At 72.4% G+C, this 55,526-nt stretch carries 55 protein-coding genes; 25 read left to right on the top strand and 30 right to left on the bottom strand.

All coding sequences use genetic code 11. The features are described 5' to 3' along the window. The first annotated feature begins 349 nt into the window (after positions 1 to 349). Positions 350 to 1,330, top strand: coding sequence for a tyrosine-type recombinase/integrase (locus tag EIY87_RS46290; RefSeq protein ID WP_125316466.1), 981 nt, complete (start codon positions 350 to 352; stop codon positions 1,328 to 1,330). A gap of 5 nt (positions 1,331 to 1,335) precedes the next feature. Here the strand turns inward: EIY87_RS46290 and EIY87_RS46285 are convergent, their stop codons facing one another. Continuing rightward, a complete protein-coding gene (locus EIY87_RS46285; RefSeq protein ID WP_125316465.1) occupies positions 1,336 to 1,707 on the bottom strand; it encodes a hypothetical protein in 372 nt (123 codons plus the stop codon). Positions 1,708 to 1,773: 66 nt separating this feature from the next. On the opposite strand from EIY87_RS46285, the gene EIY87_RS46280 reads away from it, so the two are divergent. Continuing rightward, positions 1,774 to 2,565, top strand: a complete 792-nt coding sequence (locus EIY87_RS46280) for a glycerophosphodiester phosphodiesterase (RefSeq protein ID WP_125316464.1) — start codon at positions 1,774 to 1,776, stop codon at positions 2,563 to 2,565. A 1-nt stretch (position 2,566) separates the two neighbouring features. On the opposite strand, the gene EIY87_RS46275 is transcribed toward EIY87_RS46280, so the two are convergent. Beyond that, complete coding sequence (locus EIY87_RS46275) at positions 2,567 to 3,238, bottom strand: transglycosylase family protein (RefSeq protein ID WP_125316463.1); 672 nt, start codon at positions 3,236 to 3,238, stop codon at positions 2,567 to 2,569. Positions 3,239 to 3,482: 244 nt separating this feature from the next. On the opposite strand from EIY87_RS46275, the gene EIY87_RS46270 reads away from it, so the two are divergent. The 3 genes from EIY87_RS46270 (at position 3,483) to EIY87_RS46260 (ending at position 6,243) form a co-directional block, all read left to right on the top strand. After that, the gene (locus EIY87_RS46270; protein WP_125316462.1) at positions 3,483 to 4,883 is read left to right on the top strand and encodes an MFS transporter; all 1,401 of its coding nucleotides are present in this window, start codon (positions 3,483 to 3,485) and stop codon (positions 4,881 to 4,883) included. 21 nt (positions 4,884 to 4,904) lie between these two features. After that, positions 4,905 to 5,669, top strand: coding sequence for a thymidine kinase (locus EIY87_RS46265; protein WP_191984533.1), 765 nt, complete (start codon positions 4,905 to 4,907; stop codon positions 5,667 to 5,669). A gap of 226 nt (positions 5,670 to 5,895) precedes the next feature. Then, positions 5,896 to 6,243 (top strand): RNA polymerase-binding protein RbpA, encoded by a 348-nt coding sequence (locus EIY87_RS46260; RefSeq protein ID WP_003081521.1) that lies wholly within the window; start codon positions 5,896 to 5,898, stop codon positions 6,241 to 6,243. Positions 6,244 to 6,418: 175 nt separating this feature from the next. On the opposite strand, the gene EIY87_RS46255 is transcribed toward EIY87_RS46260, so the two are convergent. Continuing rightward, positions 6,419 to 7,039: an NUDIX domain-containing protein gene (locus EIY87_RS46255; protein ID WP_125316461.1), complete on the bottom strand. Its 621-nt coding sequence runs from the start codon at positions 7,037 to 7,039 to the stop codon at positions 6,419 to 6,421. 48 nt (positions 7,040 to 7,087) lie between these two features. Here EIY87_RS46255 and EIY87_RS46250 point away from each other — a divergent pair, with 48 nt between their 5' ends. Next, positions 7,088 to 7,837, top strand: a complete 750-nt coding sequence (locus EIY87_RS46250) for a DeoR/GlpR family DNA-binding transcription regulator (protein WP_125316460.1) — start codon at positions 7,088 to 7,090, stop codon at positions 7,835 to 7,837. Here EIY87_RS46250 and EIY87_RS46245 read toward each other — a convergent pair. Next, on the bottom strand, positions 7,770 to 8,564 hold the full coding sequence (locus EIY87_RS46245) for a PIG-L deacetylase family protein (protein WP_125316459.1): 795 nt from the start codon (positions 8,562 to 8,564) through the stop codon (positions 7,770 to 7,772). The two genes, EIY87_RS46250 and EIY87_RS46245, sit on opposite strands and share 68 nt — an antisense overlap. Positions 8,565 to 8,599: 35 nt before the next feature. On the opposite strand from EIY87_RS46245, the gene EIY87_RS46240 reads away from it, so the two are divergent. Continuing rightward, positions 8,600 to 9,352 (top strand): class I SAM-dependent methyltransferase, encoded by a 753-nt coding sequence (locus EIY87_RS46240; protein WP_125316458.1) that lies wholly within the window; start codon positions 8,600 to 8,602, stop codon positions 9,350 to 9,352. On the opposite strand, the gene EIY87_RS46235 is transcribed toward EIY87_RS46240, so the two are convergent. Genes EIY87_RS46235 through EIY87_RS46225 form a run of 3 tightly spaced genes read right to left on the bottom strand, consistent with a single transcriptional unit; the run spans position 9,339 to position 13,353 of the window. Then, positions 9,339 to 10,106 carry a polyprenol monophosphomannose synthase gene (locus tag EIY87_RS46235; RefSeq protein ID WP_125316457.1) on the bottom strand — a complete coding sequence of 256 codons (768 nt, stop codon included), beginning with the start codon at positions 10,104 to 10,106 and terminating at the stop codon, positions 9,339 to 9,341. The two genes, EIY87_RS46240 and EIY87_RS46235, sit on opposite strands and share 14 nt — an antisense overlap. A gap of 26 nt (positions 10,107 to 10,132) precedes the next feature. Further along, positions 10,133 to 11,746, bottom strand: coding sequence for an apolipoprotein N-acyltransferase (gene lnt, locus EIY87_RS46230; protein WP_125316456.1), 1,614 nt, complete (start codon positions 11,744 to 11,746; stop codon positions 10,133 to 10,135). 11 nt (positions 11,747 to 11,757) lie between these two features. After that, positions 11,758 to 13,353 (bottom strand): amidohydrolase, encoded by a 1,596-nt coding sequence (locus EIY87_RS46225; protein WP_125316455.1) that lies wholly within the window; start codon positions 13,351 to 13,353, stop codon positions 11,758 to 11,760. 131 nt (positions 13,354 to 13,484) lie between these two features. Between EIY87_RS46225 and EIY87_RS46220 the strand changes: the two genes are divergently transcribed. Together EIY87_RS46220 and EIY87_RS46215 are read left to right on the top strand one after the other, a co-directional pair. Beyond that, positions 13,485 to 14,870 carry a KamA family radical SAM protein gene (locus tag EIY87_RS46220; protein ID WP_191984532.1) on the top strand — a complete coding sequence of 462 codons (1,386 nt, stop codon included), beginning with the start codon at positions 13,485 to 13,487 and terminating at the stop codon, positions 14,868 to 14,870. A 98-nt stretch (positions 14,871 to 14,968) separates the two neighbouring features. Next, positions 14,969 to 17,050: an ATP-binding protein gene (locus tag EIY87_RS46215; protein ID WP_125316454.1), complete on the top strand. Its 2,082-nt coding sequence runs from the start codon at positions 14,969 to 14,971 to the stop codon at positions 17,048 to 17,050. 1,218 nt (positions 17,051 to 18,268) lie between these two features. Here EIY87_RS46215 and EIY87_RS46205 read toward each other — a convergent pair. From EIY87_RS46205 to EIY87_RS46190, 4 genes are all read right to left on the bottom strand, one after another. Beyond that, complete coding sequence (locus EIY87_RS46205) at positions 18,269 to 19,618, bottom strand: RNA polymerase sigma factor (protein WP_125316453.1); 1,350 nt, start codon at positions 19,616 to 19,618, stop codon at positions 18,269 to 18,271. 135 nt (positions 19,619 to 19,753) lie between these two features. Continuing rightward, positions 19,754 to 20,227 (bottom strand): hypothetical protein, encoded by a 474-nt coding sequence (locus EIY87_RS46200; RefSeq protein WP_125316452.1) that lies wholly within the window; start codon positions 20,225 to 20,227, stop codon positions 19,754 to 19,756. A gap of 218 nt (positions 20,228 to 20,445) precedes the next feature. Beyond that, positions 20,446 to 21,222, bottom strand: a complete 777-nt coding sequence (locus tag EIY87_RS46195) for a hypothetical protein (RefSeq protein WP_125316451.1) — start codon at positions 21,220 to 21,222, stop codon at positions 20,446 to 20,448. A gap of 65 nt (positions 21,223 to 21,287) precedes the next feature. Then, the gene (locus EIY87_RS46190; protein ID WP_125316450.1) at positions 21,288 to 21,548 is read right to left on the bottom strand and encodes a hypothetical protein; all 261 of its coding nucleotides are present in this window, start codon (positions 21,546 to 21,548) and stop codon (positions 21,288 to 21,290) included. A 263-nt stretch (positions 21,549 to 21,811) separates the two neighbouring features. On the opposite strand from EIY87_RS46190, the gene EIY87_RS47945 reads away from it, so the two are divergent. Beyond that, on the top strand, positions 21,812 to 21,958 hold the full coding sequence (locus EIY87_RS47945; protein ID WP_158641465.1) for a hypothetical protein: 147 nt from the start codon (positions 21,812 to 21,814) through the stop codon (positions 21,956 to 21,958). A 6-nt stretch (positions 21,959 to 21,964) separates the two neighbouring features. On the opposite strand, the gene EIY87_RS46185 is transcribed toward EIY87_RS47945, so the two are convergent. After that, a complete protein-coding gene (locus tag EIY87_RS46185) occupies positions 21,965 to 23,374 on the bottom strand; it encodes an amidohydrolase family protein (protein WP_125316449.1) in 1,410 nt (469 codons plus the stop codon). Between the two features lie 133 nt (positions 23,375 to 23,507). Here EIY87_RS46185 and EIY87_RS46180 point away from each other — a divergent pair, with 133 nt between their 5' ends. The 5 genes from EIY87_RS46180 (at position 23,508) to EIY87_RS46160 (ending at position 28,351) form a co-directional block, all read left to right on the top strand. After that, positions 23,508 to 24,317, top strand: coding sequence for an IclR family transcriptional regulator domain-containing protein (locus tag EIY87_RS46180; protein WP_125316448.1), 810 nt, complete (start codon positions 23,508 to 23,510; stop codon positions 24,315 to 24,317). A 260-nt stretch (positions 24,318 to 24,577) separates the two neighbouring features. Continuing rightward, positions 24,578 to 25,735, top strand: coding sequence for a CaiB/BaiF CoA transferase family protein (locus tag EIY87_RS46175; RefSeq protein WP_125316447.1), 1,158 nt, complete (start codon positions 24,578 to 24,580; stop codon positions 25,733 to 25,735). Beyond that, complete coding sequence (locus EIY87_RS46170; protein WP_125316446.1) at positions 25,728 to 26,519, top strand: citryl-CoA lyase; 792 nt, start codon at positions 25,728 to 25,730, stop codon at positions 26,517 to 26,519. Before EIY87_RS46175 ends, EIY87_RS46170 begins: the two co-directional genes overlap by 8 nt. 11 nt (positions 26,520 to 26,530) lie before the next feature. Next, positions 26,531 to 27,391, top strand: coding sequence for a dioxygenase family protein (locus tag EIY87_RS46165; RefSeq protein ID WP_125316445.1), 861 nt, complete (start codon positions 26,531 to 26,533; stop codon positions 27,389 to 27,391). A gap of 6 nt (positions 27,392 to 27,397) precedes the next feature. Next, positions 27,398 to 28,351, top strand: coding sequence for a quinone oxidoreductase family protein (locus EIY87_RS46160; RefSeq protein WP_191984530.1), 954 nt, complete (start codon positions 27,398 to 27,400; stop codon positions 28,349 to 28,351). Here the strand turns inward: EIY87_RS46160 and EIY87_RS46155 are convergent. Together EIY87_RS46155 and EIY87_RS46150 are read right to left on the bottom strand one after the other, a co-directional pair. After that, positions 28,340 to 28,882, bottom strand: a complete 543-nt coding sequence (locus EIY87_RS46155; protein ID WP_125316444.1) for a carboxymuconolactone decarboxylase family protein — start codon at positions 28,880 to 28,882, stop codon at positions 28,340 to 28,342. The two genes, EIY87_RS46160 and EIY87_RS46155, sit on opposite strands and share 12 nt — an antisense overlap. Positions 28,883 to 28,983: 101 nt before the next feature. After that, complete coding sequence (locus EIY87_RS46150; RefSeq protein ID WP_125316443.1) at positions 28,984 to 30,699, bottom strand: glycosyl hydrolase family 18 protein; 1,716 nt, start codon at positions 30,697 to 30,699, stop codon at positions 28,984 to 28,986. 300 nt (positions 30,700 to 30,999) lie between these two features. On the opposite strand from EIY87_RS46150, the gene EIY87_RS46145 reads away from it, so the two are divergent. The 4 genes from EIY87_RS46145 (at position 31,000) to EIY87_RS46130 (ending at position 35,361) form a co-directional block, all read left to right on the top strand. Then, positions 31,000 to 33,582 (top strand): FtsX-like permease family protein, encoded by a 2,583-nt coding sequence (locus EIY87_RS46145; protein WP_125316442.1) that lies wholly within the window; start codon positions 31,000 to 31,002, stop codon positions 33,580 to 33,582. Further along, the gene (locus tag EIY87_RS46140; RefSeq protein WP_125316441.1) at positions 33,575 to 34,267 is read left to right on the top strand and encodes an ABC transporter ATP-binding protein; all 693 of its coding nucleotides are present in this window, start codon (positions 33,575 to 33,577) and stop codon (positions 34,265 to 34,267) included. Before EIY87_RS46145 ends, EIY87_RS46140 begins: the two co-directional genes overlap by 8 nt. After that, positions 34,264 to 34,932 (top strand): ABC transporter ATP-binding protein, encoded by a 669-nt coding sequence (locus tag EIY87_RS46135; RefSeq protein ID WP_125316440.1) that lies wholly within the window; start codon positions 34,264 to 34,266, stop codon positions 34,930 to 34,932. The genes EIY87_RS46140 and EIY87_RS46135 overlap by 4 nt, the downstream gene beginning before the upstream one ends. A gap of 84 nt (positions 34,933 to 35,016) precedes the next feature. Further along, positions 35,017 to 35,361: a VOC family protein gene (locus EIY87_RS46130; protein WP_125316439.1), complete on the top strand. Its 345-nt coding sequence runs from the start codon at positions 35,017 to 35,019 to the stop codon at positions 35,359 to 35,361. On the opposite strand, the gene EIY87_RS46125 is transcribed toward EIY87_RS46130, so the two are convergent. Next, complete coding sequence (locus tag EIY87_RS46125; RefSeq protein WP_125316438.1) at positions 35,358 to 36,197, bottom strand: oxidoreductase; 840 nt, start codon at positions 36,195 to 36,197, stop codon at positions 35,358 to 35,360. The two genes, EIY87_RS46130 and EIY87_RS46125, sit on opposite strands and share 4 nt — an antisense overlap. A 97-nt stretch (positions 36,198 to 36,294) precedes the next feature. Between EIY87_RS46125 and EIY87_RS46120 the strand changes: the two genes are divergently transcribed. Both EIY87_RS46120 and EIY87_RS46115 read left to right on the top strand, forming a co-directional pair. Continuing rightward, entirely contained in the window at positions 36,295 to 37,197 is a 903-nt protein-coding gene (locus EIY87_RS46120) for a LysR family transcriptional regulator (RefSeq protein WP_125316437.1), read from the top strand. A 51-nt stretch (positions 37,198 to 37,248) separates the two neighbouring features. Next, complete coding sequence (locus EIY87_RS46115) at positions 37,249 to 38,328, top strand: GDSL-type esterase/lipase family protein (RefSeq protein ID WP_191984529.1); 1,080 nt, start codon at positions 37,249 to 37,251, stop codon at positions 38,326 to 38,328. A gap of 82 nt (positions 38,329 to 38,410) precedes the next feature. On the opposite strand, the gene EIY87_RS46110 is transcribed toward EIY87_RS46115, so the two are convergent. From EIY87_RS46110 to EIY87_RS46095, 4 genes are read right to left on the bottom strand one after another with little or no spacing between them, the layout of a single operon-like run. Then, the gene (locus EIY87_RS46110; RefSeq protein ID WP_125316436.1) at positions 38,411 to 38,710 is read right to left on the bottom strand and encodes a hypothetical protein; all 300 of its coding nucleotides are present in this window, start codon (positions 38,708 to 38,710) and stop codon (positions 38,411 to 38,413) included. After that, the gene (locus EIY87_RS46105) at positions 38,697 to 38,921 is read right to left on the bottom strand and encodes a hypothetical protein (protein WP_125316435.1); all 225 of its coding nucleotides are present in this window, start codon (positions 38,919 to 38,921) and stop codon (positions 38,697 to 38,699) included. The genes EIY87_RS46110 and EIY87_RS46105 overlap by 14 nt, the downstream gene beginning before the upstream one ends. 46 nt (positions 38,922 to 38,967) lie before the next feature. Continuing rightward, positions 38,968 to 39,423, bottom strand: coding sequence for an Lrp/AsnC family transcriptional regulator (locus tag EIY87_RS46100; protein ID WP_086858802.1), 456 nt, complete (start codon positions 39,421 to 39,423; stop codon positions 38,968 to 38,970). Beyond that, positions 39,420 to 40,562 carry a M24 family metallopeptidase gene (locus tag EIY87_RS46095; protein WP_125316434.1) on the bottom strand — a complete coding sequence of 381 codons (1,143 nt, stop codon included), beginning with the start codon at positions 40,560 to 40,562 and terminating at the stop codon, positions 39,420 to 39,422. The genes EIY87_RS46100 and EIY87_RS46095 overlap by 4 nt, the downstream gene beginning before the upstream one ends. Before the next feature lie 182 nt (positions 40,563 to 40,744). Between EIY87_RS46095 and EIY87_RS46090 the strand changes: the two genes are divergently transcribed. Continuing rightward, positions 40,745 to 41,689: a 5'-3' exonuclease gene (locus EIY87_RS46090; RefSeq protein WP_125316433.1), complete on the top strand. Its 945-nt coding sequence runs from the start codon at positions 40,745 to 40,747 to the stop codon at positions 41,687 to 41,689. Here EIY87_RS46090 and EIY87_RS46085 read toward each other — a convergent pair. The 4 genes from EIY87_RS46085 to EIY87_RS46070 all read right to left on the bottom strand — a co-directional run bounded on the left by EIY87_RS46085 (position 41,686) and on the right by EIY87_RS46070 (position 47,906). Continuing rightward, positions 41,686 to 42,900 carry a GNAT family N-acetyltransferase gene (locus tag EIY87_RS46085; protein ID WP_191984528.1) on the bottom strand — a complete coding sequence of 405 codons (1,215 nt, stop codon included), beginning with the start codon at positions 42,898 to 42,900 and terminating at the stop codon, positions 41,686 to 41,688. The genes EIY87_RS46090 and EIY87_RS46085 overlap by 4 nt on opposite strands. 41 nt (positions 42,901 to 42,941) lie before the next feature. After that, the gene (locus EIY87_RS46080; RefSeq protein ID WP_125316431.1) at positions 42,942 to 44,144 is read right to left on the bottom strand and encodes a GNAT family N-acetyltransferase; all 1,203 of its coding nucleotides are present in this window, start codon (positions 44,142 to 44,144) and stop codon (positions 42,942 to 42,944) included. 68 nt (positions 44,145 to 44,212) lie between these two features. Beyond that, entirely contained in the window at positions 44,213 to 44,968 is a 756-nt protein-coding gene (locus tag EIY87_RS46075) for a DUF4333 domain-containing protein (protein WP_125316430.1), read from the bottom strand. Between the two features lie 160 nt (positions 44,969 to 45,128). Continuing rightward, entirely contained in the window at positions 45,129 to 47,906 is a 2,778-nt protein-coding gene (locus tag EIY87_RS46070; protein WP_125316429.1) for a DEAD/DEAH box helicase, read from the bottom strand. 149 nt (positions 47,907 to 48,055) lie between these two features. On the opposite strand from EIY87_RS46070, the gene EIY87_RS46065 reads away from it, so the two are divergent. Further along, positions 48,056 to 48,631 carry a hypothetical protein gene (locus EIY87_RS46065; RefSeq protein ID WP_125316428.1) on the top strand — a complete coding sequence of 192 codons (576 nt, stop codon included), beginning with the start codon at positions 48,056 to 48,058 and terminating at the stop codon, positions 48,629 to 48,631. Between the two features lie 170 nt (positions 48,632 to 48,801). Here the strand turns inward: EIY87_RS46065 and EIY87_RS46060 are convergent, their stop codons facing one another. The 7 genes from EIY87_RS46060 to EIY87_RS46030 form a co-directional block, all read right to left on the bottom strand. Beyond that, positions 48,802 to 49,683, bottom strand: coding sequence for a diacylglycerol/lipid kinase family protein (locus tag EIY87_RS46060; protein WP_125316427.1), 882 nt, complete (start codon positions 49,681 to 49,683; stop codon positions 48,802 to 48,804). Then, positions 49,683 to 50,654, bottom strand: coding sequence for a twin-arginine translocase subunit TatC (tatC, locus tag EIY87_RS46055; protein WP_125316426.1), 972 nt, complete (start codon positions 50,652 to 50,654; stop codon positions 49,683 to 49,685). The genes EIY87_RS46060 and tatC overlap by 1 nt, the downstream gene beginning before the upstream one ends. Before the next feature lie 86 nt (positions 50,655 to 50,740). Then, complete coding sequence (gene tatA / locus EIY87_RS46050; RefSeq protein WP_125316425.1) at positions 50,741 to 51,055, bottom strand: Sec-independent protein translocase subunit TatA; 315 nt, start codon at positions 51,053 to 51,055, stop codon at positions 50,741 to 50,743. A 31-nt stretch (positions 51,056 to 51,086) separates the two neighbouring features. Next, positions 51,087 to 51,299: a bacteriophage holin gene (locus tag EIY87_RS46045; RefSeq protein ID WP_125316676.1), complete on the bottom strand. Its 213-nt coding sequence runs from the start codon at positions 51,297 to 51,299 to the stop codon at positions 51,087 to 51,089. Between the two features lie 10 nt (positions 51,300 to 51,309). Next, complete coding sequence (locus EIY87_RS46040; RefSeq protein WP_125316424.1) at positions 51,310 to 52,290, bottom strand: helix-turn-helix transcriptional regulator; 981 nt, start codon at positions 52,288 to 52,290, stop codon at positions 51,310 to 51,312. Continuing rightward, entirely contained in the window at positions 52,287 to 53,270 is a 984-nt protein-coding gene (locus tag EIY87_RS46035) for a helix-turn-helix transcriptional regulator (protein ID WP_125316423.1), read from the bottom strand. The genes EIY87_RS46040 and EIY87_RS46035 overlap by 4 nt, the downstream gene beginning before the upstream one ends. Positions 53,271 to 53,280: 10 nt before the next feature. Next, the gene (locus EIY87_RS46030) at positions 53,281 to 53,712 is read right to left on the bottom strand and encodes a winged helix-turn-helix transcriptional regulator (protein WP_125316422.1); all 432 of its coding nucleotides are present in this window, start codon (positions 53,710 to 53,712) and stop codon (positions 53,281 to 53,283) included. A gap of 106 nt (positions 53,713 to 53,818) precedes the next feature. Between EIY87_RS46030 and EIY87_RS46025 the strand changes: the two genes are divergently transcribed. Together EIY87_RS46025 and EIY87_RS46020 are read left to right on the top strand one after the other, a co-directional pair. Next, positions 53,819 to 54,727: an NADP-dependent oxidoreductase gene (locus tag EIY87_RS46025; RefSeq protein WP_125316675.1), complete on the top strand. Its 909-nt coding sequence runs from the start codon at positions 53,819 to 53,821 to the stop codon at positions 54,725 to 54,727. A gap of 10 nt (positions 54,728 to 54,737) precedes the next feature. Beyond that, positions 54,738 to 55,436 carry an SDR family oxidoreductase gene (locus EIY87_RS46020; protein ID WP_125316421.1) on the top strand — a complete coding sequence of 233 codons (699 nt, stop codon included), beginning with the start codon at positions 54,738 to 54,740 and terminating at the stop codon, positions 55,434 to 55,436. Positions 55,437 to 55,526: the final 90 nt, after the last annotated feature.

Genomic DNA, 55,526 nt, shown 5'->3' with positions numbered 1-55,526 from the left:
GGAGCATCCCCTGGGGCCGCGGATCCGATGTCCAGCCACTCGACCCTAAAACGTCACGGTGACGAAACTCTACGGAGGGAGTTGCCTCGGGACAGCCTTCGACACGGCGGACCGTCTCGGACACCCGGGCCACCCGGACCCCTAGGCGGTCCGCCGGCGATCGAGCCAGTCGAACAGGTGTACGCATCCCTACTGTGAGGCGCGAAAGGGCGGACTTGGGGCCGAAATCGTCTCCGAGAGAGTCTCAGCATCCCCCGGGAGGACCGTTCCGGACTAAACCGACATTTCATGCATAATTGCCATTATGCATGAAATGTCGGGGGACCCGGACACCGGAATTGTCGGTGGTGTGCGGTACAAGATCCACATGAGGCTTTCCGAGGCACAGCAAGCCTTCTTCGCCGCCCGCCGGCCGCGCAAGGACTCGCCGCACACCACCGACGCCTACCGGCGGGACCTCGCCGGGATCACCACTCTCCTGGCTTCGGAGCTGGGCCGCCCGGCCGAGGATCTGGAGGTCGCCGAGCTGACGGGTCCGGCGCTGCGGTCGGCGTTCGGCGCGTTCGCGGACGGGCACGCGAAGAGCTCGGTGCTGCGGGCGTGGTCGACGTGGAACCAGTTCCTGACGTTCTGCGTGGCGGACGGTTTGCTGCCGGGCAATCCGATGGGTGCGGTGGCGCGGCCGCGGACGCCGGCGTTGACGCCGAAGCCGTTGCGGGGTGAGGAAACCCCGGAGCAGCTGCTGTCGGCGGCGGCCGCGGGTTCGCGGCGCGCGCGGGATCCGTGGCCGGAGCGGGACGTGCTGGTGATCGCGCTGGGGCTGGTGGCGGGGTTGCGGGCGGCGGAGATGCGCGCGTTGTCGTCGCGGTCGCTGGTGGGGCGCGCGGGTGAGCTGCGGTTGCACGTGAAGGGGAAGGGCAGCCGGGATCGGTCGATCCCGGTGCAGCCGGTGCTGGCGGAGCTGATCGAGCGGTACCGGGAGTCGTGCCGGGTGCGGTTCCCGAACGCGCGGTTCTCCCCCGGTTCGCCGTTGCTGCTGGATCGGGCGGGTGAGCCGATCGGGCGGGGTGCGCTGGAGTACCTGGTGAAGTCGTGTTACCGGGGTGCGGGGTTGCACGACCGGGTTCCGGTGGGGGCGAACTTGCACGCGTTGCGGCACACGTTCGCGACGCGGTTGGCGGAGGACGGGGCGACGGCTTCGGAGATCATGGCGTTGCTGGGGCACGCGAGCTTGGCGACGAGTCAGAACTACATCGAGGCGACGGGTCGGGAGCAGCGTGCGGCGGCGGCGAGCAACCGGACGTACCGGGCGTTGGACGGGCTGGGGTGACGGGGTCAGCGGAGTTGTTCGAGGTCTTTGGCGGCGCGGGCGATTTCGTCGGCGAGGCCGCGTAGTTCGCGGGGGGCGGCGCCGTCGTCGACGGCGGTGACGATGTCTTCGGCGGCGCAGCGCAGCTGGAAGAGGCGGTCCTGCAGGGCGGCGATCTCGGTGTCGGAGAGGACGACGGCGTCTTCGGGCAGTCCGCTGCGTTGCAGTGCGGTGCGGCGTTCGTAGGCGCGTTGGCGGCAGGATTGGCCGCAGTACCGGCGCCGTCGGCCGACGTTGCCGGCTTCCGGGAGGCGGCGGCCGCACCAGCCGCAGTGCTTGGGGGCGCCGCGGCGGGCCGGGACGGGTTCGAGCTGGGTCAGTTCGGCGGCTTCCCTCACCCCGGAGACCCTAGCTGGCCACCGCCGGGTCATGCCGGGGTCATGGCGGAAGTGCACACTTGGGGGATGCAGCCGTCGTTCCCGTACCTGGCCGATCCGCTCCCCCGTGCCTTCGCGCACCGGGGGTGGCACCTCGATGAGCTGGACGGTTTGGAGAATTCGCTGCCGGCGTTCCAGCGGGCGTGCGCGGAGGGGTACCGGTACCTCGAGACGGACGTGCACGCGACGGCGGACGGTGTGGTGGTGGTGCACCACGACCCGGACCTCGATCGGACGACCGATGGGGCCGGGGCGATCGCGACGAAGACGTGGGCGCAGCTGAAGGACGTGAAGATCGGCGGGAAGGTGCCGTTGTCGCGGCTGGAGGATGTGCTGGAGGAGCTGCCGGGCGCGCGGTTCAACATCGATGTGAAGGCCGATCAGGCGGTGGAGCCGTTCGTGCGGGTGCTGGAGCGGACGGGGGCGCACGACCGAGTGGCGGCGGCGGCGTTTTCGGACGCGCGGCTGGTGCGGTTGCGGAAGCTGGCGGGGCCGAAGCTGGCGACGGCGATGGGGCCGCGGTCGGCGTTGGCGTTGTGGGCGCGGGGGAAGCTGCCGCTGCTCCCCCTCGGGCGGCTGGTGCTGGGGGCGATGGCGCAGGTGCCGGTGCGGCAGGGCGCGTTGCGGGTGGTGGACAAGGCGTTCCTGGCGATGGCGGGCCGGTCCGGGATCGAGGTGCACACGTGGACGATCGACGATCCGGCGGAGATGCGGATGCTGCTGGACCTGGGGGTGCACGGGATCGTCACGGACCGGCCGGACCTGCTGCGTGAGGTGCTGATCGAGCGGGGTGCGTGGCAGCGGTCGCAGGAGGCGTGAGTCAGCGGGGTGGTTTGCCCTGCCAGGCGGCGGTCCAGGTCTTGGGGCCGAGCCGGCCGCTGTCGTTGATGCCGTTGGCGCGCTGGAGGTCGAGGACGGCGGTGCGGGTCTTGTCGTAGTAGCAGCCGGTGCCGGTGAAGCCGTAGCCGTAGGCGTTCATGCGGAGCTGGAAGGCTTTGAGCGGGGCGGCGCAGTCGCCGTAGGCGTAGACGACGCCGGGCCAGGCGGGCATGGGGCCGCCGGGTGCGGGTGGGGTGGGTGCGGGGGCCGGTCCCCCGCCGATGTAGGCGGAGTCGGCGTAGGTGGGGATGCGCTTGCTGCGGGCGTCGGCGTCGCCGGTGAGCTTGAGCATGCCGGCGCACTGCCAGGGTTGCCAGCCGCGCATGCGGTAGAGGTAGAGGGCGCGGTAGTCCTGTTCGGCGGGTGCGGCCTGGTCGGGGCGGCCGGTGCCGCCGACGCTGCGCCAGGTGGGCAGGTCGAACTGGTAGGCGCCGTAGTAGCCGTTGCCGGTGTTGGTGGCGTAGCGGCCGCTGGATTCGCACATGCGGAGCTTGGCCCAGGTCGTCGACGCGGGGTCCGCGGTGGCGACGGCGGGGACGGTCAGCTGCAGACCCATGGCGGCGAGGGCGAGGAGCAGGACTCTCGCGGTGGTGCGTCTCCGGATCTGGATCATGCGAGCACAGTAGGAGTGTGTCCCACTGACCACAAGGGACACACTGCGCACCTCAGTCTCACATGAAACTCTGTTCACTCCTGTTCGCGACACGCCGGGCGGGCCGGACCGTGATTGCCTCGGAAGTGGCGGATCGGCGCGAAGCGACAAACCGGACACGGTTTCGGCGGTGCTGTGAGCGTCGTCGCTACCTCCCAGTAGTCTCCGCGCTGACCTGGAAGTTCTTGACCCGAAGGAGCCGTGGATGACGCTGGCCGGGACGCGCTCGACCAAGCGCGAGCGCTGGGGCTGGTATTTCTACGACTGGGCGAATTCGCCGTTCTATTCGTCGTCGACGACGGTGTTCGGCGCGCTGTCGATGAGCGGGATCGCGGCGGCGGACGCGAAGACGAACTTCACCCTTAACGGGGACCGTCCGTGCGTCGACGCGGCGGGCAAGGCGGACACGTTGCACAACTGCGACGTGTCGTTGTTCGGGCTGCACTTCCCGGCCGGTTCGGTGTGGGGGTACCTGCTGTCGGTGGCGACGGTGGTGCAGGTGCTGGTGCTGCCGATCGCGGGCGCGGTGGCCGACCGGAGCCACAACAAGCGGCGGATCCTGGGCGGGTTCGCGTTCCTGGGTGCGGCGGCCGCGGCGGCGATGTTCTTCCTGGCGGGGTCGGACTGGCAGCTGGGGGTGGTGCTGTTCGTCGTCGCGAACATCGGCTACGGCGGTTCGCTGGTCGTGTACTACTCGTTCCTGGTGGACATCGGGGGTCCGGACGAGCGGGACGACATCTCGGCGAAGGGCTGGGCGTTCGGGTACCTGGGCGGTGGGCTGGCGCTGGCGTTGCAGCTGGGGTTCTACCTCGGGCACGACGCGTTCGGCGTGAGCGAGGGCATGGCGGTGCAGATCTGCTTCCTGACCTCGGGCCTGTGGTGGGCGGCGTTCACGATCCCCGCGGTGCGGGCGCTCCCCCGGCGGCACGAGCCGGTCGACGTCGTGCCGGGGAAGACGGTGTTGCGGGCGGGCTTCGCGGAGCTGCGGCAGACGCTGGTGTCGGCGAAGGCGTACCCGTTGACGCTGGCCTTCCTGGGCAGCTACCTGGTGTTCACCGACGGGATCAACACGGTGGTCACGGTGTCGGCGCAGTACGGCAAGGACGAGCTGGGGTTCGGCAACAGCGTGCTGATCGTGACGATCCTGGTGATCCAGTTCGTGGCGTACCTCGGCGGGACGCTGCACGGGCTGGTGGCGCGGCGGATCGGGGCGAAGCGGACGATCCTGGGCAGCCTGGTGCTGTGGGTGGTGGTGCTGGCGGGTGCGTACTTCGTGCAGCCGAAGCAGATGGGGCAGTTCCTGGCGGTGGCGGTGGGGATCGGGCTGGTGCTGGGCGGGACGAACGCGTTGTCGCGGTCGTTGTTCAGCCAGATGATCCCGGCGGGCAAGGACGCGCAGTACTACTCGCTGTACGTCGTGGGCGAGCGCGGGACGTCGTGGCTGGGGCCGCTGGTGTTCGCCGGCGTCGGGCAGGCGACGGGGTCGTTCCGGCTGGCCATCGTGGCGCTGGTGGTCTTCTTCGCGGTGGGTTTGGTGCTGGTGTGGCTGGTGCCGGTGCGGCGGGCGATCGTGGCGGCGGGCAACACCCCGCCGGAGGTGCTGTAGGCCCCGATAGGGTCGGCTGTCGTGACCTTTGTGAACGACCGGGCCGCCGGCCCCGACCCCACGGACGCCCTGTCGTCGGTCCCCGCGGCCGGTTCGCGCCGCGGTACGCCGCCGGTGGGCAGGCTGAAGTTCTGCTACGGGCCGATGGACTGCGGGAAGTCGACGCTCGCGCTGCAGATCGACCACAACCACGCCCGGCAGGGCCGCCGGGGGTTGATCCTGGTGCGCCACGACCGTTCGGGCGCGCCGCAGATCTCCAGCCGGATCGGGCTGACGCGGCAGGCGGTGGAGGTCGTGGAGGACACCGACGTGCGTGAGCTGGTGCGGCAGGAGTGGGCGCGGGGGCAGCACGTGGACTACGTCGTGGTGGACGAGGCGCAGTTCCTCTCCCCCGCGCAGGTCGACCAGCTGGCGGAGCTGGCCGACGAGGTCGAGATCGACGTGTACTGCTTCGGGATCGCGACGGACTTCCGGAGCCGGTTGTTCCCGGGTGCCGCTCGTCTGTTCGAACTGGCGGACGAGCTGCAGCCGGTCCAGGTGGAGGTGCTGTGCTGGTGCGGGCTGCCCGGGCGGTTCAACGCGCGGGTGGTCGACGGTGAGGTCGTGCGGGAAGGCGATACCGTCGTGGTGGCAGATACCGAACAATCCGTAGTTGAAACTTCAGCTTCAGTGCGTTTTGAGGCCGAATTCGCTACGGTGCGTTATCAGGTATTGTGTCGCCGCCACTTTCGATCGGGTGACTTGGGGCCGGTTACCGCTCATCACGGTCAGTTACGGTTGACCTGAGCCGGGCCCCAGTAGCCCATCCGGGGGATATCAGCACTAAGAAGGCCGTATTGACGTCACGCCGGAGCGCGAAACGCCTCCTACTAGAGGAAGCTGATCCCGGCGGGTGACGCAGCTCATCGTGAGCAACGACATGGTGTCCCGGGAATCCCCGGGGGCCCCAGGTCGTTGCATAGGGTGAGCATCACCCTGGCTCCACCCCGGAGCTGACTGAAAGGACCCCACTATGGCCGACCGTGTTCTTCGTGGAAGCCGGCTGGGAGCGGTCAGCTACGAGACCGACCGCAACCACGACCTCGCTCCACGCCGCACCGTGCGCTACGCATGCCCGAAGAACCACGAGTTCGAGGTGCCGTTCTCCGACGACGCCGAGATCCCGACGGTCTGGGAGTGCCGCCTGCACGGGAGCGAATCGGAGATCGTCGACGGCGGGCAGCCCGAGCAGAAGAAGGTCAAGCCGCCGCGCACCCACTGGGACATGCTGCTGGAACGGCGCACGATCCCCGAGCTCGAGGACCTGCTCAACGAACGTCTCGCCGAGCTGAAGGGCCGCCGGACCTCCCGGTCCGCGTAACCCTGCCCGGCCCGTAGCCACCGCTCCCACCACAACGGAAAGGCCCCCGCGACCTCCCCCCGCGGGGGCCTTTCGCCTACCCGGCGGCAGATGCCCGGGCGCGCTGGTGACCGCGCCCGGGCCGCCGCCGGTGGTCTTGAATGAGTCATTCAGGACCACCGGTGACCTGAATGACTCATTCAAGACCTTTGCGCGCGCTGAAGGGGCCCTGCAGCGCCGCCCACTGCAGGAGCATGATCGTCTTCGCGTCGGCGATCTCCCCCGTGCCGATCATCTTCAGCGCGTCCTCGAACCGCAGCTCCACCACCTCGATGTCCTCCCCCTCCTCCGCGATCCCGCCGCCCGCGCCCCGGTCGGCCGGGTCGTACGGGGCCGCGTAGCAGTGCAGGCGCTCGGTGACCGAGCCCGGGCTCGTGTAGACGTCGAACACGTGCTCCAGCGCGCCGATGCGGACGCCCGTCTCCTCCTCGGCCTCGCGCCGGATCGCCGTCTCCGCGTCGTCGGTGTCGAGCAGGCCCGCGGCCGTCTCCAGGAACATGCCGTCGGGGTGGTCGTTGACGTAGACCGGGTAGCGGAACTGGCGGGTCAGCAGCACGGTCTCGCCCGCGACGTCGTAGAGCAGCACCGTGGCGCCGTTGCCGCGGTCGTAGGTCTCGCGCTGCTCGGTCGTCCAGCGGCCGTCGCGGTGCTGGAACTCGAACGTCGTGCGGCGCAGGACGTACCACGCGTCCGACAGCAGTTCGACGTCGGTGACCCGGACGCGCGGGTTGCGGGACAGGCTTGTCGGAGAGGTCATGCCGCGACCATAATGTGCACGAGTCGGAAGAAACAAGGAGGATCGTGCATGCTGGTCGGGGAACGCCGTGAACTGCTGCTCGCCCGGCTGGCGAGCGAGGGCAAGGTGCTGGCGAAGGACGTCGCCGCCGAGCTCGGGGTCTCCGAGGACAGCATCCGCCGGGATCTGCGCGACCTGGCCGCGGCCGGGCTGTGCCAGCGCGTCTACGGCGGGGCGCTGCCCGTCTCCCCCGCGGTCGCCGACTACGCCGGGCGGGCGGCCATCGCCGTCGACGGGAAGGACCGGGTCGCCGCGGTCGCCGCCGGGCTGGTCCGGCCCGGGTCGACCGTCATCCTCGACGGCGGCACGACGACACTGGCCGTCGCGAACGCTCTCCCCCGTGACCTCGAGGCCACCGTCGTCACCCACAGCCCGACCGTCGCCGTCGCGCTGCTCGGCCACCCCGGCGTCGAGGTCTTCCTGCTCGGCGGCCGGCTGTTCCGGCACTCCGCGGTCACCTGCGGCGCCGCCGCGGCCGAGGCCGCCCAGGCGATCAGCGCCGACGTCTTCCTGCTCGGCGTCACCGGCGTCCACCCCGAGGCCGGGCTCACCACCGGCGACGCCGAGGAAGCCGCGATGAAGCGCACGCTGGCCCGGCGCGCGGCCGACACCTACGTGCTGGCCAGCGCCGAAAAGCTCGGCACGGCGTCCCGGTTCACCGTCCTGCCCTTCACCGACGTCGCCGGCGTGATCACCGACTCCGACGACCAGAACGTGCAGGAACTTGCAGATTTGGGCGTGCCGATCCTGCGGGCGTGACCTCGGTGAACCACTCGCGGCCGGCCACCACCGCGAACAGCGGCGCCGGCAGCCACACCAGCAGCCGCAGCACCGCCGAAAGCCGCCCGCGGCCGCGGACGTCGGACACGTGGGCCGCGAGCGCCGCCTGCTTCCGCCCGGCGAAGCGCCGGACGTCGAAGCGGTGGGTGACAGCCGAGGCCGGGCTGTAGGCGTGCTCGAGGGCTTCGGTGTCGTAGCCGAACGGGATCCGCAGCGCCCGGGCCACCCGGACGAACCGCAGCGCGAAGTCGCGCGGCAGCGTGGCCTCCATGAGCCGGGTCCCGGTCAGCCGGGCGGCCCGCCGCGCGACTTCGTGCACCTTCACGTGGTCGCGGTGGCCGTAGCCGCCGTTGGCGTCGTAGCCGAGCAGCAGGTCGGCGCGCTCCTCGTGCAGCACGGCCGCGAGCCGGTGCGCGGCCTCCTCGGTGTCCGCGCGGGCGAAGCGCCGGCGGCCGGGCGGGTCCGCGTACAGCACCGGCCCGTGCCCGCTGTCGGCGTAGCCCAGGTGCACGACGCGCCGCACGCCGAGGATGGCCGCCGCGGCCTCCAGCTCACCCCAGCGGGGCGTCGGGTGCTCGGCGGCCATGCCGTCGGTGGCCACGACGACCACCACCCGGTGCCCGTCGGCCGCGGCGCGGGCCAATGTGCCGCCGCTGAGCAGGACGGGGTCGTCCGCGTGCGCGTGGAAGGCCACGATGGTCGTCATCGGTCCCATGATGGCCGAGAACGGGAGAAGCTGACGTGAGTGAACACCGGGCCCGGTTCGCGGCGATCTTCGACGAGGAGGTCCGCAGGCACAACGAGCGGTTCCGGGCGGTGGCCGCCGTCCGGCCCGGCGAGGACGTCCTCGACGTCGGCTGCGGCACCGGCGAGTCCACCCGCGAAGCCGCCGCGGCGGGCGCCACCGCGCTCGGCGTCGACCTCTCCGCGCCGGCCATCGCCAAGGCCCGCGAACTCGGCGGCGCGGTGTTCGAGGTCGCCGACGTGCAGACGCACCCGTTCCCGGCAGACACGTTCGACGTAGTGCTGTCGCGGTTCGGCGCGATGTTCTTCCCCGACCCGCCCGCGGCCTTCGCCAACCTCGCCCGCGCGCTGCGGCCCGGCGGCCGCCTGGTGCTGCTCGTGTGGCAGGACCGCGACCGCAACGAGTGGTACTCGGTCCTGCGCGACGCGCTGGCCCCGGACGCCGAGCCACCGCCGCCCGGGCCGCACTTCTCCCTCGGCGACCCCGGCCGCACCCGGGCGCTGCTCGAAGGCGCCGGCTTCACCGGTGTCGAGTTCACCGAGGTGCGCGAACCGGTCTGCTACGGCCCGGACGCCGCGACGGCGACCGAGTTCGCGCTCGGCCTGCTCGACGTCAAGCAGCTGCTGCGCGATGGCGACGAGCACGCCGTGACGCGCCTGCGGGACGCCTTCGCCACGCGCGAAACCCCCGAGGGTGTGCTCCTCGGGGCGCGGACCTGGCTCGTGACCGCCCGGCTCAGCCGCGCTTGACCAGCCGCCGCACCTGGTGCCAGCGGCGCTCCGCGCCCCACTTCGCCACCCGCAGGAAGGCCTCGCGGATGATCGAGCCGCTCATCTTCGACTCGCCGATCTCGCGCTCGGTGAACGTGATCGGCACCTCGACGATCTCGAAGCCCGCGTCCGCGGTGCGCACGGTCAGGTCGATCTGGAAGCAGTAGCCGTGCGAGTTGACCTCGTCCAGGGCCAGTTTCTCCAGCACCGGGCGGCGGTAGGCGCGGAACCCGGCGGTGATGTCGCGCACCCGCATGCCCAGCGCGAGCTGCGAGTAGACGTTCGCGCCGCGGGAGAGGACCTGGCGGTTGAGCGGCCAGTTCACGACGCTGCCGCCCGGCACGTACCGGGAGCCGATCGCCAGGTCGGCGTCGCCGACGGCGTCCAGCAGGCGCGGCAGGTCCTCCGGCGCGTGCGAGCCGTCGGCGTCCATCTCGACGATGGTGTTGTACTCGCGCGCCAGGCCCCAGCGGAACCCGGCGATGTAGGCGGCGCCGAGGCCGGCCTTTTCGGTGCGGTGCATGACGTGGACGTGGTCGTTCGCGGCCGCGCGCTCGTCGGCCAGCTCGCCGGTGCCGTCCGGGCTGCCGTCGTCCACCACGAGCACGTGCACGTCCGGGAGTGCCTTGTGCAGGCGATCCAGGATCGGGCCGAGGTTCTCCCGTTCGTTGTACGTCGGGATCACCACCAGCACCGGATCGATTTCCCGGGCCCCCCGCGGCGCCTGCGACATCCGTGCTCCTCCGATATCCGCGGCGGTCAGTCCGCCGCTTCCCCTGCTGCCGTGCCGGCGCTCGCGCGCCGGGTGCGAAAACGGAGTACGAGCCCGCCGGCCACCCCGGCGATCGCCAGAGCCAGCAGCCCGTACTCCGTCCACGCACCTAGTCGATCCGACAGCGTAGTCTGCGTCCGCAGGGGGACGCGCCCGACCAGGGAATCCGCGGTGAAAAGGCCCGTTGAGCTGGTCACCGTCCCGTCGGGGGCGACGATCGCGCTCACCCCGGAGACGGCGGACACCACGACGGCGCGGCCGTGTTCGACCGCCCGCAGCCGGGACATGGCCAGCTGCTGCACGCTCATCTCGCTCTCGCCGTACCAGGCGTTGTTGGTCGGCACCACGAGCACTTCGGCCCCGTCGCGGACGGCGTCGCGCGCCGGGTAGTCGAACGCGGCCTCGTAGCAGACGAACACGCCGACCTTGGTGCCCGCGACGGCCAGCGTCTGGTTCGCGCCGTCGCCGGGGAGCATGTCGACGGTCTCGGCGTCGAGGAACGGCGTGACGAGCTCGGCGACCTTGCGGGCCGGGACGTACTCGCCGAAGGGCACCAGCTGCTGCTTGGCGTAGCGCGGACCGGGACCGGTGCGCGGGTCCCAGGCGATGACGGAGTTCTGGATGTGCCCGTCGGGCAGCTCGTAGAGCGCGCCGATCAGCGCGGGGACGCCGAAGTTCGCGACGAGCTGGTCGACCTGCGGGTCGGGGCCGGTGACCGTGGTGGCGCTCTCCGGCCAGAGCACCAGGTCCGGCTTGGGGACCTGCCCGGCGCGGACGGCGTCCAGGAGCCGCCGGCTCTCGGCGATCGTGTTGCGGCGCAGCAGCTCGCGTTCGCCCTGCAGCGCGAGGCCGATGTCGGGGGCGTTGCCCTGGACGGTCGCGATGGTGCGTTCGCCGTCCTGGGCGCCGGTGCCGATGGCGGGCCACAGCGCGAGCCCGGCCAGGACCGGCAGCACCGTGCCGAGCGCGGCGAGGACGGCCGGGCGGGTCAGCTTGCGGGACTCCCACAGGCGGGTGGCGAGCGCGGCCAGCGCGAAGCCGGTGCCGACGACGGCGAGGCCGACCAGCGGGGCACCGCCGATCGAGGCGAGTGGCAGGAAGGCGCCTTCGGGCTGGCTGAACGCGACCCGGCCCCAGGGGAAGCCGCCGAAGGGGAACCAGGCGCGCGGGGTTTCCAGCGCGATGAACACCAGCGCGCCCCACAGCGGCGCGAGCGGCAGGCGCGCCACGAGGGTGATGAGGCCGCCCGCGAGGCCGTAGTAGAGCGCCAGTGCGAAGGACAGGCCCAGCCACGGCCACGGGCCGAAGTCCGGGCCGAGGAAGTCCAGCAGCCAGGTCAGCAGCGGCAGGAAGAACACGAACCCGAACGCGAAGCCGTAGCCGAACGCGCCGCGGAAGCTCCGCCCGCGCAGCACGAGGGCGAACCCGGCGAACGCGAGCGGGGCGAGCCACCACAGCGGGCGCGGCGCGAAGCTGAGATAGTAGGCGAAGCCCGACACCAGCGCCGCGGCCAGCCGCAGGAGCCACGCGCGGGGGAAACGCCGGGTCCGCGGGGGTTGGTGCGGGGTGCCCGGTTCGGGGTCCGCCACGGTGACTGCCACGGCTGACAACTCTAGGTGATGGCGTCGTGGAGGACTGCACCCGCGCGGACCGTCCGCAGGCAGGCCGGCAGCGCGGCGTCCGGTTCGAGCCGCGGCAGTGGCGGCACCCCGGCGCGCGGGTCGGTGGACCAGCGCTGCACGCGGGTGTCGGGGGTGGCCACGACGAGGTCGGTGGCGTCCCAGATCGCGTAGTGCGCCGGCGCGCCCGGGACGAGGCTGCCGGTGACGCCGTCGTTGACGCCCGCCGCGCGGTGCCCGGCGCGGGTGTGGGCGGTGAACGCCGCCCGCGGCGACAGGCCCGCGCCCGGCGTCCGGTGGTAGGCGCCCGCGCGGACGCTCCCCCACGGGTCGAGCGGGGTCACCGGCGCGTCGGAGCCGAAGGCCAGCAGGACGCCCTCGGCGGCCAGCGCCGAGAAGGGGTTGAGCCCGGCGGCGCGCTCGGCACCGAGTCGTTCGGCGTACATGCCTTCCGGGCCGCCCCACAGCGCGTCGAACAGCGGCTGCACCGAGGCGACGGCGCCCCAGCCGGCGAGCAGCTTCGCCTGCTCGGCGGTGACCATTTCGACGTGCTCGAGGCGGTGGTGGCGGGCGGCGAGCGCGCGCTGCCCGACCTCCTTTTCGGCGAGCCGGAAGCCTTCGACGACTTCGGCGACGGCGGCGTCGCCGATGACGTGGAAGCCGGCCTGCAGCCCGGCTTCGGTGCAGGCGGCCAGGTGTTCGCCGATGCGGTGGGCGTCGAGGTACAGCGTGCCGGAGCCGTCGTGGTCGGCGTAGGGGGCGCTCAGCGCGGCGGTGTGGGAGCCGAGGGCGCCGTCGACGAACAGGTCCCCGGCCAGGCCGCGGGCGCCGAGTGCCTTGGCGGTTTCGACGGCGCCGGGTTCGCCCCAGTAGCCGACCACTTCGGGGGTGCCGGGGCCGGCGAGGGCGAGGAGGGCGGCGAGGTCGTCGCGGCCGGAGATGTCGGGACCGGCGCACTCGTGGACGCTCACGATGCCCTGCCGGGCGGCCTCGGCGAGGAAGGCCCGCTGGGCGCGTTCGCGCTGCTCGGGGGTGATGGCGGCGCGCACGGCCGCGCGGACGGCGTGGTGGGCGGCGCGGGTCAGCGGGCCGTCGGGCGACCAGCCGTCGGCGGCGCGGGCGGCCGGGGCCAGCTCGACGAGCGCGGTGGACACGAGCGCGGAGTGGACGTCCACGCGGCTGAGGTAGACGGGCGCGCCGCCGGCGGCGTCGTCGAGTTCGGCGCGGCTGGGCAGGCGCGGGTCGGTCCAGGCGGACTCGTCCCAGCCGTGGGCGAGCAGGACCTGGCCCGGGGTGACGGCGGCGCGGACGCGGGTCAGCAGGTCGGCGCGGTCGCGGACGCCGGTGAGGTCGAGGCCGGTCAGGTGCAGGCCGGTGGCGGTGGCGTGGACGTGCGCGTCGACGAACGCGGGGGCGACGAAGGCGCCGTGGAGGTCGACGACCTCGGCTCCGGGGTGCAGGGCGCGGGCCGGGGCGTCCTGGCCGACCCAGACCACGGTGCCGCCGGTGACCGCCATGGCCGTGGCGTCCGGGCCGGCGGGGGTGTAGATGCGCCCGCCGAGCAGGAGCGTCGTGTGTTCGTCCGTCACGCCCTTGAGTCTCCCCCTGCTCGCGCGGCGTACTGCACCTGGGGGAAGCCACGCCAGCAGGCAGGAAGATTTACTCCTCCGGAACGATATGACAGGATATTTTAACGCGTTCCCGACGACTAGGAGTACAAGTGACTGCGATCCAGGAACCTGTGACGCCTGCCGCCGCCTTCGACCAGCCCTACGAGTACGCCCGCGCCGAGCTGGTGGAACCCGACTGGCGCCGCTTCCCCGGCTGGCACGACGTGACCGAGGCGGAGTGGCGTGACGCGCAGTGGCAGCGGGTGCACTGCGTCCGCAACGCCAAGCAGCTGCGCGCGCTGATGGGCGACCTGCTGGAGGAGCGCTTCTACGAGGACCTGCTCGCCGACCAGCGCGAAATGGCGACGATGTCGATGCTGCTGCCGCCGCAGATGCTCAACACGATGGCGCCCACGGCGGGCACGGACCCGGCGAAGGTGACCGAGGCGTTCTACGCCGACCCGATCCGCCGCTACATGCTCCCGGTGCGCAGTGATCGTGACGCCACCTGGCCGAGCCACCCGCACTCCGAGCGCGACTCGCTGCACGAGGCCGAGATGTGGGTCGTCGAGGGGCTGACCCACCGCTACCCCACCAAGGTGCTGGCCGAGATGATCTCGACCTGCCCGCAGTACTGCGGCCACTGCACCCGCATGGACCTGGTCGGCAACTCGACGGAGACGGTCGAGAAGCACAAGCTGGCCCTCAAGCCGGTCGACCGCCAGGACGCGATGATCGCCTACCTGAAGAAGACCCCGGGCGTCCGCGACGTGGTCGTCTCGGGCGGCGACGTGGCCAACGTCCCGTGGCCGCAGCTGGAGTCGTTCCTGATGCGGCTGATGGACATCGACACCGTCCGCGACATCCGCCTGGCGACCAAGGCACTGGCGGCGCTGCCGCAGCACTGGATCCAGCCGAAGGTCGTCGAAGGCCTCGAGCGCGTCGCGGTGACCGCCCAGCGCCGCGGCGTCAACCTGGCGATCCACACGCACGTGAACCACGCCCAGTCGGTGACCCCGCTGGTGGCGGAGGCGGCGCAGACGGCGTTGAACGTGGGTGTCCGCGACGTGCGCAACCAGGGCGTGCTGATGCGCGGGGTCAACGCGACCCCGGCGCAGCTGCTGGACCTGTGCTTCGCGCTGCAGGGCGAGGCGAACATCCTGCCGTACTACTTCTACATGTGCGACATGATCCCGAACGCCGAGCACTGGCGGGTTGCCGTTTGGGAAGCCCAGGAGCTGCAGCACGCGATCATGGGTTACCTGCCGGGGTACGCGACGCCGCGCATCGTGTGCGACGTGCCCTATGTCGGGAAGCGGTGGGTGCACCAGCTGGCCGAGTACGACCGCGAGCTGGGGATCTCGTACTGGACGAAGAACTACCGGACCGGGATCGAGCTGGACGACCCGGAGGCGTTGCAGCGCCGGTACCCGTACTACGACCCGATCTCGACACTGCCGGAAGCCGGCCGGCAGTGGTGGGCGAACCAGGGCTGACGCACCGAACGGTTTCAGCCGGTCAGCGGTGGTCTGACCGGCTGAAACCGCGGCTGGCGCCGGCAACGCGGCACTAGCCTCGGAGGCGGAGGTGGGCCGTGGATCCGAGCCGCCGCGCGGCGAACCGGGCGTCGCACGTCGTCGGCTCCTCGGTCGTGCAGGCCGGCGTCGTGCACGGCGACGTCCACTTCCACGGCTCCCACCGCGAGCTCGTGCCCCGTCAGCTCCCCGCGGCGCCCGCGCACTTCACCGGGCGCGAGCGCGAGTTGCGGGCACTGACCGAGGCCCTGGCTGCCCGACCCCAGCTGGACCGGCCACCCGTCGCGATCTTGACCGGGCTGGGCGGCGTCGGCAAGACCGCGCTCGCCCTGCACTGGCTGTACCACGCCGGTGACCGCTTCCCCGGCGGGCAGCTGTACGCGCGGTTGTCGGCGCACGGGCCGGGCGAAGTCCTCGGCGATCTCCTGCACGGGCTCGGCGTGCCGCCCTCGGACGTCCCACCCGGGGCGTCGCAGCGAGCGGCGTTGTACCGCTCCCTCACCGCCGGCCGGTCGATCGCGGTTCTGCTGGACGACGCCGCGTCCACCGATCAGGTGTCGGCGCTGCTCCCGGCGTCTCCGCGGAGCGTGGTGGTGGTGACCAGCCGCCACCGGCTGAGCGGGCTCGTGGCCCACGGCGGTGTCACGGTGTTCGTCGATGTGCTGCCACCGGACGGTTCCGTGGAACTGCTGAGCCGCGCGCTCGGGCGGGACCGGGTCGCCGCCGAGCCGGAGCCGGCGCGGGCGGTGGCCGAGCTGTGCGGCGGGATGCCGATCGCGTTGCACGTCGCCGCCGCGCGGCTGGCGGTCCGGCCGCGCTGGCCGCTGTCCAGGCTGGCGGACGAACTCGCCGACGAACGACGGCGGTTGCGGACCTTCGTCGCCGAGGGCGGCGCCCTGGCGGTCGAGATGTGCTTCGACGCGTCCTACCGGGGGCTTCCGCCCGACGCGGCTCGCCTCTACCGGCTGCTCGGGGTGTACCCCGGCGACGACTTCGGCCCGGGCGTCGCGGCCGCCCTGATCGGTACGTCGGAGGCCGAAGCGGAGCGGTTCCTCGCCGTGCTGGTCGACGCGAGCATGATCGCCGACACCGCGTACGACCGCTACCGCTGCCACGACCTGGTTCGCCTGCACGCCCGGCGCCTCGCCGAACAGCACGACCCGGCGCCCGAACGACAGCGGGCGATACGGGCGGCGGTGTCGTGGTACCGCGACCGTGCTGCCTCCGCCGGCCGCGCGGCGACACCACTGCGCCCGCACCACACCCGCGCCACGACGGAGTTCGGCACGCGCGCGGCGGCCCTGGACTGGCTCGAAGCCGAGCTGCCGAACCTGATCACCTGCCTGCGGACCGCGCACGGCCTCGGCTGGCACGAGCTCGTGTGCGAGCTGTACGACGCGCTCTGGGGCGTGTTCCTCTACCGCGGCCACTATGCCGAGTGGATCGACGCCGGCAGCCTCGCGGTCGACGCCGCCACGACGTCCGGGGACCGCGGTGCCGAGGTGCGGATGCTGAACCAGGCCGCCGCCGTGCACCTGCGCGTCGGCGAACCGGAGGCGGGTCTCGAGCCGTACCGGCGGGCGCTGGCCGTCGCCCGCTCGGCCGGCGACTGGGCGGGCGAGGCCACCGCGCTGGAAGGGCTGGGCGCCGTCACGCACGCGTGCGGCCGGCTCCCGGAAGCGGTCGAGCACTACCGCCTTGCCCTGCGGCTCAACGAAGCCCACGAACGTCACCGCGGGACCGCGCTTCTCCTGTGCTACCTCGGCCACGCACTCGCCGGACAGGACGAGCTCGACGCCGCCGCCGAGCACTTCGGGCGGGCGGCCCGGCTGGCGGCGTCGATCGGGGACGGGCACTGTCAGGCGCAGGCCATCGCCGGGCTGGGCGCGGTCCACGCCGCTCGCGGCGCGCTCGCCGAAGCGATCACCGAACTGGAGCGCGGATTGCGGTCACTGCCTGCTTCGGAGGCCGCTTCGCTGCGCGTCCCCGTACTGGAGAAGCTCGCCGAAGTCCTCGTGAGCGCTGGGGACCACGAAGGTGCGCGGCGGCACTGGACCGAAGCTCTCGCCGCCTGCACCGCCATGGACGACCCCCGCGCCGAGCGGATCCGAGCGCGGCTCCGCTCGGCGCGGAGGGAGTGAGCACCCGTTCCAGTCGATCGGTTTCGGCAGCTGGGCCGGAGACACCGGGACCCCGTGGACCGGCTGGTCGAGTCCCAGCAGCCCGTAGCAGGTGTCACGCAGGATGCCCAGCGCCTGCCCCGGCCGGGTGGTGATCGTGCGGAGCGCCGCCGCACGATCGTCGTCCGAAGGCGGCCGCGCCCGGCCGACCTGCGGTGCCAGCGGCCGGTCCCGGCGCAGCGGCGCCGCGATCCGCGCCGCCAGCCGAGCAGGACTTCCCGGCCGCGCGCCGGCCAGACCGGCGGGGTCCATGAGTGCCGGTACCCCGAGAGCGAGGGCGTAGAGGAAGACCGACCCCAGGTCTCCCACCACGCGATCGGCGGCGACGAGCGCCGCCCGCCAGCTCTCCTCCGGCGGCAGCACGACGAGCCCCCGCTCGCGGGCCGGGGCCAGCCAAGCCCGGATCTGGCGGCGGCTGTGGCCGTGCCAGATGAACGGGTGCAAGACCGCCACCACCAGGTACTCCGATCGCGGGAGTTCCTCGACCAGCCGCAGGAAGATCGACGGATCGGTGCCGAAGAGCGAGTGCCTCGACCACGTCGACGTGGCCACCACGACCCGCTGCCCCGGTGCCGCGCCGAGCGCCCGGCGGTACACCTCCCGGTAGGGCAGGCCGGCCAGCACGCGGTCGAACGAGGGATCTCCCGCGACGACTGCCGTCGACAGCGCCTCGGGGCAGTCTCGCGCCAGCACGAGCTCGTCGTCGTCCGTCGCCAGCGCCAAGGCAGCGGGAACCACCTCACCACCGCGGGTGAGGCGGTCGCGGCTCAGGTTGTGCCGCCGGGCGTCGCCGTCCGGCCCGATCCTGGAGCCGGAGCTGCTCGCGCCGTGCGGCATCGCCAGGACCGGACCGTCCAGTTCGGACACACCCCAGTCGCACGCGGCCAGCACCAGGTCGAACCGCGTGCTCACCGCTTGCCGCCAGGGGATGACCAGCCCGTCGAGCCGGCGGACGTAGTCGTCGATGCCCGCCCAGCGGTACCCGGTGTCCGGGGTCGAGAGCATCACCTGGATCCGCATGTCGCTCTCCAGCGCGGGCAGGACGTCCTGCACTCGTTCGCCCGCTTGGACGTGCGGCACGACGCCGAGCACCCGCTTCACGCCGGGACGGGTCAGCCAGAAGGCGGCCAGGGGATCGCCGGCGGCGATCACACGGTCCGCGGTCGTCGCGATCACGGGTCAGCCACCTCGCCGGCACGGGTGGACGTCGATGGTTCCCAGGTCCTTCCGCGTTCGGCCCCCGGTGCCGGAGAGCTCGACCGCGACGTGGAGGGTCACGGGGGTGTCCTCCTCGTCGTAGCTCGGCCCGACCTGGCCGGCCCACTCGGTTCCGCCGCCGGTGTCCCACATCGGCAGCGTGGTGCCTCCGAGGGGGAACGTGAGCAGCAGCTTCGCCGTTTCGGCGCCCGGCTGGACGGAGACCCGCACGGCCGACGACGTCGGTTTGGTCCCGCACGTGCCGCTGTCGGACGCGTAGATGGTTCGGTACTGCACCGACGAACCGGTCGCGGTCGGAGCGCTGTCCTGGCGGCTGCTCACGGGCCGCTCCGGCGTCGGGGTGACGGTCAACGGGGGTGTGGGGCGGGTCGTGGGAGGCGGGGACGTGCTGAGCGGTGGCGTCGTGGCGATCGGCCGCGCGGTCGTCGCGATCGCCGGGTTCGGTGACGCCCGTTCCGGCACCGGGCCGGTGGTCGGGGGCGTCAGCAGGAGCGTCGCCACCATCGCGCCGGTCACGCCCACACCGGCGGCCGCCGAGACCGTGGTGAACCGGGGCGCGGTCAGCAGCCGGCGCAGCAGTCCCGTCCCCAGTGCGAAGCCGGAGCCGAGCACGAAGATCGCCGAGCGCAGGCCCTCGCGGTCGGCGGCGCGGCGACGGCACCGCACGCAGTCGTCGAGGTGGGCCAGGACGGCACGACGGAACTCGGGCGAGTCGGTCGCACCCTCGGACAGCTCGCTCAGGCGTTCACAACGGCTCGCACCTTCGCCGGGAGCGGTCGTCAGCAGAGCCACGGTGGTCGCTTCGCGCAGCTCTTGGCCGGCGCGCCCGCGGCGGTACTCCAGCTTCGGCACCGGAATTCCGAGTTCTTCGGCCAAGTCGGCTTGGGTGCGGTGCTTCAGCTTCACTTCGAGGAACAGCGGGACGTCGCGGCGGCGCCGCTCGTCCATCAGGTTGAGGATCCGGTCGACGAGCTCCCGGGTGTCGGACCGGATTTCCGACGCCCGGATGGCGCAGACTCCTGGCTCGGGCACTACGTCGCCCGGAACTTCGCGGCGCGCGTGCGGTTTCCGCCAGCTGTCCAGGAGCTTGTACTTCGTCGCCACGCACCACCAGCCGGTCCGGTCCTGCGGCGTGATCTCCTTTCGCTTCTCGAAGAGGTAGGCGAAAGCCGCGGCGGCCGCGTCCTCCGCGGCCCACTTGTCGGCCGAAGCGTTGCCGGCCGCTCGAACCATCTTGGCCCAGTGCTTCTCGAAGGCTCGCGCGAAATCTTCTGGTTCCCAGCCGCGCTGCCGGTTTTCGGGTTCATCCATGGTCTTGAAACGCGCCTGGCGATGCCGCGCCGCGCGGGATCGGAAGACTTGTGCCCTATCGGGCGACCCGACCCATCGACCGTACCCGACACGCTGACGTCCGGCTGCGGCCGTTCCGGCCGGGCATGTGGTAAATCAGCCCAGCAGGGCCAGCACGGCGGCCGACTTCACGGGATCGAGGAACCGCAGCCCCATGAAGTTGTCGCCGGCGGTGAAGCCGGGCAGTGCCCAGATCGCTTCGTAGGACACGTCCAGCACCCGGTAGCTCCGCAGGCTGTAGACGTTGCTCCACACGCACTTCCCCGGCGCCGGCCGCCACAGGCTGCGGGCGAACGCGGGGTCGCGGAAGCTGTGACCGACCTCCGCGGCCGCCCGCACGTGCTTGCCGCCGGTGAGCAGGACGACGTCGCCGGTGCGCACGGTGGCCATCCGCTTGTCGTGCTTCTCCGTGGCCCCCCAGAACCGCGCGCGGCCATCCGGGTGCAACGCCGTCAGCCGCTCGACGTCGGCCGGTGCCGCTCCCGCGAACGGCACCGGCCGATCGAGCGTGGCCGCGCCGTAGCGACGGGCTTCCGGGGTGCCGTAGGACGGCTGGATGAAGACCTGCACCGCACCTCCGGCTGTCGCGACAATGAAATCGGGCCGAGACAAAAGACCGTAACAAGAGGAACCCGCCGCGACGGAACCGGCACCACCGCTTCCTTTTCTGCGCACCTCTGGTGATTTCCCTGCAATTCTGGCGCTGGCGGTGCTGTGCTATGCATGCGTCCTGCTGCACGTCTTCACGAGGAAGCTCGCCAGCGCGGAAGCCAAGGGCAGGCGGAACTTCAACGGCGCCGTCGAACCGGGAGCCGTCGAGCAGCTGGCCCGGCGGCCGTGCGCCGTCGGGCCACCGACGAGTACACCCCGGACCACCGGACGCTGCACAAGTCCGTGTCGATGGAGTTCTCGTTCGACCGGAGGTTCCACCCGTGGAGCAGTACGACCACTTCGGCGTCACCGACGCGGCGGGCAAACCGATCTCCCGGCTGCTGCAGCTCGAGTACCGCCTCCTCGTGGCCAAGACGCTCCGCGCACTGCTGCGGGCCGCGTTCGCGGGCGCCGAGCTGACCGGCGAGTGCCTGCGGACCGAACGGGACGCGCTCGCGGAGATCGTCCGGTTCGGGCTGCCCGAGCAGGGACCGGACGAGACGGACCAGGAGTTCCAGGCCCGCCAGGAGGACCACCTGGACCACCGGCGGCGCGTGCTGGAGCGTCTCGGGGAACTCGAGCTTCCGGAGCGCGGGGACCACCGGTTCCTCCGGCTCGCGGTCGAACTGGTTGCGAAGCTGTCGCTCACCTACGCGGTCGTGGTGGCCATCCCCGGCCAGGGCGAGCGGTACGTCGTCAAGTACGACTACACGCTGATCCCCGACCTGGAACTCGGGAAGCTGACCGGGCGGCGCGGCCTGCGCAGCCGGCTGCACTTCATCCTCGGCACCCGGCCGGTCTTCCTGTCCGTCAGCGCGCGGAACGCCGCCTACTGCCAGAGCTACCACCTGACGATCGACGCCGCCTCCAACCTCTACATCGGCGACTTCGACATCTCCCCGATCACCGACCACGTGGATGCGGAGGGCACAGCCGGCGCCAGGCCGCGCTGGCGGGTCCGGGGACGCCGGGGACAGCACTACTCCCACGCGGGGATCGCCGCGCTCGCCTGCCTGGCCATCCTCGCGGCCGTCACGTGGACCGTGGCCAAGGCGCCGAACGTGGACGCCATCGACACCGAGATCGCGGCGTTCCTGCTGGCGTTCCCCGGGCTGGCGGCGGCGTGGCTGGGCTTCGAGACGCGATCGGCGCACCTGTTCGAAGGGACGCTGACCGCCCGGATCTCCTCGGCCGTCACCTTCCTGCTGTCCCTGACCGCGAGCGTGCTCCTGCTCCTCACGACCTCGCACGTCGTGTCCCGGCACCCGGTCCACCTGTTCGTCTTCGTGGCCGCCGACTGGCTGTGGTCGCTCCCGGTCGGGTGCGCGCTGCTGCACGCCGCCGCGATCTGCGCATTCTGGTGGCAGCGGGCCACCTTCTACCGGCGGCTCGCCGTGCGACCGGTCGGCAGTTCCGGGCCGCTACGACTACCTGGCCGCCGCCCACGCGGAACGGCGCTACAACAACCGGGAACGCGACGAGGTCAAGGAAGCGCAGTGGAACGTGAAGACGTTCGACTGGCCGGTGAGCCACCCCGAGGACGTCGCCGACGACGACGGCTTCCGGCTGCTCGGGAGCGACGCCTACGTGCGGGCCTTGGAGGGTCTGAGCACCAGCTACCGCCGGCAGCCGGTGGCCGGGCAGGGGTGAAGGGGCTCAGCCGCCGTGGGTGGTGTCGCTCTGGTAGGTCGTGTACGTGTACGGGTTGTCCAGGATCTTCGTCTCCGGCACGTCCGGGTTCATCCCCTGCCGCCACGCTTCCTCGCCCAGCTGGGACCGCAGGTGCTCCACCGTCGCCTCCACGCGGCGGCGGAGCGCCGGGAGGTCCGCGCCCACCAGGCGGCCGTCGCGCTTCACCACGCGGCCGTCGACCAGGACCGTGTGGACGTCGCCGCGCTGGGCTTGGAAGGCCACGTGGCCGTACGGGTTCAAGAGGGGGAACGAGGCCGGGGAGTCGTCGTTCTTCAGCAGGACCACGTCCGCCTTCTTGCCGACCTCGAGGGTGCCCAGATCGGTGCGGCCGAGTGCGTGGGCGCCGCCGCGGGTGGCCCAGTCCACCACCTGCTCCGCGCGCAGGGCCGCGTGCGTCACCGTTTCGCCCTTCGCGTGGGCTTCCAGGTGCTCGCGGGAGCGGTCCGCGCCGAGGGTGGCGCGCATCGCGGAGAACAGGTCGCCGCTCCACCAGACCGAGGTGTCCATCGACAGCGACACCGGGATGCCGTACTGGCGCAGGGCCCAGGTGGGCGGGTAGCCCTGGCCGGCGCTCTGCTCGCTCTCGGTGGACACCGACACCGAGCCGCCGGTCGCGGCGATGCGGTGGTAGGAGTCCGCCGACAGGGACGCGCCGTGGACGTAGATCGTCTCCGGGGTCATGAACCCGTTGTCGTGCATCAGGCGGATGCCGTCGTCGCCGGTCGCGCCCCACACGCCCGCGTGCGTGGTGACCGGGACGCCCAGGTCGCGGGCCACTTCGAACGCCGGCTTCTCCGGGAACGCCGGGTCGCCGGTGACGTCGAACGCGAGCTGGAAACCGAGGTCGCCGCCGGTGCGGCGGGAGACGAAGTCGCGGAACTCCGGGGTGCCGGTCCAGTTCGCCGGCGCGTCCTGGATGTTGCCGTAGGCCAGCACGAACCGCCCGGGCACGGCTTCGAGCGCGTCGGCCGCCGCGTCGGCGTGCTGGGTGGTCTGCAGGCCGTGGGACCAGTCCACTGTGGTCGTGACGCCGGCTTCGAGCGCTTCCCAGGCGCCGAGCAGGTTGCCCGCGTAGATGTCTTCGGGGCGGAACACCTTGCCCCATTCGAGGTAGTACCAGACGAAGTACTGCGTGAGCGTCCAGTCGGCGCCGTAGCCGCGCATGGCCGTCTGCCACAGGTGCCGGTGGGTGTCGATCATCCCCGGCATGACCAGCCCGCCGGTCGCGTCGATCTCCTCGGTGCCCGCCGGGACCTCGAGCGCGGGTCCGATGCCGGCGATCCGGTCGCCGGTGACGAGGACGTCTTCGCCCGGCAGCACCCGGTGAGCGTCGGCCAAGACCGTGCCACCGCGCAGGACGATCGATCCGCTCATCACTGCCTCCAGTTGCGTACACTCGTCCGCCAGACGGACATCAGATGGGTGCCGCCACTTTCGTCCAGCACCGAGCCGGTGTCAATCCCCGCCGCTACGCTGCCGTGAGGACCATCGGAGAGGGAGGTGGCGCATGCCACGCGAGGGAACCGGTCCCGACTTCATCGAGGCGCTGGCCCGCGGGCTCGACGTGATCACGGCGTTCCGGCCGGGCCGCCCGGCGATGACGCTCGCCGAGGTCGCCACCGCCACCGGCCTGGCCCGCCCGACCGCGCGCCGGATCCTGCTCACCCTCGAAGAGCTCGGGTACGTCCGCACCGACGGGCGCGACTACGCGCTCACCCCGCGCGTGCTCGACCTCGGCGTCGCCTACGTGCGTTCGACCGGGCTGTGGGACGTCGCGCGCCCGCACCTGGAACGCCTGGTCGCGCGCACGAACGAGTCGTGCTCGATCGCCCAGCTCGACGGCTCGGACATCGTCTACGTCGCACGGGTGGCGGTCCCGAAGATCGTCGCGCTCGCCGTGCAGATCGGCACCCGGTTCCCGGCGCTGCCGACGTCGCTGGGCAAGGTCCAGCTGGCCGCGCTGCCGCCGGACGAGCTGGAGGCGGTGCTGGCCGAGCCGACCCGGTCCGGGCTGGTGCCGCGCTGGCAGCCCGACCGCGCCGAACGCGACGCCGAGCTGCGCGAAGTCCGCGCGCGGGGCTGGGCGCTGACCGACGAGCAGCTCGCCCCGGGCATCCGGTCGGTGGCCGCGCCGCTGCGCGACGGGTCCGGGCGGGTGATCGCCGGGGTGAACGTCAACTGCCACGCCGCCGAGACGCCGGTGGAGAAGCTGCTGGAGCGCCACCTGCCGCTGCTGCTGCAGACCGCCGGGGAGATCAGCGCGGACTTCGCCCGGCTGGACACCGTCCCGCACGTCACGGTCCCCGCCGCTCGGTGACCGCGCGCCGCCCGGCCCGAAGGTCGGGGGGCCCGGCAAAGTGCCTGGCCACGTGGTCTGCCCGGCGCCACGGAATGTCATGAAAGGGTCGTTCATGTCGTCTGACGAGGTGAACGACCCTTTCATGACATCGCGGGTGGCCGATCGGCCGTGCTGCGCGACTTTGCCGGCGGGCTGCCGCCCCGCTCCTTGACCGCGTCCCCACTCCGGAGCAGACTGCGGACATTAGTCCGTCAGACGGACAGATGTGGAGGCGTTGCGTGGAACGACCCGAGGGTCCGCTGTCCGGGCTGCTGGTCGCGGACTTCTCCCGGGTGCTCGCCGGCCCGTACGCCACGATGCTGCTCGCGGACATGGGCGCCGACGTCGTCAAGGTCGAAGGACCCCAGGGCGACGAGACCCGTACGTGGATGCCTCCCGTACGCGGGGACGTCTCCACCTACTACCTCGGCGTCAACCGCGGCAAGCGGTCGATCGCCCTGGATCTGCGCGACGAAGCCGACGCCGCCGTCGCGCGCGAGCTGGCGGCCCGTGCGGACGTGCTGATCGAGAACTTCAAGCCCGGTGGCCTGGCGAAGTACGGCCTGGACTACGCCGCCGTCCGGGAAGCCAACCCCCGCAGCGTCTACGCCTCGATCAGCGGGTTCGGCTCGGGCGAAGGGCGCCACGTACCCGGCTACGACCTGATGGTGCAGGCGATCTCGGGGCTGATGAGCCTGACCGGCGATCCGGACGGCCCGCCGTACCGGGCGGGGATCTCGGTGTTCGACGTGATGGCGGGCAACCACGCGGTGATCGGCATCCTCGCCGCGCTGCGCCACCGGGACGCGACCGGCGAGGGGCAGCACGTCGAGGTCAACCTGCTGTCCTCGGCGCTGACCGGGCTGGTCAACCACAGCTCCGCCTACGCCGCCGGCGGGGTGGTCCCGTACCGGATGGGCAACGCCCACCCCAGTGTCTTCCCCTACGAACCGCTGCCCACCGCGGACGCCGACCTGATCGTCGCCGCGGCCAACGACGGGCAGTTCCGCCGGCTGTGCGACGTCCTGGACCTGCCCGGGGTACCCGACGACCCGCGGTTCGCCCGCAACGCCGACCGGACGAAGAACCGCGAGGAACTGCGGCCGCTGCTCGTCGAGCGGCTGAAAACGCGGGGCGCGGTGGAGTGGTTCGAGGCGCTGACGAAGGTCAGTGTCCCGTGTGGACCGATCAACACCATCGACGGCGGGTTCGCGATGGCCGAGCGGTTCGGGCTCGATCCGGTCGTCGAGGTCGGCGAGGGTGACCGCGCCGTCCCGACCACGCGCCACCCGATCCGGTTCTCCGCGACCCCCGCCGCCTACCGGCTGCCGCCGCCGGAACTCGACGAACACGGCGCCGAGCTGCGCGCCTGGCTGACGGAGGAGCGAAATGCCTGACCCGGCTTACGAAACCGCGCTGGGTTCGTCCACGAAGGACAAGATCACGCTGCTCGGCCAGGACCTCGCCGAGGACGTGATGGGGTCGGTCGGCTTCGGCGAACTCGCCTTCTGGCTGGCGACGCAACGCCGTCCGTCCACAGGGGAGACTCGCGTCTTCGAAGCGGTACTGGCCGCGCTCGCCGACCACGGGTTCACCCCGACCGCGATCGTCACCCGGCTGACCTACCTGTCCGCCCCCGACTCCGTGCAGGGCGCGCTCGCCGCCGGGCTGCTGGGCGGCGGGTCGCGGTTCCTCGGCGTCACCGAGGACTGCGGCCGGTTCCTGCACGACGTCCTCGACGGCGCCGAGCGGCCCACCGACGAAGCGGGCTGGGACGCGCTCGCGCTCGAGACGGTGAAAACGCAGCGTGCGGCGAAGAAGTTCGTCCCGGGGCTCGGGCACCACGTGCACAAGGACGGCGACCCGCGCACCCGCCGGCTGTTCGCGATCGCCGACGAGGAGGGCCTGCGCGGCCCGCACCTGGAGCTGTTCGCCGCGATCGGCCGGGTGCACCCCCGGGTGCTCGGGAAGACGCTGCCGCTCAACGGCGCGGGTGTCTGCGGCGCGGCGCTGGCCGACCTCGGGCTGCCGCTGCCGCTGCTGCGCGGGTTCGCGCTGCTGGCCCGGACCGCCGGGCTGATCGGTCAGCTCGCCGAGGAGCTGCGCCACCCCGTCGCCAACGACATCTTCCTGTCGGTCGACCTGAACAACCGGCCGGTCCCGCCGGACCCCGAACCCTGAGAGGAACGCCGATGCGGCTCGTCACCGAGGACAACATCACCGAGCTGGCCGCGGCGCGCTGGTCGAGCGCGCACGACCCGCGGACGGCGCAGGTGCTGGCCGCGCTGGTGCGCCACCTGCACGCTTTTGCCCGCGAAGTGCGGCTGAGCGAGACCGAGTGGATGGCCGCGATGCGGTGGCTCACCGAAACCGGGCAGATCAGCGACGAGAAGCGGGAGGAGTTCATCCTCGCCTCCGACGTGCTCGGGCTGAGCATGCTGGTGGTGCAGATGAACCACGCCTTCGACGCGAAGGCGACCCCGGCCACCGTGCTCGGCCCGTTCCACATCGACGGCTCCCCCGAGAAGGAGTTCGGCGGGGACATGTCCGACGGCCTGCCCGGCACTCCGCTCTACATCACCGGCACCGTCACGGGGCTGGACGGCTCCCCCGTCGCCGGCGCGGTGCTGGACGTGTGGCAGGCCGACGAGGAAGGCGCGTACGAGTCGCAGATCCCGGACGTCGACGAAGCCCGGCTGCGCGCGAAGTACACCAGCCGCGCCGACGGGACCTACTGCCTGCGCACGATCGCGCCGAAGGGTTACTCGATCCCGATGGACGGCCCGGTCGGCGCGCTGATCCGCGGTACCGACATCAGCCACTTCCGACCCGCGCACGTGCACTTCCTGATCAACGCGGCCGGCTACGAGCCGCTGATCACGCACCTGTTCCAGGAGGGGGCCGAGTACCTCGACACCGACGTCGTGTTCGGCACCAAGCAGGAACTGGTCGTCGCCTTCGAGTCCCGCGAGCCCAGGCCGACGCCGGAGGGCGGGCACTGCGCCGCGCCGTGGCTCGAGGCGCGGTACGACTTCGTCCTCCAGCCCGTGTGACCCGCGGTGCGCGCCGCGGAGATCCGGGTGGCGGGCGAGCCGCCGGTGGTGACCGACCGGCCGGCGCCCGAACCGGGGCCGGCGGAGGTCGCGGTCAGCGTCACGGCGGCCCCGATCACCCCGCTGGACGTGCTCTGCGCGTCGGGCACGTCCTACTTCGGCCGCCCGGCGACGCCGTACGTGCCGGGGGTGCAGGGGGTCGGCGTGCTGACGCGGCCGGCGCCGACGCACCCGGCGGGCACGCCGGTCTGGTTCGCGACCGCCGCGGGCATGCTCCCCGGGGACGGCAGCATGGCCGAGCACGTCGCGGTGGCGGCCGCCGACGTGGTCGTCCTGCCGCCGGGCGCCGACCACGCGCTGGTGGCGGCGCTCGGGCTGTCGGCGGTCGCGGCGTGGCGGTGCCTGACCGGGACCGGGGAACTCGCCGCGGGGGAAACGGTGCTGGTGCTCGGGGCCGGCGGGGTCGTCGGCCAGTCGGCGATCCAGCTGGCGCGGGTGGCCGGCGCGGGGCACGTCGTCGCGTGCGCGCGCTCGGCGGCCGCGCTCGAGCGGGCCGAGCGGCTCGGCGCGGACTCGACGGTCCGGCTCGAAGCAGGCGACGACGTCGGCAGCCTGGCGCGGCGGCTCGGCGAACACCCCGCGGACCTGGTGATCGACCCGGTGTGGGGGCTCCCGGCCGCCGCGGCGCTGCACGCGCTGCGCCCGGGCGGGCGCCTGGTGAACCTCGGCAGTTCCGCCGGCGAGCAGAGCCCGCTGTCGTCGGCCGTGCTGCGCAGCCGGTCGCTGCGCGTGCGGGGCTACACGAACAACGAACTCAGCGCGGACGAGCGCCGCGACGCGCTCCTGACGGTGGTCGGGCACGCGCTGACCGGGGCCCTCACCGTCGACTACGCGCGGGTCGCGCTGCAGGACGCGGCCCGCGCGTGGACCCGCCCGGGCCGCGTGGTGCTAGTTCCCTAGGCGGGCGTAGCCGTCGACGGCGAGGCGCTTGCCGATCTGGTCGTAGACGGCCTGGTCGTCGGGAGCGACCGTGGCGAGACCGTCGACGTACCGGTTGAACAGGCAGAACGACGCCGCGATCAGCACGGTGTCGTGGATCTCGACGTCCGTGGCGCCCTCGGCGCGGGCGGCGGCGACGAGTTCGTCGGTGACCGCGCGCCCGGTTTCGCGGACGGCGAGGGCGATCCACAGCAGCGCCTTGATCTTCGCCGACACCGGGGCGTCGTCGATCCCGCCGCACGCGGCGTCGACCACCGCGCGGCCGCCGTCGAGGGTTTCGGCGGCCGCGGCGGCGTGGCTGCCGGTGCAGAAGCGGCACTCGTTGCCGTTGGACACGACGGCGGCGATCAGCTCGCGTTCGCCGACGCTGAGGGAGTTGGGACCGCGCAGCAGCACCTCGGCCAGCTGCCCGAGCGGCGTCGCGGTCTCCGGCCGGTAGGCGAACAGGGCGGAGATCCCGGGCAGGGCCGGGTCGAGCGGGATGTGCGGCATCGGTCCTCCTGGCTGAGGGCGAAAGATCCTCAAGCGAGTCTTTCGCCCCGCGGCGGCCCGGCCAACCTCCGCTTTGCGCAACCGGGCCACCGCCGGACGGCTCAGCTGATGCTGAAGTCGTCCGCGTAGAGGGCGCTCTGGCCGTACCAGCCGTGGACGTAGACGGTCACCGCGCCCGACGCGCCGGTGGTGAAGGGCACCGACAGCTGGGTCCAGCCGCTGCTGGAGGTCCAGGTGCTCGCGCTGGCCCCGCCGCGGACGCCGACGTAGGCGTAGCTGCCCTGGACCCACGCCTTGAGCGTGTAGGCGTGGTTGGGGGCGAGGGTGACGTTCTGCGCCGCTTCGCCGGTGGCCGAGGCGGTGGGCACGACCTGCAGCGCGTGCGTGCCCGAGTGGGCCGGGGACGCGACGATCGCGTCACCCGCGGCGCTCCACGGGCTCAGCGCGCCGGTTTCGAAGCCGCCGTTGACGACGCCGCCGGCGGGCGGGGTGCCGTTCACGGTGAGGGTGAAGGTGGCGCTGTGGCTGCCGGAGGTGGCGGCGCCGGTGACGGTCAGCGGGTAGACGCCGGGGACGGCCGCGGTCGTGGTGCTCACCGACAGGGTCGCGGTGCCGCCCGCGGTCACCGTGCCCGGGGTGACCGACGCCGTGACGCCGGCGGGCGCGCCGGTGACCGACAGCGCGACCTGCTGCGCGGAGCCGGACGTCACCGCGGTGGTGATGGTGGCGGTGGCGGACTTGCCGGGGTCGACGGCGGCCGAGGCCGGGTTCGCGGTGACGGAGAAGTCGTTGCCGGGCACCGAGGTGCCGCCGGTGAAGGGTTCGAAGGCGTGGCTGAAGAACCAGGTGTCCTGGGCGATGCCGGAGCAGTTGTCCGCGGCGGCGCCGCCGGGGCAGCTGCCGTTGTCGCGCTGCAGCGCCCAGAAGGAGATCTCGTTGATGCCCTTCGAGACGGCCCAGTTGTAGACGGTGGCGGCGTCGGCGGTGGTGAACGTCTCGGCGGGGCCGAAGTCGTCGACGCCGATCATCTCGGTGACCCCGACGCTCGCCCACAGCTGCGCCTGCGTCTTGCCGGGGTAGAGCGCGGCGAGCTGGGAGACCAGCCCGGTGGCGGCGGTCTGGGTGTCGGTGGCCATCTGGTGGGCGGCGTTGTCGTAGTAGTCGAAGGTCATCAGGTTGACCACGTCGACGCGGGTGCCGTTGCTGACGGCGTTGCGCAGCACGGCCAGTCCGCTGTCGGCGAGGCCGCGGGTGGTCGTGGGCAGGGTGTAGGAGATCTGCAGGGAGCGGCCGCTTGCGGCGGCCCAGTCCTGGACCTTCTTGATGGCCTTGTTGCGGCGGTCGATGCCGGCGGTGTTGGTGAGGGAGTTGTCCTCGATGTCCATGTCGAGGCGCGGGACGTCGTAGGTGGTGATCACCGCTTCGTAGGCGGCGGCGATGGAGTCGACGCTGGTGCAGCTGTCGGCGATCTCGGTGCCGGTGTTGTCGGCGGTGTAGCCCCCGAAGGACGGGATGACGTCGCCGCCGCGGGAGCGGATCGTGGCGATGTCGGCGCCGAAGGTCGAGTTCGCGATCGGCATCCCGGTGTCACCGTTCCAGTAGACGGTGCAGGAGCCCTTGGTGGCGGCCTGGATGAACGCCATGGTGAGGTGCTTGGCGCCGGACTGCTGGGCCAGCGCGGCCGGGCTCTCCCCCGTCCAGGCTTCGAAGTAGGGCGCGAACACGTGCGCGGGCAGCGGCGTCGCGGCCTGCGCGGTTGCGGCCGCGGTGACCAGCGAACCGGCCGAAACCGCCAGCGCGGCCAGGAAAACGGACATTCGGGCGGGGAATCTGCGTCGTCGCATCTAGCGCTCCAGAGCCGGCGGGGAACCGTGCCGCGGCGGTGCACGGGGGAACGCCTTCAGGATTGGATCAGACCAATCCGGGAGTCAAGGTCTAGACCACTAAACCGGCCGGATGGCCGCCGCGGTTGCGCCGGGCCGGAAAAGTCCCGTTCGCCGCCGAACGTGACCATGTCCCCCGACTAACGATCGTGACAAAAACGTTCCAACCCCCCCGATTCCCCGGTAGCGTGCGCGTCCATGCGGGTGACATGGGGGAAGATTGGACAACGCAGAGTGACCAAACCGTGGCGGGCCGCCCCGAAGGCCGCGCTCTCCAGCCCGCTCACGCTGATCGTGGCCGCGGTGACCTCGCTGCTCGCCTGCTTCCTCGGCACCGCCGCGGTCCTGCAGGCCTCCGCCGCCGGCGGCGCCACCGTCGCCTACCAGACCGGCATCACCTGCCCCGACAGCTACGGCCCGGTCTTCGGCAAGGGCAACATCCGCGTCCAGGACATCCCCGCCCTCACCCAGGCCGTCCAGCGCCACGCCCCCGCCCACGGCTTCGGCGCCCCGGTCGTCGGCGCCTACACCACCGTCCTGCGCGGCACCGAGTTCAACGGCGACCCCCACTACAAGATCCGCCTCGGCTACCGCGACCAGGCCGGCCTCGACAACCTGACCCTCCAGCAGGGCTCGCGCGCACCCGGCCTGTGGCTCGGCAACGTCGTCGCCGACGCCGAGCACATCGGCGTCGGCGCGAAACCCAGCCTCCAGGGCATCCCGCTGCCACCGGTCACCGGCATCTACGCCGACCTGCTCGACCCGCCGCCGCGGTGGTGGTGCTCCCAGCAGTCCGGCGCCGTCGTCGACCGCCTCGTCGACGACCCGATCGACTCGATCGTCTTCGCCACCGACCAGAAGACCTTCGACACCGCGATCACCGCCATCGGCCTGCCCTCGGTGCAGTACTTCCACATCTCCTTCTACGAACCGGCGCCCACCACCCTCAGCGCCGCCGAAGACCTGCTGCGACGCTCCCAGGACCTCGTCGCCGACGTCCGCGCCGACCTCACCGCCCGCGGCCTCGGCCACCTCGTCGCCGCCAACGTCCCCACGTTCGAACGCTCCGTCCAGATCGCCCGCCAGGCCCAGGACAACGTCTTCGTGTCGATCCTGCCGCTCGCGCTCATCAGCGTCCTGGTCGGCTGCGCCGGCCTCGGCACCGTCGCGCTCCAGTGGTACCAGCGGCGCCACGCCCAGCTGCGGCTGCTCTCCGCCCGCGGCAGCGGCCCGGCCGCACTCGGCGGCCTCGCCGTCGCCGAACTCGGCCTCCCGATCTTCGCCGGCGGCGCACTGGGCGCCACCGCGGCCCGCCTGCTGCTCAGCGTCTACGGCCCGCCCGGCCGCCCCGACCCGGCCGCCGAACTGCAGGCCGCCGGCGTCGCGGCCGCGACCCTGCTCCTCTCGCTGACGATCCTGGCCACCATCGTCGCCGTCCGCGTCCACCGCGAATTCGAACTCGGCCGTGTCCGCCGCAAGGGCAACCGGGCCCGGCTGCTGGCCTACTTCCCCTGGGAACTCGCGACCGCGGGCATGGCCTGGCTCGGCTGGACCCGGCTCGCGCACTACGGCAGCGGATCCCGCCTCGGAAATCCATTACCGCAGGTCGATCCGCTGGCACTGACCTACCCGGTGTTCGTGGTGCTGACCGTCGGCCTGCTGACCGCACGCCTGGCCTGGCTCGCCCTGCACGCCTCCCACCGCGCCCGCCTCTGGTCCCGGCCCGCGCTGCAACTGGCGATCCGGCGGCTCGCCGGCGCCCGAGCGCCCGTGACCGGCGTGCTCGTCATCGGCACCCTCGCCGTCGGCACCCTGGCCACCGGCACCGGCATCGCCCGCGGCCAGGAAGAAGCGCTCAACACCAAGTCCGCCGTCTTCGTCGGCAGCAACGCCCGCCTCGACACCGACAGCCCCATCGGCATGGGCGACGTCGCCATGCCCGCCTCCCTCGCCGGCACCAGCACCGTCGTCGGCGAACTGACCGGCACCGGCAGCGTCGTCCTCGTCATCGACCCCGCGACGTTCGCCCGCGGCGCCGCCGTCGACAGCGTCCCGGCCGACGACCTCGACACCCTGCTCAACAAGATCTCCCAGCCCGACCCCCACGGCACCCCCGTCATCCGCGTCGGGCACACCCCCAAGCAGACCGCCACACTCCCGGACGGGCTCCCCGACGCCGTCCCCGCCGGCGACCTCCCGGTCTTCCCGATGATCGGCACCTCACCCGGCTACGTCGTCTCCCGCACCGTCCTCAGCCACGCCCAGCTCGACAGCGTCCCCAAGTGGAGCGTGCTCACCAAGGCATCGATGGCCGACGCCACCACCGCCCTGCGCGACGCCGGCGTCTTCATCCCCAACCGCGTCAGCCGCGAATCCGCGCTCGACGGCCTCCCGTTCTTCGTCGTCTCGTGGACGTTCTCCTTCGTCGCCCTGCTCGGCGCCGTCCTCGGCATCGTCGCCATCCTCGCCCTGCTCGTCGCCGTCGAAGTCCGCCGCAGGCAGAACGCCCTCGCTGGCGCCCTCGTGCTCCGCATGGGCATGCGGCCACGCACCCTGCTCGCCAGCCACCTCATGGAGCTCGGCGCGCTCAGCGGCCTTGCCATCGCCGTCGGCGTCGCCTGCGGCGTCTCCGTGGCCGGCCTGTCCGTCCCGCGGTTCGACCCCGCCACGTTCCTCGCCCCCCGCTCGGAACTCCCCGACCCGCTGCCCTTCGTCCTGACCGTCGTCGTCATCGGCGTGGCGGTCGTCGCCCTCGCCGGCTGGATCGCGGTGCGCTCGGTGCGCACCGCCCGGACCGCGGAGCTGATCCGTGCCTGAAAAACCGATCTTCTCCCTGCGCGGCATCGGCGTGGACTACCAGACCCCCGCCGGGATCGTCACCGGCGTCGACGACGTCAGCATCGACGTCCCCGCCCGCGGCATGACCGTCCTCGCCGGCCCCTCCGGCTCCGGCAAGTCCACGCTCCTGCGCGTCCTGGGCCTGTTCGAACAACCCGCCCGCGGCACCCTCACCTTCCAAGGCGCCGACACCCGCAAGCTCAAGCACCGCGAACGCCGCGCCCTGCGCCGCCACCACCTCGGCCTCGTGTTCCAGAACCCCGCCGACAACCTCCTCGGCTACCTCCCGGTCGCCGAAAACCTCCGCGCCGCCGCCGAAGCCGCCGGCACCGACTGCAACCCCGACGACATCCTCGGCCAGCTCGGCCTGCACGGCACCGGCGACTGGAAGATCTCGGCACTCTCCGGCGGCCAGCAGCAACGCCTCGCCTTCGGCTGCGTCCTCGCCGCCCGCTCCACCGTCATCCTCGCCGACGAACCGACGTCCCAACTCGACGAAGCCTCCGCCGACCTCGTGCTCGACACCCTGCGGTACCTCGTCGACCAGGACTTCGCCGTGCTCGTCGCCTCCCACGACGACCGCCTCATCGACCTCGGCGCCCGCGTCGCCCGCCTGCACAAGGGCACCCTCGAACGCGTCGAAGAACGGGAACCGCAGCCATGACCCTCGTCGAAGCCAAAGGCCTCCGCCGCAGCTTCACCCACCCCAGCGGCGACATCGAAGTCCTGCGCGGCCTCGAACTCCGCGTCGCCGCCGGCGAACTCGTCACCGTCTCCGGCCGCTCCGGCTCCGGCAAAAGCGCCCTGCTCGCCCTGCTCTGCGGCTTCGACTCCCCCGACTCCGGCTGCGTCCTCCTCGACGGCGTCCCCATCAGCGGCGCACCCCCGTGGCACACCTGCGCCGTCCTCCCCCAGGCCCTCGGGCTCGCCAACGAACTGACCATCGCCGAAAACGTCGCCCTCCCCCTCCGCCTGCGCGCCGACGTCCCCCGCCCCGCCCCCGACGAGATCCACGCCCGCGTCACCGAACTCCTCGACGAACTCGGCATCGGCGACCTCGGCGACCGCTACCCCCTCGAAGTCTCCTTCGGCCAGCAGCAACGAGTCGCCCTCGCCCGCGCGGTCGCCGGACGCCCCAGGGTGCTGCTCACCGACGAACCCACCGCCCACCTCGACGCCGGCTCCACGCCCCGGGTGCTTCGCCTGCTGCGCCGCTGCGCGACCGAGGGCGCGGCCGTCATCGTCGCCACCCACGACGACGAAGTCCACCGCATCGCCGACCGCCGCGTCCGCCTCCTCGACGGCGTCCTCACCGCCCTGCTCGACTGATCGATCAGGAATCGAGAAGCCCAGGTCAGCGAGCCGCGAATAGCGTCGTAGCCGTACCGCAACGACGACCACAGGAGCACCGCGATGACCACCCAGGGGATCAAGACCGTCCTGCACCCCGTGACCGACCTCGCCGCCGCCAAAGCCGTCTACACCGCCCTGCTCGGCACCGAACCCCAGGCCGACGCGCCCTACTACGTCGGCTACGACACCGAAGGCCAGCACATCGGCCTCGTCCCCAACGGCGCCCAGCAGGGCATGACCGGCCCGGTCACCTACTGGCACGTCGACGACATCGCCGCGAAGCTCGCCGAAGTCACCGCCGCCGGCGCGAAGGTCAAGGACGAGCCCAAGGACGTCGGCAACGGCCGCCTCGTCGCGACCTTCACCGACGCCGACGGCAACGTCCTCGGCCTGCTCCAGGACTAACCCAGCGCGGTCGCCCGGCTGACGTCCTCCCACGCCGCCAAATCCGCCGCCAGCGCCTCGTGCTGCGCCCGGATCGCCTCCACCGCGTCCGCGCCCAGCGCCAGGCGCAACGGCGCGTCCGCACTCCCGACCGCCCGCACGATCGCCGCCGCGGCCTTCGCCGGGTCGCCCGGCTGCGTACCGTCCATGTGCGCCACCGCCTCCCGCGTCCCCGACGTCGACACCGCGTACGCCTCGATCTCCCGCGAACGGTGCATCCGGCCACCACCGAACTCCGTCCGGAACGCACCCGGCTCCACGATCAGCACCCGCACCCCGAACGGCGCCACCTCCGCCGCCAGCGCCCCCGAAATACCCTCCAGTGCGTACTTCGCCGCGCAATAAGCCCCGAAGCCCGGCATCGACAGCTGCCCACCCATCGAACTGATCTGCACGACCGTCCCGCTGCCCTGCGCCCGCAAGTGCGGCAGCACCGCCTTCGTCACCGCCACCGCACCGAAGAACATCACCTCCAGCAACCCGCGCAGCTCCTCCATCGTCAGCTCCTCGACCGCGCCGACCGAACCATTGCCCGCGTTGTTCACCACGACGTCGATCCGCCCGAACGCCACCAGCGCCGTCTTCACCGCCGCGTCGATCTGCCCCTCGTCGGTCACGTCCAGCGCCGCCGTCCGCACCCGCGCACCACCGCGCTCAAGCAGATCCGCCAACGTCTCCGGCCGCCGGGCCGTCGCCACCACGCGGTCACCCGCCGCCAGCGCGGCCAGCGCGATCTCCCGGCCGAACCCGGCCGAGCACCCCGTGATCAACCAGACGCGGCCATCGGTGTTCGTCATCTTCCGTTCCTCCCAGTGGTTTTCCTCCCCCCATCCTCGGGAAGATCACCACCGGGGCGCCAACACCGGTCTCCTGCCACAGCTACAGTCAGAACCTGTGACCCCCGAGCTCCGGCACCTGCGCTACTTCGTCGCCGTCGCCGACGAAACCAGCTTCACCCGCGCCGCCGCCGGCCTCCACATCGCCCAGCAATCGCTCTCCCAGCAGATCACCGTCCTCGAACGCACCCTCGGCGCCCGCCTCTTCGACCGCGACGCCCGCGGCACCCGCCTCACCGCCGTCGGCGCCCTGTTCCTCCCCGAAGCCCGCGCGGTCCTCGCCCGCGCCGACGAAGCCGTCGCCACCCTCGGCCGCGCCGTCCGCGGCGAAATCGGCACCGCCCGCCTCGCCTTCCTCACCACCACCGCCAACTACCTCCTGCCCCCGATCGTCCGCGCCGTCCGCGAACGGTTCCCCGGCCTCACCGTCACGACCACCGAAGCACCCATCGCCGAACTCGTCGACGGCCTCCGCCACCACCGCTTCGACCTCGCCTTCACCCGCCCGCCCCTGGTCGACGACCTCACCACCCGGACCCTGCTCACCGAAGAGGTCTGCGCCGTCCTCCCCACCGACCACCCCCTCGCCGGCCGCCCCGCACTGAAACTCGCCGACCTCGCCGCCGAACCGTGGGTCCTCACCCCACGCACCAGCTGGGAACCCTGGCACCGCACCTACGACGACGACTTCGCCACCGCCGGCTTCACCCCGCACGTCGTGCAGCGCGCCGACACCGTCCAAGGACTCCTCGGACTCGTCGCCGCGGGCGTCGGCGTCACCCGCCTGACCCGCTCCTCCCACAGCCTCCGCCGCACCGGCGTCGCCTTCGTCCCCCTCGACGGCGACCTCGCCCGCACCGAACTCGTCTGGTCACCCACCAACGACAACCCGGCCATCCGCACCATCACCGACGTCGCCGTCGAACTCGCCGCGACCACCGACCTCACCGAAGCCGGCTAGCCCTGATCCACTTCACCGGAGCCCGGCACCCGAACCGTAGAATCGACGCCGATGCGACGTCTTCGGTGGTACTGGGGGGCACTGGTCCTCGTCTGCGTGGCCCTCCTGGCCGGCTTCTTCGTCTTCTTCGGCTCCGAAAGCAAAAACGGCCGACCGCAACCCCGCCAAGGCCCACCCGGCACCGGCCCGCTCACCGTCGTCGCCATGGGCGACAGCACCGTCTCCGGCGAAGGCGCCGGCCAGTACACCGCCACCACCAACGGCCAAGGCGGCAACTGGTGCCACCGCTCCCCCAACGCCTTCGTCGAGAAGATCGACATCCCCGGCATCACCGCCCACGTCAACCTCGGCTGCTCCGGCGCCCCCGCCGAACAGGTCGCACTCGGCGACGTCAAGCAGTGGACCGAAGGTTCCCAAGCCCAGCAGCTCGCCGCGCTCGTCAAGGACCACCGCGTCGCCGCCGTCGTCATGGCCGTCGGCGCCAACGACGAACCCAAGTTCTCCAACCAGGTCACCGAATGCTTCAAAGCCTGGTTCAACCCCGGCGGCCCGTCCTGCAGCGAAGCGCTCAAGCAGACCTGGCAGTCCAAAGTGGACGCCATGGTGCCGAAGGTCGCGACCGCCGTCTCCGACGTCAAGAAAGTCCTCGCCCATGCCGGCTACGTCCCCGCCGACTACCAGCTCGTCCTGCAGTCCTACGCCGCCCCCATCGGCCCGGACCTGCCCGAAGACCTGCGCACGCTCAACGGCTGCCCGTTCCGCCTCGAAGACCTCCGCTGGATCTCCCAGACCGGGATCGGCGTCCTCTCCTCAGGACTGAAGGCGGCCGCGCAGCAGTCCGGCGCCCGGTTCCTCGACCTCGCCAAGGCCGGCGTCAAGCACGAAGCCTGCAGCGGTGGCGCCAACCCCGCGACCGAGTGGTTCACCCGCCTCACCCTCCAGCTCGCCGACCTCGGCCAAGCCGACCGGGCCGGCCACGCGCTGCAGGAGTCGTTCCACCCCAACGCCGCCGGGCACGCCGCGATCGCCAACTGCCTCACGGAGTTCATCGCGGCCCGCGAAGGGAACGCCTCCTGCCTCGCCGGTGCGGACGGGAAGCTGCACTCGGCCCCGGAGGTCGTGGCTCGCTGAGGGTTCCCCGGTCTATAGCCGAGGTTTCCTGCGGTGCCGGTACGGCTTTTTAGCGTGCCAGGCGCTATAGGGCGTTATACACTCAAAGATCGAGCGCTGCTCGCAAGGCGATGTCGATGCGCTCCTGGACCTCGAGGTCGATCTCGGCGATCCGCTCGTCGAACCACGGCCGGTAGAGCCGTGTCAGGTTGAGCGTCGACACCCAGTACCGGGCGTCGATCGCGACGCCGAGGATGTCCTGCGGGTCGCGTTCGAGCAGTTCCGTGCCGAGCAGCCAGGGGCGCTCGGATTCGTTCACCCCGTCCGAGGACAGCAGCACGACGGTGCGCTGCCGGGCCGGTTCGGTCGGGGGGTGGTACGTCCAGACTTCACCCCTGCGCACGCAGATCCTTTTCCGCCGCGCTGCGCTCGGCCTCGTCCGCTTCCGCGACGGCCGGCTCCGGCTTCCGCGGGGTGTATCCGGTGCGTACCGCCTCGCGCCTGGCCGCCTTCGACAGCCAGGACGAGACCGAGATTCCGTGGGCTTTCGCGGCTCGTTCGGCGAATTCCAGCGCGCCGCTGTCCAGCGAAAGCGTGACCTTACGTGTTGCCATACCCTTTACCGTACCAGTGCTCCGGTCCCCGGGCGGCCCGCCGGCGTCAGAACGTCGGCGAACGTCCCTCGAACGGCGTAGAGAGCACCACCGTCGTCCGGGTCGACACCTTCGCCGACTCGCGGATCCGGCGCAGCAGGTCCTCCAGCCCCAGCGGCGACGGCACGCGCACCAGCAGGATGTAGGACTCGTCGCCGGCCACCGAGTAGCAGGACTCGATCTCCTTGATGTGCTGGATCCGCTGCGGGTAGTCGTCCGGCGCCGCCGGGTCGTTCGGCGTCAGCGAGATCAGCGCCGTCAGCGGCAGGCCGATCTGCTCGCCGTCGAGCCGCGCGGTGTACCCGAGGATGACCCCGCGCTGCTCGAGGCGGCGCACCCGCTGGTGCACCGCCGACACCGACAGCCCGACCCGCTCGGCGAGGTCGGTGAAGCTGCGCCGCCCGTCGGCCGCGAGCTCCTGGACGATCGCCTGGTCCAGCGGCTCCAGGCCACCGGCCGTCATGCGTCCAGCACGACGAGGTCGTGCGGCTGGTTGTTGACGGACTCGACGCCGTCGGCGGTGACGATCACGATGTCCTCGATCCGGGCGCCCCAGCGGCCCGGCTGGTAGATGCCCGGCTCGACGCTGAAGGCCATGCCCGGCTCCAGCGGCAGCGCGTTGCCCGCGATGATGTACGGCTCCTCGTGCACGTCCAGGCCGATGCCGTGGCCGGTGCGGTGGATGAAGTACTCGCCGAACCCGGCCTCGGCGATGACGTCCCGCGCGGCGGCGTCGACGGCCTCGGCGGTCACACCCGGCTTGACCGCGGCCACCGCAGCGGCCTGGGCGCGCTGCAGCACCGCGTAGGTCTCGGCCACGTCGGCGTCGCGCGGCGTGCCCACGGCGTAGGTGCGGGTGGAGTCGGAGTTGTAGCCCGCGGGCAGCGGGCCGCCGATGTCGACGACCACGACGTCACCCTTCTCGATGACGCGGTCGGAGACGTCGTGGTGCGGGCTGGCGCCGTTCGGGCCCGAGCCGACGATCACGAAGTCGGCCTGGACGTGCCCCTCCTCGACGATGGCCGCGGCGATGTCGGCGCCGACCTCCGCCTCGGTGCGGCCGGGCCGCAGCCACTCGTGGACGCGGGCGTGCACGCGGTCGATCGCGGCACCCGCCTCCCGCAGCGACGCGATCTCGGCGGCGTCCTTGCGCATCCGCAGCTCGCGCACGACCGGGCCGGCCAGCGTCTGCTCGGTCTCGCCGAGCGCGGACCGCAGCGCCAGCACGTGCAGCGCCGGGGTGAAGTCGCTGACCGCGACGCGGCCGGGCTTGCCGAGCCGGTCCGCGACCAGCTTGTACGGGTCGTCGCCGTCCACCCAGGTGAGCAGCTCGACGCCGAGCTCGTCGGTCGGGACGTCGGCGTACCCGGGCGCCTCCAGCTTCGGGACGACGAGCGCCGGCGTGCCGTCGGCGGGCACGACGAGGGTGGTCAGCCGCTCGAACGAGCCACCGGCCTGCCCGAGCAGGTACCGCAGGTCGGAGCCGGGCGCGATCAGCAGGGCGTCGGTGCCGGCGGCGGCCGCGGCGGTGCGGGCGCGGTCGAGGCGGGCGCGGAGAGCGGCGGCGTCGGGGGCAGGCGTGTGGAGGGATCGGCGCGACATGAGGCCGAGCCTAGCCGGGCGGCGCCACCGGCCGGACGGCCTGGGGCCGCGACATGCCGGGCCGGGTGACACACCTCCCCTCCCCCGCCGCCAGAAAGTTCGTGAAGGCCACCTTGAGGAACTTGGAGTTCGGGAAGGTGGCCTTCACGAACTTTCGGGGCCGGGCGTGGCAGGCTGTGCGGGTGACCGGATCCCTTGCCCTGCTCGACTCCGCGAGCCTGTACTTCCGTTCGTTCTTCGCCCTGCCCGACTCGATGCGCGCCGCGGACGGGACGCAGGTCAACGCCGTGCGCGGGTTCGCCGACACGATCGCGCGGATCCTCACCGACCGGCGGCCCGCCCGGCTCGTGTGCTGCCTGGACGCGGACTGGCGGCCGAAGTTCCGCACCGACCTGCTCCCCAGCTACAAGGCCCACCGGGTCGCCGAGGAGACCGGCAGCGGCCCGGACGTCGAAGAGGTGCCCGACACGCTCACCCCGCAGGTGCCGATCATCCTCGACCTGCTCGAGGCGTTCGGGTTCGCGACCGCGGAGGCCGCCGGCTACGAGGCCGACGACGTCATCGGCGCGCTGGCGACCCGCGAGAAGACCGTCCCGGTCGAGGTGATCACCGGGGACCGCGACCTGTTCCAGCTGGTGCGCACCGAGCCGTCGCCGGCGTCGGTGATCTACGTCGGCAAGGGGTGGGCGAAGGCGGAAGTGCTGGGCCCGGCCGAAATCGCCGAGCGCTACAGCCTGCCCCGCGAGACGGCCGGGCCGGCGTACGCGGACATGTCCGTGATGCGCGGCGACCCCTCCGACGGGCTCCCCGGCGTCGCCGGGATCGGCGAGAAGACCGCGGCGAAGCTGATCACGCAGTTCGGCTCGCTCGACGCGCTGCTCGAGGCCGCCGCGGCCGGGGATTCCCGCGTCCCGCTCAAGACCCGGCTACGGCTCTCCGACGCCGCCGGCTACCTCGCGGTCGCCCCGACCGTGGTGCGGGTCGCCGTCGACGCGCCGGTCGAGCAGTCCGGCCCCGACACCGTGCCCGCGGCACCCGCCGACCCCGAGCGGGTCGCCGAGCTCGCCGAACGGTGGAACCTGGGCAACTCCGTCGAACGGCTCCTCAAGGCCCTCCCCGGCGCCTAGAAGTGCGTGCCGCACCAGGGTGCGGCGATCGTCGTGAACAGCTCGTCCGCGCGCGCCACCGCGGCCGGGTCACCGGCCTGGACCCGGCCCGCCTGCACCAGCGCCGTGGCGCTCCACTCCCCCAGGTACAGCATGCCGAGGGTGTCGACGTCGAGGGTGAGGTCCGCGGCGGCCCCGGTCCGCCGGGCGCCGTCCGGGCCGACCTCGTAGTGGCCGGTGTTGGCGGGCAGCAGGCGGTCGGTCACCGCCAGCACCACCGGATCGGCCGCCCGGTACGTCCGGGCCGCCAACGCCGCCGCGACGTCCACCGGGCGCAGCCACAGGTCGTCCTCGACGGCGAGGGTGGCCGCGTGCCGGTGGTCGGTCAGCATCGCCGACAGCGGCTCGTCCACCGGGCGGTGGCGGGCGTGCACCGCGGAGACCAGGTCGACCGACAGCAGGAACCGCCAGAGACCGGCCCGCGCGACCGGGCTGTCGGCGTGCAGGTCGCGGACCTGCAGCACCGCGCCTTCGTCCGGCGCCTCCAGGGACCGGCGGCTCACGGTCTCGTAGACGACGAAGCCGTCGTCCCCGTCCGGTCCACTGTGGACGGCCACGACGTGGTCGCCGTCCGGGCCGGCGAGCCGGTCGTGCATCACCGGCCACCACAGCGGCGGACGGCCGATCATGCCCGGGCGGCGCGCGATCCGGTGGTACAGGCCGGGAATCTCCTTCACCGCCTCGTCCGGCGTCAGCATCCGGACCTCGCCCGCGAGCGGCACGCGGTCGTGCAGCCGGGCTGCGGGCCGCGCCACGCGGATCGTCTTGCCCAGCGCGGCCGAGCCGTAGCCGAAGCGGCCGTAGATCGTGGGCTCGCTGGCGTGCAGCACGGCCAGCGGCAGCCCGCGCGCGGCGACGTCGGCCAGCTGGACGCGCATCAGCTCGGTCAGCACACCGCGACGAGTGCGGTCCGCGCGCACCCCGACGCCGTCAACCGCGGCGGCCGGCAGCACACCACCGCCCGGCACCGTGATGTCGGTGTCGAAGGAGCTCGCGATCCCGATCGGGGTGTCGCCGTCGAACGCGCCGAACTTGTGCGCCGCCGGCCAGGAAACCCCGAAGCGGGACCAGAGTTCGTCGCTGACGCGGTTGCTGTGCAGCGAACGGCCGAGCAGGTCGAACGTGCTGCGGCGCTCGTCCTCGGTGACGGGGCGGACGTCGAAGGCGGTCATGCTCCCGATCTTGCCGTCCGCCACCGGCCGAGGCACCTGGTTTAGAAGTGGGACCCGCACCACGGTACCGACCGGGTGCCGAACAACGCGTCCGCGGCCGCCGGCGCGGCGGCGTCCCGGACCTCGATCCGGCCCACACCGGCCAGCGCCGACGCCTTCCAGGTGCCGAGGTACAGCATCGCCAGCGTCGTGACGTCGAGCCGGAGCGCGGCGGGCCCGTCAGCGCGCTCGGCGCCGTCCGGGGTGATCCGGTAGGTACCGCTGTTGCCGGGCAGCATCACGTCCGCGACCTCGACGACGACCGGCTCGCCCGGCCCGTATTCGCGTGCGGCCAGCGCTTTCGGGACGTCGACGAGCCGGATCCAGTGCTCGTCGCCGATCCGGTTTTCGATCAGCCGCCGGTGGTCCTCCAGGAGCAGCTCGATCGGCTCGTCGAGCGGCCGTTCCTCGGCGACGATCCGGTCCACCAGGTCGACGCCGAGCAGGAACCGCCACAGCCCGGCGAACGCGGCCGGCGTGGCGGCGAACAGGTCCGGGACCTCCAGCTCCTTCGTCCACGGGTACGCCTCCAAGCCCTCGACGAAGTAGGTCGCGAACCCGTCCGGCCCGTCCGGACCGTGGTGCACCACCGCCTTCATCGGCTGGCTGCGGCGCCGGCTCTGGGCCTCGTAGAGCCGCCACACCACCTCCGGCCGGGACATCATCCCCGGACGGCGCCCGATGCGGTCGTAGACGCCGGGGAGCACTTCCCACGCGCGGTCGGCGTCCAGCAGCTCGATTTCCCCGCCCGTGGGGGCGTCCGGTCGCAGCCGGGCCCGCGTCCGGTCGACGCGGTAGGTGCGGTTCCGCGTCGCCAGGCCGTAGCCGAACCGGCCGTAGATGCCGGCTTCGGAGGCCAGCAGGTTCGCGCACACCACCCCGCGTGTGGAGAAGTCCTCCAGCTGCGCCGTCATCAGCGCGCGCAGCACGCCACGGCGGGTCCGGTCCGCGCGGACACCGACGCCGGTGACGCCGGCCATCGGCACCCGCGCCCCGCCCGGGACGGTCAGCTCGGCGTCGAAGAACCGGGCCGTGCCGATGAGTTCCGGGTCGAACGCGCCGATCGCCCCGCCGGGCTGGAAGGCACGCCCGGAGTGTTCCCATTCGGCGTCGGTGGCCGGGTGGAAGTGCACGGTGTCGCGGAACAGGTCGCTCGCGGCGCGGTGCTCGTCGGTGCGCAGCGTCCGGATCTCGAAGTCGCTCATGCCCGGATCATCTCCGGAAACGGCGAAGTCCGGCCACCGGAATTCCCGGCGGCCGGACTCCTCACGCGCTACTTGGTGGCGGGCGGGGAAACCTCGTAGTTCCCGCCGTCACCCTTGACCGTGATCTGCACCTGCTGCGGCTTGCCCGCGATCGTGGCGGTGCACTCGAACTTCGCGCCGTCCTCAACCTTTTGCTCGGCCGGGCAGGTCACCGCCGTGACGCCGTCGATCTTGTACGTCTCGGTGAGCAGCTTCTGCACGTCGGTCTGCATCTGGGTGTTGTTGAAGACCTGCGTCTTGAAGAACCCGGGCGCGACGAACCCGAGCACCCCGACGACGGCCAGCACCACGACCAGCGCGACGACGCCGATCAGCAGGCCCTTCTTCGACTTCCCCTGCTGCTCGCCCTCCGGCGCGCCGGGGTACTGCTGCGGTTGCTGGCCGTACTGACCCGGCGGCTGCTGGCCGTACTGCGGCTGGGCCTGGGGCCCGCTCTGCGGGTACGCCCCGCCCGGCTGCTGCCCGTACTGGGGCTGGGCCTGCGGGCCGCTCTGCGGGTACCCGCCACCGGGCTGCTGCCCGTACGGCGGCGGTTGCTGACCCCACTGCGGCTGCTGCGGCGGCTGCTGGCCGTACCCGCCGGGCTGCTGACCCCACTGCTGGGGCTGCTGCGGCTGGCCGTACTGCTGCTGGTTCGGGTCGTAGGACGGCGGCTGCTGGCCCCATTGGGGCTGCTCCTGCGGGCCGCTCGGCGGGTACGCGCCGCCCGGCTGCTGCCCGTACTGGGGCTGCTGTGGGTCGTTGCCGCCATACGGCGTGCTCATCGTCTGCCTCCGCCTGCTTCGCTCAACTGGCTCTCCACCCCGAAACCGCCGTAAAGCCGCGTACGCACGGTGTCGCACGCGATCCAACCACAGGTCGGACCCGAGCACACGTGGCCACGCTCACCGCTGTGCCCCGTCTGGAGCAGGGCTAACACGAAGTTCACGCGGCGCCCGCGGCCACGACACCGCGACGCAGCGCCTTCACCGCCGCGGCCGCCGCCGCGCCCACCGGATCCGCCTTCCCGAGCACGTCCCGGATCTGGTCCAGCAAGTCGATCACCTGCCGCGACCAGCGCACGAAGTCACCCGCCGACAGCTCCTGGCCGTTCGCCTCGGCCGCGGTGAGCACCTTCTCCAGCGACTCCCCGCGCGCCCACCGGTAAACCGGCCACGCGAACCCGGCGTCGGGCTCCCGCGTCCGGTCGAGGCGGTGCCGCCGCTCGTCCTCGGTCAGCTCCACCCACAGCCGCACGGTCTCCTGCCACGCCTCGGGCACCGCGCCCCCGGGCAGCCGCGGCTCGCCCGCGGTGTCGCGGCGCGCCTCGAACACCAGCGTGGAGACGACGGCGGCGAGCTCGGCCGGGCCGAGGTCGCGCCACACGCCGTGCCGGATGCACTCGGCGGCCAGCAGATCGGACTCGCTGTAGAGCCGGGTCAGGCGACGGCCGTGCTCGGTGACGCGGTCTTCCCCGTCCCCAGCCGACTCCGGTCCCAGATAGCCGCGCTCGCCCAGCAGCGCCAGGATCCGGTCGAACGCGCGCGCCAGCGAGTGCGTCGTCGCCGCGACCTTCCGTTCCAGCTGCTGGGTTTCCGCGGTGAGCCGCTGGTACCGCTCGACCCAGCGCAGGTTCGCCTCGCGCTCGGCCAGCCCGTGACCCGGGTGGGCCCGCAAGGCCCGCCGCAGCGCCGCCAGCTCACCGTCCTCGTTCGCCCCCGACCGCCGCTTTTGCCTGCCGGGCAACGAAATCCCGGCGTTGCGCAACGTCGAGGCGATGTCACGGCGGGTCTTCGGCGACCGCAGCTCGATGTGCTTCGGCAGCTTGATCCGTCCCAGCGCCTCGACCGGCGCCGGGAAGTCCGCCACCGACAGCGGCCCGGACCAGCGATCCTCGGTCACCACGACCGGCCGCGGCTCGCGGATCGGGTCCAGCCCCGGATCGACCACCACGGCCAGCCCGGCCCGGCGGCCCGCCGGCACCGCGATGACGTCGCCCTTGCGCAGCTTCTCCAGCGACTCCGCGGTCCCCGCCCGCCGCGCCGCGGTGTTCTGCCGCGACAGCGCCTTCTCCCGCGTCGAGATCTTCGCCCGCAGCTCGACGTACTCCAGCATCTCGTCGAAGTCGCCGGTGATCGCGGCCGCGTACCCCTTCAGCGCTTCCTTGTTCCGCTCGATCCGGCGCGCGGTCCCGACCACCGACCGGTCGGCCTGGAACTGCGCGAACGACTGCTCCAGCAGCTCCCGCGCCTCGGCCGCGCCGACCTGCGCGACCAGGTTCACGGCCATGTTGTACCCGGGCCGGAACGACGACCGCAGCGGGTAGGTCCGGGTAGAGGCGAGCCCGGCGACCTGCTTGGGGTCGACCCCGGGCTGCCACGCGACGACCGCGTGGCCCTCCACGTCGATCCCGCGCCGCCCGGCCCGGCCGGTGAGCTGCGTGTACTCCCCCGGCGTCAGGTCGACGTGCGCCTCGCCGTTGTACTTCACCAGGCGCTCGAGGACGACCGTGCGGGCCGGCATGTTGATGCCCAGCGCGAGCGTCTCGGTCGCGAACACGACCTTCACCAGGCCGCGGACGAACAGCTCCTCGACGGTCTCCTTGAACGCCGGCAGCAGTCCCGCGTGGTGCCCGGCGATGCCGCGCTCGAGGGCTTCCCGCCACTCCCAGTAGCCGAGCACGCCCAGGTCGCCCTCGGGCAGCTCCGACGTCCGCGCGTCGATCACCCGGCGGATCTCCTCGACCTCCCCGGGACCGTTGAGCCGCAGCCCGGACCGCACGCACTGCGCCACCGCGGCGTCGCAGCCCGCACGGGAGAAGATGAACACGATCGCGGGCAGCAGCCCGGCCCGGTCCAGCTGCTCGACGACGTCGACCCGCGACGGCGGCCGGAACCGCGGCATCCGCTGCGGCGCGCCCCGCCGCCCACGCGGGCCGCGGAACCCGGCGGGCGCGTACTGGCGGCCGATCTCCTCGGTGCGGCGCAGCAGGGTCGGGTTGATCCGCAGCTCGGCCCCGGGCAGGTGGGTGTCCTCGCCCGCGAACAGGTCCAGCAGCCGGTTTCCGACCAGCATGTGCTGCCACAACGGCACCGGCCGGTGCTCGTCCACGACGACCGTGGTGTCCCCGCGCACCTCGACCAGCCATTCGCCGAACTCCTCGGCGTTGCTGACGGTGGCCGACAGCCCGACCACGCGGACGTGCTCGGGCAGGTGCAGGATCACCTCTTCCCAGACCGCGCCGCGGAACCGGTCGGCGAGGTAGTGGACCTCGTCCATGACGACGTACCCGAGGTCGGTGATCGTCGACGAGCCGGCGTAGAGCATGTTGCGCAGCACCTCGGTGGTCATCACGACCACCTGCGCGTTGCCGTTGATCGAGGTGTCCCCGGTGAGCAGGCCGACGGCGTCGGCGCCGTAGCGGGCGACCAGATCGGCGTACTTCTGGTTCGACAACGCCTTGATCGGCGTCGTGTAGAAGCACTTGCGGCCCTCGGCCAGCGCCAGGTGCACGGCGAATTCGCCGACGACGGTCTTGCCCGCACCGGTGGGCGCGCACACGAGCACGCCGTGGCCGCCCTCGAGGGCTTCGCACCCCCGGATCTGGAACTCGTCGAACTCGAAGGACGCCTCCGCGGCGAAGCGCGTCAGCTGGGGGTACTTCCCGCGGCGCGAGGAGGCCGCATAGGCCTCGGCCGGGGACGGAGAAGGGCTACTGGCCACCTCGTCAGGGTTTCACATCCCCCGGGCGTTCCGCACGCCGCGTGACCGACGGCGTGGCGCGCCCCGTGGTATAGGGCGTTATACACCGAGATCGGTCGCGGGAACCGGATCGCGGGCGGGCGCGTCGGAGCGGCGGAAAGGAGGTACCGATGACCGAACCGTGCCCGAGCTGCGGGCAGCTGGACCAGGTGCAACACGTGCCGGCGGTCTACCACGGCGGGCACTCCTTCTACCGCGGCCAGGGCCCGACGGTCGCCGTCCCCGCCGGCGACGGCGTCGTCTACACGAGCAGCCAGGTCAGCGGCGTCTCGGTGACGGCGGTCGCCCGGTCCCTCGACCCCTTTCCCCCACCGCGCCGCAACGGCGGCCTGGTGGCGGCGGTGATCCTGCTGGCACTGGTCGGCAGCTGCTTCCTCCTGCTCCCGTTCTCGGCGGCCGACGACCCGCCTCCCGGCGGCGAGGGCGCGAAGGCGCTGGGCTTCGCGGTGCTCTCGCTGCCGGCGTTCGGGGTGTACCTCGCGGCAGGCGTGCTGGTCTGGCTCTACGTCCGCCGCGTGCGCGCGCACCGGAAGCAGCAGAAGGGCGTGCCGGCGGCCCAGCAGGTCTGGGAGCAGGGCTGGTTCTGCCACCGCTGCGGCGGGGTGTACTTCGCCGACGCCGGACGGCTTCTGACCCCGGCCCACTTCCGCCAGCTGGTGGCACGGGCGGGCGGCTACGACCGGTAGCCGCGGCGCCAGGCCGGGCGGGTGCTCGGGTCGGCGCCGGATCGGCCGCAGGTACAGGACCCGCCAAGCCGAGGCCCGCGAGCGGTGGTAACGACCGTTGAAACGTCTTGAATGAGTCATTCAGGTCTTCAGAGGTCCTGAATGACTCATTCAAGACGCCGGACCGACCGTTAGGCGAGCACCGTCAGGGCGCCCGGGACGCAGTCGACCGTCACCGGGACCGTGCCTTGGGGCTCGCCGTCGGCGTACGCGGGCCAGTCGTTGCCGGTCAGGGCGACCGAGCGGGCGCGCAGCGTGCGGACCGCCGGGTGGGTCACGTGCTTGCCCGTGCGCAGGCCGGGGAGCATGCGCATCAGGCCGCGGCGGGTGGCGTGGCCGATGATCGTGACGTCGAAGACGCCGTCCTCGGGGTCGGCCGTGGGGCAGATCGGGACGCCGCCGCCGTAGAAGCGCGTGTTGCCGATCGCGACCAGGGTCGCGTCGAGCTCGATCCGGCCCGCGCCGGTGTCGACGACCACCGGACGGGACCGGAACGACGCCAGTTCGGCCAGGATCGCCAGGTCGTAGCGGCGGGGTCCGGACGGCCAGCGCATCCGGTTGGCGCGTTCGTTGACGCTCGCGTCGAACCCGGCGCACAGCACCGTCGCGAACCACGTGTCGCCGATCCGGCCGAGGTCGAGCCGCCGCCGCGCGCCCGACTTCAGGGCCGCCACCAGCGCGTCGACCGCCGCCAGCGGTTCGGCCGGGACGCCGAGCGCACGGGCGAAGTCGTTGCCGGTACCGGCCGGGACCAGGCCGAGCGCCACGTCGTGGTTGGCGCAGAACTGGACGCCCTGGTGGGCGGCGCCGTCGCCGCCGAGCACGACCAGGACGTCGAGACCGGCGCTGTGGGAGGTCCGCATCAGCTCGCGGGACTCCTCGACGGAGTTCGCGACCAGCACGTCGAGGCGGTCGACGGCGGCGCGCAGCCGCTCCGCGACCGTGTCGGCGATCCGGGCGGCGGCGCCGTGCCCCGAGGCCGGGTGCACGGCGAGCGCGGCGTGGATCCCCACTACGTGACGTCGTCGGTGCTCGACCGGCCGCCGGACGCGGTCGGGGTGGACGGCTCGTCGTCGATGGTGCTCGGCGTGTAGTCGAACGGCGCGGCCTCGTCGTCGGCGAGCTTGTCCCAGCCCTCGTCGCCGCGGGCCTTTTCGAGCTTGCGGTCGTGGAAGCGCGCCATCTGCACGGCGATCTCGAACAGCACGGTGAGCGCGCCGGCCAGGCCGAGCATGGAGAACGGGTCGGAACCGGGGGTCGCGAACGCGGCGAAGACGAACAGCGCGAACACGATGCCGCGGCGCCACTTCTTCAGCTGCGCGTACTTGACCACGCCGACGCGGTTGAGCATCACCACCAGCAGCGGCAGCTCGAAGCTGATCCCGAAGATGATCAGCAGCGACAGCAGGAACGAGATGTACTTGTCCGCCGTGAGGGCGGTGACGAACGCGTCCTGCCCGAAGCCCATGAGCAGCTGCAGGGCGTGCGGGAAGAGGATGTAGGCGAGCACGGCGCCCGCGGCGAACAACACCGAGGCGAACGCGACGAACGTCAGCGCGTACTTGCGCTCCTTGCTGTACAGGCCCGGCGCGATGAACGCCCAGAGCTGGTACAGCCACACCGGCGAGAGGAGCACGGCACCGGCCGCGATGCCGACCTTCAGCTGCGTCATGAAGGCTTCGAACGGCACGGTCTGCAGCAGCCGGCACCCGTCGGCGCTGTCGAGCCGCCGGTCGGCCGGGATGGCGCAGTACGGGTCCTTCACCAGGTCGCCGAGCGACGGGATCGGACCGACCTTGGTGCCGAACCAGATGAACCCGATGATCCCGCCGACCACGACCGCGAGCAGCGCGAAGCCGAGGCGGCGGCGGAACTCGTAGATGTGCTCGATGAGCGTCATCGTGCCGTCGGGGTTGGTGCGACGGCTGCGCTTGCGCCGCTTCGACCGGCGGCTGTCACCGTTTCCGGAGGCGGATTCCGCCACGGGTTGTTCCGTTCTCGTCGGAGTCCGCCGGAGCGCGCCGCTGCGGGCGCGCTCCGTGGACGGGGGACCGGGTGTGGCCTAGCCGCTCAGCTGGCGTTCTTCTGCGGCTGGTCGGCGGCCTGCTGCTTCTTCAGCTCGTCGAGCTGCCGCTGCAGGTCGGCGACCTGCTGGTCGGTCGAAGCGGGTGCGGCGGGCTTGGCCGGGATCTGCTTCGTCTCGGCGGGCTCGGCGTCTTCGTGCGCCGCGGCCTTGTCGCCGGTGAGGTCCTTGGTCTCGGCCTTGAAGATCTTCATGGACTTGCCGATGGACCGGGCCGCGTCGGGAAGCCTCTTGGCCCCGAACAGCAGCACGACGACGAGCACCAAGATGATCAAATGCCACGGCTGCAATCCGTTCAGCATGGTGGCCTCCTATCTGCGTCTGGTAGGGATGTTACTGGTTTTCCGGCTTCCGGCGGCGCTGCGCGAACGCGACGCGCAGCGCTGCCGACCGGGCGCGGAGCAACCCCGCCCGGTCCTGGGTGTTCTCCGCCACCATGCTTGCGGTCCGCTGGAAGGCACGCAAGACCTTGACGGTCCGGACCAGCAGGACGACGAGCAGCAGCAGGCCGATCGCGGCGAGCACGACGGTGGGCAGGTACGGCACGCGCACCAGCCTAGTGGTCACAGGTTGACGGAAGGTGACGGGCTCGGGCCACCGCGTCGGCGGCCCGGCGTCCGACTTCGGACGCGAGGTCGGCCGGGCTCTCGACCAGCACTTCCCCGCCCTGGCCGAGGACAAGGCGCACCATCCAGGACTGGTCGGCGTAGCGCATCCGGATCCGCAGCCGGCCGCCTTCGAGCTCGTCGAGCTCCTCGCACGGGTAGTACTCGGCTACCCAGCGTGCGTCCGGGTCGAGGACCAGCACCGCTTCCCGCTGATCGGGACGTTCGCGGAAGACACCGTCGGAGATGTCGGTCGGGTGCGCGTGCGCCGGCGGCCGCGACGGCTCGCCGAGGACGGTCAGCTCGTCGATCCGGTCGAGCCGGAACAGCCGGACGCCCTCGGCGCGGCGGCACCAGGCCTCCAGGTAGCCGACCGCCTGGACGATCAGCAGCCGCATCGGGTCGACCGTGCGCTCGGTGATCTGGTCCTTCGAGGCGGTGTAGTAGCGGATCCGCAGCGCGCGCCCGTCCTGCAGAGCCCGCGCGACCTCCTCGCGGGTCCGCGCGGTCTTCTCGCCTTCGCGCACTCCCCCGCCGACGACCACGCCGGCCGGCTGGGCCTGCCCGGCCGCGGCCTCGATCTTGGCGATGGAGCGGCGGACGGCGTCGCCGTCGACCACGCCCGGGGTCTCGGCCAGCGCCCGCAGCGCCACGAGCAGCGCGGTCGCCTCGCCGCCGGTGAGCCGCAGCGGGCGGTTCATGCCGGCGTCGTGGGTGACGACGATCGTGTCGCCCTCGAACGACAGGTCGATCAGGTCGCCGGGCCCGTAGCCGGGCAGCCCGCACATCCACAGCAGCTCGAGGTCCTTGCGCAGCTGCTTCGGCGTGACGTCGAAGTCGTGCGCCGCCTCGTCGATGCGGATGCCGGGGCGCGCCAGCAGGTAGGGCACGAGCGCGAGCAGCCGGGGCATCCGGTCGGTGGACCCGCTCACCGGACGCTCACCTGCCGGGCGACGACGGCTTCGAGGCGGTCCTGGACCGACTTCGCGAGCACGTCCGGTTCGAGCACGACGACGTCGGGGCCCTGCGCGCTGATCCAGTCGGCCGCCGACTCCGGGTAGAGCAGGCCGATCTCGACGAGGTCGCCGTCTTCCCCGTCGATCGTGGACCGGCCGACCACGGTGCCGCGGCGGCGGACCCCGGCGGCGCGGCCGTCGGCGACCCAGAGCCGGGCGGTGGTGACCGGGGACGGCTCGCTGCCGCCGGTGGCCGTGACGAGCTTGAGCAGGTTGACGCCCTCGGGACGGCGCACCTCGCCGGGCTTGCCGACGGTGCGGACCTGGCCGGTGACGCGCGAGAGCCGGAAGCAGCGGGTGGCGCCGCGGTCGCGGTCGTGCCCGACGACGTACCAGCGGGCGCGCCACGACACCACGCCCCACGGCTCGAGCGTCCGCATGATGCGCTCGGGCGAGCCGCTGCGGCGGTATTCGAACCGCACGGCCTGCCCGCTCTGGACCGCGGCCAGCAGCGGCCCGAACGCCGGTTCGGCGCGCACCCGCGGCTCGACGACGGTGGGCGCCTGGTCGTCGACCTCCAGGCCGGCGGCGCGCAGCTTCACCAGCGCGCCCTGCGCCTGCCCGGTCAGCTCCGGGGAGTCCCACAGCCGCGAGGCGAGCGCGACCGCGGCGGCCTCGTCGGGGGCGAGGTCGATTTCGCCGAGTTCGTAGTCGCGGCGGGCGATGCGGTAGCCCTCGATGGCGTCGAACGCGGAGTTGCGGCCGGTCTCCAGCGGGATGCCGAGTTCGCGCAGCTCGGTCTTGTCCCGCTCGAACGTCCGGAAGAAGGCGTCGTCGCTGGCCGCGTCGGCGTACCCGGGCACGATGCCGCGAATCCGCTCGGCAGTGAGGTACTGCCGGGTGGACAGGAGGGCCAGCACCAGATTGACCAGCCGTTCGGCGCGTGCGGTGGACACCCGGTAGAGCCTAGCCCGCGCCGCCCGGCCCGATCGTGAGGTCCGGGGTGCGCGCGTCGTAGTCGGTCCGGGCGGCGTCGACGGCGTCGAAGTTCGCCTCCGCCCAGTCCTTGAAGCCGGCCACCAGCGCGCGCAGCGATTCCCCCAGCGGCGTAAGGGAATAGTCGACGCGGACGGGCACCGAAGGCGTCACCTCCCGGCGCACGAGACCGTCGCGTTCGAGCACCCGCAGGGTCTGGGTGAGCATCTTCTGGCTGACCCCGGCGATGCGCCGCGAAAGGTCGCTGTAGCGCTGCGGGCCGTCACCGAGCGCGACCAGGATCAGGCTGACCCACTTGCCGGCGATCTCGTCGAGCAGCTTCCGGGTCGGGCAGGCGGCGAGGTAGGCGTCGTAGGCGGCCTTTTCGGCGTGCCGCTTCTGCTCCGCCGTGCGCGTGGGCACCGGGCGAACCTCCGGGTACGTGGGGAACCTGTGAGTGCGTACTTCCCGATGGAGAGTAGCTCCCCATACGGTCCCGGGGAAGGTGTCCGGTGCAGAGGAGACGAAGATGCGCGCGGTGGTGGTCCGGCGGTTCGGTGGGCCGGAGGTCATGGAGTTCGCCGAGGTGCCGATCCCGGTGCCCGGTCCGGGACAGGTGCGGATCCGGGTCGCGGCGGCCGCGGTCAACCCGGTGGACCTGGCGACCCGGGCGGGGGTGCTCACCGAGGCGGGGGTGATCCCGCCGCGCGAGGTGCTGGGGCTCGGCTGGGACGTCGCCGGGCAGATCGACGACGCCGGGGACACCGGTTTCCGCGTGGGCGACCCCGTGCTCGGGCTGCGCGACCGCATCGCGCTTTCCCTGGGCACCTACGCGGACTACGTCGTCCTGGACGCCTCGGCCGTCGCGCCCGCGCCGGACGGCCTCTCCCCCGTCGAGGCGGCCACCTTGCCGCTCAACGCCCTGACCGCGGCTCAGGCGCTCGACCTCGTCGAAACCACCGGGAGCGTCCTGGTCACCGGGGCCGCGGGCGCGGTCGGCGGGTACGCGGTCGCCCTCGCGCACGCCCGGGACCTGCACGTCGTCGCCGTGGCCGGGGAAGGCGACGAAGCCCTCGTCCGGGAGTTGGGCGCCGACGAGTTCGTTCCCCGCGGTCCCGCACTCGCCGACCGCGTCCGCGCGCTGGTCCCCGGCGGGGTGGACGCCGCGCTCGACACCGCGCTCCTCGGGCTGGACGCGCTCGACGCCGTCCGGGGCGGCGGCGAGTTCGTCGCCTTCGCCGCCGGTGCCGCCCCGATCCCGCTGCGCGGCGTCCGGGTCCGGAACGTGTGGATCCGCGCGGACGGCGAGCGGCTCGCCGAGCTGGCCCGGACGTTGCCACCGCGCGTCGCCGACGTCCTTCCCCTGGCCGAGGCCGGGACGGCGCACGAGCGGCTGGCCGCCGGCGGGCTGCGGGGCAGGCTGGTCCTGACTCCCTAGCCTGGACGGCATGGATGATCGCGTACTCCTCATCACCGGTGCCTCGCGCGGGCTCGGCGCCGCCACCGCGCGGCTGGCCGCCGAAGCCGGGTTCAAGGTCGCGCTGGTGGCGCGCCAGGCCGGATCCGTCGCGGGGCTCGCCGCCGAACTGGGCGAAGACCGGGCACTCGCCCTCGGCGCCGACGTCGGCGACTGGCCGGGCGTTTCCGCGGCCGTCGACGAGACGGTGGCCCGGTTCGGACGGCTCGACGCGGCCTTCGCCAACGCCGGCATCGGCGTCGGGACGTCGTTCTTCGGCACCGACGACCCCGACCCGCGGGCGTGGGAGGCGATGGTCCGCACCAACGTCCTGGGCGCCGCCTACACCGCCCGCGCCGTCCTCCCGGCGCTCAAGGAGACGGCGGGGCACCTGCTCATCACCGGGTCGGTGGCGGGCCGCTACATCCGGAACAGCAGCCTGTACTCGGCGACGAAGTGGGCGGTGACCGGGATGGCGGGCGCGATCCGCGAGGAGGCCGTCGGCACCGGCGTCCGGGTCACGCTGATCAACCCGGGCATCACCGACACCGACATCCTCACCGACGAGCAGCGCAAGAAGCCGAAACTGGCGGCGGACGACATCGCCCGCGCGGTGCTCTACGCGCTGCAGCAGCCGCCGTCGGTCGACGTCAACGAGATCATGGTCCGGCCGACCGGTCAGGTCCTCTAGCTGTGATGTCCGGGGACGTTGTCCCGAGTTGAGGTGACCGGTGACGGCCTGTCGTGCAGACAGGTGAAGGCCTCCGGATGTGAAGTGGAG

This window comes from Amycolatopsis eburnea (assembly GCF_003937945.1).
GTDB classification, from domain to species: Bacteria; Actinomycetota; Actinomycetes; order Mycobacteriales; family Pseudonocardiaceae; genus Amycolatopsis; species Amycolatopsis eburnea.
This window is presented reverse-complemented; position numbering and strand designations above follow the sequence as displayed.

What these genes read in the sequence shown, in the direction of transcription:
- EIY87_RS46075 (WP_125316430.1), bottom strand. Translation starts at nt 44,968, where the DNA reads ATGAGCACGCCGTATGGCGGCAACGACCCACAGCAGCCCCAGTACGGG.
- EIY87_RS46115 (WP_191984529.1), top strand. Translation starts at nt 37,249, where the DNA reads ATGCGACGTCTTCGGTGGTACTGGGGGGCACTGGTCCTCGTCTGCGTG.
- EIY87_RS46105 (WP_125316435.1), bottom strand. Translation starts at nt 38,921, where the DNA reads ATGGCAACACGTAAGGTCACGCTTTCGCTGGACAGCGGCGCGCTGGAA.
- EIY87_RS46095 (WP_125316434.1), bottom strand. Translation starts at nt 40,562, where the DNA reads ATGTCGCGCCGATCCCTCCACACGCCTGCCCCCGACGCCGCCGCTCTC.
- EIY87_RS46235 (WP_125316457.1), bottom strand. Translation starts at nt 10,106, where the DNA reads ATGTCGCAGGCGCCGCGGGGGGCCCGGGAAATCGATCCGGTGCTGGTG.
- EIY87_RS46135 (WP_125316440.1), top strand. Translation starts at nt 34,264, where the DNA reads ATGACCCTCGTCGAAGCCAAAGGCCTCCGCCGCAGCTTCACCCACCCC.
- EIY87_RS46255 (WP_125316461.1), bottom strand. Translation starts at nt 7,039, where the DNA reads ATGACCTCTCCGACAAGCCTGTCCCGCAACCCGCGCGTCCGGGTCACC.
- EIY87_RS46165 (WP_125316445.1), top strand. Translation starts at nt 26,531, where the DNA reads ATGCGGCTCGTCACCGAGGACAACATCACCGAGCTGGCCGCGGCGCGC.
- EIY87_RS46275 (WP_125316463.1), bottom strand. Translation starts at nt 3,238, where the DNA reads ATGATCCAGATCCGGAGACGCACCACCGCGAGAGTCCTGCTCCTCGCC.
- EIY87_RS46185 (WP_125316449.1), bottom strand. Translation starts at nt 23,374, where the DNA reads ATGAGCGGATCGATCGTCCTGCGCGGTGGCACGGTCTTGGCCGACGCT.
- EIY87_RS46205 (WP_125316453.1), bottom strand. Translation starts at nt 19,618, where the DNA reads ATGGATGAACCCGAAAACCGGCAGCGCGGCTGGGAACCAGAAGATTTC.
- EIY87_RS46170 (WP_125316446.1), top strand. Translation starts at nt 25,728, where the DNA reads ATGCCTGACCCGGCTTACGAAACCGCGCTGGGTTCGTCCACGAAGGAC.
- EIY87_RS46125 (WP_125316438.1), bottom strand. Translation starts at nt 36,197, where the DNA reads ATGACGAACACCGATGGCCGCGTCTGGTTGATCACGGGGTGCTCGGCC.
- EIY87_RS46270 (WP_125316462.1), top strand. Translation starts at nt 3,483, where the DNA reads ATGACGCTGGCCGGGACGCGCTCGACCAAGCGCGAGCGCTGGGGCTGG.
- EIY87_RS46250 (WP_125316460.1), top strand. Translation starts at nt 7,088, where the DNA reads ATGCTGGTCGGGGAACGCCGTGAACTGCTGCTCGCCCGGCTGGCGAGC.
- EIY87_RS46260 (WP_003081521.1), top strand. Translation starts at nt 5,896, where the DNA reads ATGGCCGACCGTGTTCTTCGTGGAAGCCGGCTGGGAGCGGTCAGCTAC.
- EIY87_RS46100 (WP_086858802.1), bottom strand. Translation starts at nt 39,423, where the DNA reads ATGACGGCCGGTGGCCTGGAGCCGCTGGACCAGGCGATCGTCCAGGAG.
- EIY87_RS46155 (WP_125316444.1), bottom strand. Translation starts at nt 28,882, where the DNA reads ATGCCGCACATCCCGCTCGACCCGGCCCTGCCCGGGATCTCCGCCCTG.
- EIY87_RS46280 (WP_125316464.1), top strand. Translation starts at nt 1,774, where the DNA reads ATGCAGCCGTCGTTCCCGTACCTGGCCGATCCGCTCCCCCGTGCCTTC.
- EIY87_RS46020 (WP_125316421.1), top strand. Translation starts at nt 54,738, where the DNA reads ATGGATGATCGCGTACTCCTCATCACCGGTGCCTCGCGCGGGCTCGGC.
- EIY87_RS46025 (WP_125316675.1), top strand. Translation starts at nt 53,819, where the DNA reads ATGCGCGCGGTGGTGGTCCGGCGGTTCGGTGGGCCGGAGGTCATGGAG.
- EIY87_RS46180 (WP_125316448.1), top strand. Translation starts at nt 23,508, where the DNA reads ATGCCACGCGAGGGAACCGGTCCCGACTTCATCGAGGCGCTGGCCCGC.
- EIY87_RS46065 (WP_125316428.1), top strand. Translation starts at nt 48,056, where the DNA reads ATGACCGAACCGTGCCCGAGCTGCGGGCAGCTGGACCAGGTGCAACAC.
- tatA (WP_125316425.1), bottom strand. Translation starts at nt 51,055, where the DNA reads ATGCTGAACGGATTGCAGCCGTGGCATTTGATCATCTTGGTGCTCGTC.
- EIY87_RS46245 (WP_125316459.1), bottom strand. Translation starts at nt 8,564, where the DNA reads ATGACGACCATCGTGGCCTTCCACGCGCACGCGGACGACCCCGTCCTG.
- EIY87_RS46085 (WP_191984528.1), bottom strand. Translation starts at nt 42,900, where the DNA reads ATGACCGCCTTCGACGTCCGCCCCGTCACCGAGGACGAGCGCCGCAGC.
- EIY87_RS46080 (WP_125316431.1), bottom strand. Translation starts at nt 44,144, where the DNA reads ATGAGCGACTTCGAGATCCGGACGCTGCGCACCGACGAGCACCGCGCC.
- EIY87_RS46150 (WP_125316443.1), bottom strand. Translation starts at nt 30,699, where the DNA reads ATGTCCGTTTTCCTGGCCGCGCTGGCGGTTTCGGCCGGTTCGCTGGTC.
- EIY87_RS46130 (WP_125316439.1), top strand. Translation starts at nt 35,017, where the DNA reads ATGACCACCCAGGGGATCAAGACCGTCCTGCACCCCGTGACCGACCTC.